The sequence below is a fragment of the Ornithinibacillus californiensis genome, from assembly GCF_001038485.1.
GTDB lineage: Bacteria > Bacillota > Bacilli > Bacillales > Amphibacillaceae > Ornithinibacillus > Ornithinibacillus californiensis.
Window position 1 is genome coordinate 1 of sequence record NZ_LDUE01000070.1, and the last position, 57,671, is coordinate 57,671.

Genomic DNA, 57,671 nt, shown 5'->3' on the forward strand with positions numbered 1-57,671 from the left:
GTCTTATTGATTAGCTCGATTTGTTTTTGATTAGGAAAAATACGAAATTTATACGCTTTTTTAACTAACATGGACTCACCTCACTAGCAAGGAACGTATGTTCTAATCATATCACAACAATATGTTTTTTGGCTATAGCCAATTGACATTCATCTCCCCCTTATCGCTGGTCTAAAGACCTTCTCGCGATGGAAGAGGGAGTCTTCTGTCAAATAATGATAAATAAAAGTCTCGCATTCTTACAAAGGAATCTTGAATCGATTGACTATCTGAATAAATCTTCTGAACATCTGATCGTGTAGCATCTGTACGAAAATAATGAAATGTACCAATTGATTCCGTTACATGCTCCCAACCAGCATCTTTGTATAATTGAAAGTAGTCTTTTTTGGGACCCTGTCTAAAATCAATTTGATACTTATAGGATTTAGTTGGATCTTCCTCGAAATGATACGTAAAGAATCGATATTTTTGCAAATGTAATCCTTTGCGAGACATTTCTGTTAACCACTGCTCCTCCTTCTCGATATCTGGAGCTGTCCTCAATCTAAATTTTTTCACCGTCATTTACTTTTCCCCCAATTCTTTAATAAGTTCATCTGAATTTTCTACTAGAGATTTCAACCTTTTATACTCTAATTGCAACACTTCTTTTCCAAGATTAGTAAGTTGATAATACTTTCTCCGATCATCATCTTGTACATCCGCTTTCTGAATAACTGCTTGCTTTTCCAATTTACCTAATGCGCCATACAAAGTACCTGGCCCCATCGTTACTTCACCTTTACTAACCTCTTCGACATCCTGCATAATCCCATAGCCATGACGAATTTCTCTTAGAGATAAAAGAATATAATACGTTGCTTGGGATAATGGCAAAAACGCTTCTGGTTTTTTGGTCATCTTCTCACCGCCTCTTATATCACGACTCGATGTATCAACTATCGATATATCGCATGACGATATAGTATCACATAAAAAAACTGTTGACAATAGAAATTTACAATTCCCTAATAAAATACAGTCCATATGAAACAATGAACATATTTTAGTATCAATAGATTAAAAATCTTAATTTACGAGAAAGATAAATTGAAGCAATATTGATTTTTCATTATACTAATGGCAGTGAAAGGGGTATGTACAATGGAACAAACAAAATTAGAATCAAAAGTACTATCCATATTAAAGGATAAAATACAGACTATTCAAGGAGAGGAAGGCGCAGTTTACTTAGTTGGACCTATTCGCCTCCCTGTTAATCTATATGGAGAAACAGTTGAGTTCAAGTGGTATTGCTGGTTAAACTCCAACGAAGTGACAGAGGATTACCAAACTATAATTGATAATCTATCTTCACAAAACCTAGCAGAGCACCAACAATCTAGTGTTTTAGTGTATGGTGACTTTGAAAATGATGATGATGCGTTAATTCGCATGCACTCGATTTGTCATACGGGAGATATTTTTGGTAGTAAGCGTTGTGACTGTGGGTTCCAACTAAAAGAATCCATGCACAAAATTAAAGAACATGGAACAGGAGCTATCTTTTACTTGGCCAATCATGAAGGTCGTGGAATTGGTTTATTCTCCAAAGCTATGGCTTATATTTTACAAGAAAATGGCATGGACACTGTTGAAGCAAATGAAGCTCTTGGATTTGTAAACGATTCACGTAATTATGAGGATGCCATTCGTGTGCTGAAACGCTTACGTACAAAGCCAGTAACGTTAATTACGAATAATCCTTTAAAACTAGAGGCAATGAAAGAAGCAGGATTAACCCTTACTGGACGCGTTCCACTTTGGGGTGATATTTCCGAATATAATGAGCGTTATTTAAAGACAAAGGTCCAAAAATCTGGTCATATGCAAGAGGAAGGAAATTGCTCGAATGAGTAGTCATGAATTTTACATGGACATCGCCTTACAAAATGCGAAGGCGATGCAAGGACAAACAGACCCCAATCCACTTGTTGGCTCTGTGATCGTAAACGATAATCGGATAGTCGGCATCGGTACCCATTTAAAAGCTGGTGAACCCCATGCTGAAATTCATGCCATACGCATGGCTGGTGATAAGGCAAAAGGTGGGACCATCTATGTAACATTAGAACCTTGCTCTCACCACGGAAGAACTGGCCCTTGTGCAGAAGCAATTGTCCAAGCAGGTATTAAAAAAGTGGTCATCGCAACTCTAGATCCAAACCCTATTGTTGCTGGAAATGGCGTGAAGATATTAGAAGATGCTGGCATTGAGGTAATTACCGGAGTGCGCGAGCAGGAATCTATTAAAATGAATGAAGTTTTTAATAAATTTATTGTAGAAAAGAAACCATTTACGATTCTAAAAGCCGGGGCGACTCTTGATGGAAAGGTAGCAACACATGCTTACAGTAGTAAATGGATTACCTCAGAGGAAGCTAGATTAGATGTTCATCAGCTACGAAGTGAGAATATGGCGATTCTTGTTGGGATTAATACTGTTTTACAAGATAATCCTTCGTTAACCGCTAGGATTCCAAATGGACGTAATCCTGTTCGGGTTGTTATGGACTCTACATTAAAAATTCCTTTAGATGCAAATGTTGTTACCGATAATCAAGCTGAGACATGGATTTTCACTAGTAAAAAACATGACGAAAGCAAGAAACTCCAGCTTGAAGAACAAGGGGTTCGAGTGTTTGTAACGACTAGTGAGGACACGGTTGATCCGAAAGAAGTGGTAGGCATTTTAGGTGAACACCTTGTCTCTTCCCTCTTCATCGAAGGCGGCGGAAATATTCATGCCTCGTTTTTGGAAAATAAATTGGTAGATAAGGTTGTACTATATTTCGCCCCTAAGTTAGTCGGCGGAAAAGATGCACCGACATTTTTAGAAGGTACTGGTATAGCTGAGATGGCTGATGCAATTGATTTAGTAGACACCGACATAGAGAAGATTGGTAAAGACTTTAAATTTACTGGTTATCCAGTTTATAAGACCCGAGGGATTTGATTTTATGAGATTTGGATTTGATATTGATGACACGCTAATTAATCTAAGAGAGCATGCTTTTCATTTATATAATAGGAAATTAAATAAGCGTGTCTCCCTGGAAGAGTTTCATGCTTTAGAACGAGTGGAGATTCACGAACCATTTGGTTTAACGGATGAAGAAGGAAGTAAGTTGTGGAATAGTACACTAGAGGATATATATTTTACAGATTGTCCGCCATTCCAGGACGCTGTAGAAACGTTAAATAAGTTAGTTGAGCAAGGTCACGATATATTTTATATTACGGCAAGACCGCAGCAACACGGTGAACGTACAAAAGAATGGATGAAAGAACAGGGCTTTCCAGTAGTGGATGAGCATTTTTTCTACGGGATGCAAGACCATGAAAAGATCCATATCATTAAGGATTTGAATCTGGATTATTATGTCGATGATAAGCCTGCAATTCTAGATACATTATCTCAAGAGCCAATCAAATTGTACTTAAAGGATCAATCCTATAACCGTTCTTCTTCTTTTAACCGTATTATAGAGTGGGAAGAATTTTTACAGTTATTACAAGAATAGTGAATAAGGCTGGGATATAAGTATTCCTACCAAGGGTAAATCAGAACAATAACAATTAGTGCATATAACCCGCCCCGGAAATATACTACGCTTTCCGCGGGCGGCTGGTGAGCCAGGCTACTACTTGAATAAGCTTCCTTGCTGCCTTGCACCGAGGAAGCCTTCTTCGTAGCGTTACTAGCAGACGCAGGTGCATCACCGGGGTCTCACCGATGCCTTTCCTCCCGCAGGAGTCTCCGTATATTTCCGGGGCTGATGTAGTTGATAGTTCGTCTTAAATACCTTTGTTTTACTTATGTCCCAAGCTTATTTTTTTACTCTAAATTACTTGCATAGATCCCTAGTTTCTTAATTAAACCAATAGCTGTCTTCTTCTCTTCTGAATCAAGTCCACTCATAATTTCACTAATAGCAGCTGCATGATGTGGGAAAATTTCATTCATTAATTCCTTACCAGAATCAGATATGACCGCAAACGTAACTCTTCGATCGGTTGGACATGCTTTTCGAGTGAGGTAATTCTTTTCTTCCAATTTATCTACAACATATGTAATGCTACTACTCGCTAATAAAACCTTCTGGCCAATTTTTTGTATTGGCTGTTCACCTTTATGATATAACAATTCAAGCACAGCAAATTCGGTTAGATTCAGCCCATACCCCTTAACATTTTGAGTAATCTTCTTCTCGATAGCTTGGATAGCTCTCGTTAGTACGACAAATAATTTAAGAGATGCTTCTTGATTCTCATTAAAATGATTCGTATTGACCATGAATATCAATCCTTTTACTTATTGTTTTTAAGTTTCATTTAGTATATCGTAAAGTAGCGTGATTTTCTATTAAATTAGGGAATATTTAACTAATTTTTCCATTCATGAAGACTACCTGAAACCATATCCTAAGGATAGTACCTGCGATCTTGGTTTCGTGTTGCATTCCACCTAAGAGGAGTCCATCCATCTATGAAAATTGATGATTTATTAACAACGCTAAACATAGAAATGATGATAGATAAGAATATAAAGAATATGGGTATTAAAGGAATTGCCGATAATTCCAATGATGTAGAAATTGGCTTTGTTTTTGTTGCGATTAAAGGCTACCAAGTAGATGGGCATGACTATATAGCAGATGCTATCCAAAAAGGTGCCACATTAGTTATTGGTGAACAACAAATTCAAGATATAGATGTACCATACATAAAAGTAGAAAATTCAAGAAAAGTATTAGGAATCATTTCTAAACAATTCTACAACAATCCATCAAAAGATAAACTCATGATTGGTATAACTGGTACTAACGGGAAGACAACGACAAGCTATCTTATCAAACATATTGTAGAAGCATGTGGGAAAACTTGTGGTCTTATCGGAACCATTCAAAATATGATTAATGGCAAGCCTATACCTAGCTTTCAGACGACACCTAGTGCTCTCATGGTAAATAAACTACTTACTGAAAGTAAAGACGATGTCGTGATTATGGAGGTATCCTCACACGGACTAAGCCAGCATCGAGTGGAAGGTATCGAATTTGATATTGCCGTATTTACCAATCTATATCATGAGCATTTAGATTACCATCATTCGATGGAAGAATACTTCCAGGCTAAACTTCTACTATTCGACCATTTAAAGCCGAACGGGAAAGCGGTCATTAATACCGATAACGAATGGGGAAATCGATTAGCTGAACTATTAAGACAGCGTGATATCCCTACTTTCTCTGTTGGGGAAGCTGAGAAAAATGAAGTGCAGCTAAAGGATTTTGCAGTCGACCTGTCTATTTTATATGCAAAAGAAGAGGGAAAATCCATTGAAGTAGTGATCCCAATTCCCGGGATTCACAATATGTATAATACAATGATGGCATATTTATCAACTAGAATTCTACCTATCCCACAAGAAACTATACGTGAGGCCATACAGTCGTTTACTGGAGTCGATGGCCGGTTCGAAAAATACAAACAAGGAAATTCGCCAACGGTTATCGTTGATTATGCCCACACGCCAGATGCTATCTTCCATTGTATAGCCTCTGCCAAAACATTTGGAGCGAAACATATCTTTCATGTTTTCGGATTTAGAGGGAATCGTGATACAACCAAACGCCCCCAAATGCTATCACTAACTGCAAAATATAGTGACCAATATTTCTTAACGTTCGATGACCTTAACTCTATTTCAGAGAATGAAATGGAGAAAACCTTACATGAATTGAATCGGAAGTTCGGAAATACGAATAAAGGAAACATCGTCCCCGATTGGACATTAGCAATTCAAAAGGCAATCGAAATGGCGAATGAAGGAGATTGGGTTATTATTACCGGAAAAGGCCATGAGAACTACCAGCAATCCTTTGAATTACAGACCCCTTCTGATAAAGAAACCGTGCAATATATACTCAACCAATTAGCAGAAGAAAAGATCACCAATTAAAAAAGAATGTGCGAGGGGACTGACCCCCTAATGCACATTCTTTTTAATTAGTCGCATCGAATTGAGTACGACAAGGAGTGTTGCACCCATGTCTGCAAAAATAGCAATCCATAACGTTAACCAACCTGGAATAACGAGTAACAATGCGATAATCTTCAATAAAAGAGCGAAGGAAATGTTTTGTTTAATAATGGACAACGTCCTGCGGCTGAGCGATATCGTATAAGGTAATTTTTCTAAGTCATCACCCATTAACGCTATATCTGCTGTTTCGAGCGCCGCATCTGTCCCAGCACCTCCCATGGCTATCCCAACCGTCGCGGTTGCTAGCGCCGGAGCATCATTGACACCATCTCCTACCATAGCTACATGGCCATATTCCTCTTGCAATCGTTTGATTTCCGTTAATTTATGCTCAGGTAACAGCTCTGCTTTTGTATCCATTACCCCAAGACGAGAACCAATAAAATTCCCTGTTAGCTGATTATCACCTGTCAGCATGACCGTATGTTTAATACCAAGTTGATGCAGTTTATTAATAATCGATTTACTCGTTTCCCGAATCTGATCCGCTACTGCAATAAGAGCAATAACCTCGTTCGCGGTACCAAGTAACATCACCGTTTTCCCTTCCGCTTGAAGCTTGCCGATACTATCTTTCGCCTCGTTTGATAGTGAGAGCATTTCTTCAAATAATGCCGGATTTCCGATAAAGTATTCCAGACCATCAATCGTTGCTTTTGCACCTTTTCCTGTAATCGAGGTGAAACCTACAGCCTGGTAGTCATCCGCATGAACACGAATAGCTTTACGCGTAATGGCTGAAGCTAGCGGGTGCTGAGAGAACTGTTCAATGGCACGCGCGATACTTAATACTTCTTTTTCATCCTTATTGGATAAGATAACGATATCTGTAACCTCTGGCTTTCCTTCTGTTAGGGTACCAGTCTTATCAAAGGCAATAGCACTTAAACGACCCGTTTCTTCCAGGTGAATACCGCCTTTGATTAACACACCATTACGAGCAGCATTACCAATTGCCGTCACGATAGCTACCGGCGTGGAAACGACCAGGGCACAAGGGCATCCTACTACTAGTACCGCTAAACCACTATATACCCACTCCGACCAAACTCCTCCAAAAACAAGCGGGGGAATAATTGCTACAAGCAGTGCAATTAACATAATTGCAGGCGTATAGTATTTAGCAAATTTATCTACAAACTGTTGGGAAGGTGCACGTTCTGCCTGTGCTTCTTCCACAAGATGAATGATTTTGGCTATCGTCGTGTCTTCTACCCGCTTCGTCACACGAACCTCTAACGAACCTTCTTCATTCATTGTTCCAGCAAACACTTCATCCCCAACTACTTTATGAACAGGAATTGATTCACCAGTAATCGCTGCTTGATTGATAGAAGATGCGCCATTAATTACTTCTCCATCCATAGCGATTTTCTGACCTGGTTTAATGAGTAATATATCTCCAATTTGAACATCTTCTACATCAATTTCTATCGTTTCCAAACCCCGTCGAATCGTAGCTCTTTTCGGAGCGATATCCATAAGTGATTTGATCGATTGTCTCGCTTTATCCATCGAATAACTTTCTAATGCTTCACTCAGAGCAAAGAGAAATACAACAACTGCCCCTTCTGCCCATTCTCCGATAATTGCTGCACCAATAATAGCAATCGTCATCAGTGTCTTCATATCGAATTGGAGCTTGATAAGATTTTTCAAACCAACTTGAAATAACGTGTAACCCCCAACTACTATAGCAGCTAGAAATGCTCCAACCGTCACTGGATGCGCTTCACCCATACGAAAGAAAAAGATATAACCAACTACGGTAAACAAAAGTGAAATCATTGTAGTGATATTTTCACGTTTTTTCCAAAAGGATTGTTTAACCTCAGGTTCTCTACTGCGCTCAGGATACACCTTTATTCCATCAAATGCACCGGCCGCCTCTAACTGCTCGACCGTTGCTGCTCCTTGAACTGTAAGCTTTGCTGCACCAAAATTCAGTTGCACATCCTCTACCGAGTCAATACCACGAATATTCTTTTCAAACTTTGCAGCACAGTTCGTGCACGATAATCCTTGCAACCGATAAACTTGTTTATCTTCAGCCAACGGCGACACCCTCTTTCGCGTGTACCATCGCGATAGAAACTAATTGATGTACATGGTCATCTTTGAGAGAATAGAATACTAATTTTCCTTCCTTACGATACTTTGCAAGCCCCATGTTGCGTAGTAAACGTAAATGGTGGGATGCCGTTGCCGTTGTAGAACCTATAATATTCGCAACATCACATACGCATAATTCCTCTTCCAACGTTAAGGCGTAAGTTATTTTTAAGCGGGTTGCATCCGATAAAGCTTTAAAGATCATCTCCACTCCAACTACTTCTTCCACTTTTGCTTTAACCCGCTCTACTTTCTCCGAATCAAAACAAAAACTTTCACACGTATCTCTCTCCACTTTTTTGTCAGCCGTATCTACCATATTTATCGCCTCATTCTAATATTTGTTTGATTATATGAATAGTGTATGCAAGAAACGCCGGCAATGTCAATATATTCAAAAGAGTATTTGAATGTTTTATATAAAAAAATAGGACAAGATCACTCTCGCCCTATTTTTTACTTCAATATTTTTAAGACATCTTTTTGATAACCTAAATATTTATAATTTTGCTTTCGATACATCTCCTTGGGGGTATCCTCACCATCTGCTATTAGAATGATCATTTTATCCTGGTAGCTATCCATGATAAATCTTTGTATTATGCTACCAATCCCTTTACGCTGAAAGGAGTCAACTACAAACAAATTATCAATCTCCGCCGTACCTTCCTTTAGAATAACATCTACTGCACCAGCTGGTTTCCCCTGATAATATGCAATTAATTGAGTAATATTTTCATCTTCAAACTGCCACTTGAGCATCCCTGCCTTAGCTTCCGCGAAATTCACACCAAATGGAACGTCCTGGTTATACTGCAGCTGCAAATAATCTTGAAAACTAGCACTGTCCACCGCTTTTACCACAACTTCCGAATTTGACTTCACTTCAGGGAAATCATGAGGCTTAATAGCGTATAATTCATTTACACTTATCTGGTATGCTTCTGTATTAAAGTAGTCTCTCAGTTCATCTGTAAAATCATGATCCTGTGGGAAAACAAATTTAAGATGATTTTGGCCATATTCTGAATGATACCCTCGCAAAAATTCTTCTGCTTCAATAAATTCCTTTAGTGTGGGCATCCGTTTAAATTCTATAAAATTACTATCATAACGACTTAACAATTCTGGGTAATGATAGTGTTTATATAGTTCCGTTTCTAATACTAAATGACTAATGATATCAATGTCTTTAAAAGATATTTTCATTTTCCACAACCTCTATCCTGTACAAATCATAATCACATTTCCGTCCGGGTCTCGTACGGTAAAGAAAGCAAAATCATCAAACCTAACTATTTCAGATGCAATCTCGTAATCTAGTTGTTTAACATACTCATAGGATTGGTCAATATCATCGGTATGAAAGTTAAACAATGGGTAGTCTAATCCCCCTAGGTTCTTCTTTCCCCCTTCAGGACCTGCATCCAAAGTTATACCCAATGTTTGGTTTACCTGAAGATTATAAACGGGTCTTGCTACAGTATCCAAATCATAATTTTGTCCTAATAATACACTATACCACTTCACCGAACGCTTCAAATCACTTACATGGATAAAAATAGTATTCACTTTGTTTTGAATTGGGCTTTTCATTTCTATCACTCTCCAATTTTATTTGTTCACTCTTAATAACGAGTTATAGCTAAAAAACCTTACAATGAAATTAAAAAATATGATAAAAATATGCAGCGTTTAGTTTTACATTCAATGTACTAGCAACCACTTGCATTAAATCATAAGAGAAGCAATAGAATTTCCAATTAATAACCTTTTCCTGTTCTACTTCAAAATAATGCACATTGCTTAGATAGAACTCCCCATCTGCTTTCTTCTCTAACTCTATTATTACCGGTCGTCCCCAAAGCTCTATGTACAAAGGCTCCAAAATATGTTGCCCGTCCACAATCTCCTTCCAATCCTTTAGGGAATTTCGTTTTACTTCATCAATACCAAGCTCGACTCCAGAATGAACGATATCCATTGTAATGTTTTCATCTAGGACAGAAGCAATAAGGAGTGGACTCTTTTGACGAAAACCATCTAATAATGTTTCCATAACCTTGGATGGTTCAACCTGATTAACGTAATTCTGTGTTTTTACCTTTTCACGATTACTTCTAAGAATACCCCGCGTTCTACTAAGCCCTGTATGAACTGCTCCCTCAGATGAACCTATTATCTTAGCAATCTCCTTTGCTCTATAACCAAAACCTTCCGAAAGAATCAATGTCACATATTGTGTAGGGGTAAGTTCTTGGATCAGTAGTTCCAAGTTTTCATATAAAAGAAAATCAAACTCAGACGAATTTTCCATGACAACAAATTCATCCAGCGGTAATTGAGGGTCTTTCCTTTTCCGAGTTAAATCAATCCAGTGATTAGTAGCAATTTTAAAGAGATATGCTTTCGTTTCTACCGGTTGAAAAAGCTTTGATAAGACGGATAAAGACTTTAGTAAGGTTTCTTGAACTAAATCTTCTGCATCCCATGGTGAACCCGTTAATCGATAGCAGAATTTCCATAAATCAGTACGATACGGTTCTATTTTTTTCTTAAATTCTCCTTCAATATCCCTTATTTCATTACTTAGTTGATTTAAGTTTTCCATGACAAACTCCTTAGCAAATATTATCTACTTAATCCTATTCGCTATTTTTCTACAAAAACCTTCTACAAGGCTAATATTTCAGCCTATAAATCAAAAACCGCTCATTTGGGTTCTTTTCATAGGGTAAGTCTACCTCCTGAACCAGTTGAAACATCGTTTGATTCTCCAAATAAAAAATATAATCATCAGATGGATAATACAGCAGGATGTCTACTTCTCTAGGAAAGTCTTCAACCGATTGAAGAACACGATTCACGATATGCTGAAAGATATGCACAGAAAATGGATTGAAGAAATAAAACCGGTTATCTCCTGGTTTAATGTTATAGTCTTCTGCACGAGAGCATTCAAATTCAATCTTTTGGCTGGGATGCTTCATCTTTTTTGCATAATGGTCTCGGTTTTGCAGAGCCTTCCTATAAAAAATCTCACTCATCTCAATTCCCATTACAGATGCATGAAAATGGTAATGAATGAAAAAGTTAAGTCTACCTAACCCACAACCAAAATCAACAAATTGATCAGTAGTTCTAACCTCATATTGCTCAAAAAGTAATTCAAGTGCTTGATATGGAGTTGGCTCGTAGGGATGATAATGGCTGTTGCTGTTAAACACGCCTTTTCCGTTGGTATGTATGTTAAAAAGCTTATCGTAATAGTACTCTTTCATATGAATTCTCCCTGATTTTTATCTGGTTGACATAATCTTTAGCTTAGATGGTGGAAACTTTAGCGAAATTGATACGATCTTTAGCGATATCGATGCAAACTTTAGCTTTTCTCACTCAATCTTTAGCTTTTCTACATAAAACAATCTACAAGCGACGAATTCCCGCTTGTTTTCAACACATTTCAAGTTTACTATAAGTAATGGAGCTTAGAAAGGACGTACGGAATGGACAAACGAGTTTACTTTTTAATGATTGTGTCTTTCATCATTGGAATGGTTGAATTAATTATCAGTGGTTTATTAGATTTAATAGCAGAGGATTTACATGTAACCATTGGAGCAGCGGGGTTTTTAGTTACTATCTTTTCATTAATCTTCGCAATCGCTTCTCCAATTTTATTAATAATGACAGCAAAGATTGAGCGGAAAAAGCTAACGATAAACTTCTTAGTATTATTTTTACTTGGAAATATCATATCTGTCCTCAGTCCAACGTATAGTATTTTACTCATCGGACGAGTCATTACAGCTATTAGTGGAGCGTTATTAATTATCCTATGCCTCGTGATGGCACCAAGAATTGTAGAGCCTAAATATCGCGGACGTGCTATTGGAATTGTTTCGATGGGTGTAAGTGGATCACTTGTACTTGGCGTTCCTATTGGGTTAATGCTAGGAGAGATGTTTAGCTGGCGAGCACCGTTTATTTTAATCTCTGTTTTAACAGCATTATCCATAGTAGGGGTATATTTTTGGATGGATCGGGTTGCTCCTAGACCCTCTGTTCCAATTGGTGTTCAGCTCGCTACGCTTAAGAGCAGAAAGGTTCTCTTTGCACATATAACAACTTTCTTATATATGTCTGGCCACTCAGTTCTATATACGTATTTAAAACCATTTGTACAAGAAACAATGGGACTCGGTGCAGCCTGGATAAGTATCATTTTCCTTATCTTCGGAATTGCTGCTGTAAGTGGTGGCGGAATTGGTGGTGCACTTGCGGATACATTAGGAACTAAAAAAACGGTAGTATATGCCATCATCATTTTCAGCATCGTTATCATGGTAATTCCATATACAACGTCTATACTGCCTCTTTTCCTTATTACACTCATCATATGGGGAATTATGAGCTGGGCTATTTCACCTGCCATGCAAAGTTATTTAATTGAAAGTTCACCGGAAACATCTGAAGTACAACAGAGTTTGAGCAACTCTTCTTTACATTTTGGTATTGCTTTTGGTGCATTCGTAGGAGGACTTATCATTGGTCAAGCTGCAACCAATGTAAATGCTTTAATCGGAGGATTATTAATCATCGTATCACTCGGCACGATGTATATCTCTATGAAAACAAGTAATCCTAAAGCCTCGACCAATAAGGCTTAGGCCATAATCACAATTTATCTACCCTGCAGCATATACTATCCTGCGCATAAAAAACAGGAGGTATATCTATGGTTCATTTACCAGCAGTAGATCTAGGGCTAATGGCAGAACATTTATCTGCTCATCAAGGTGCGATTCAAAAGTTGCATGTTTATGAGCATAACGTATCCATCCCTGAATTAAGGGAGACCTTGCAACTGCAAAGAAATGTTATGGAAGCACATGTGAAAGTTATGCTTGAATTAATTAATCCAAATACTAACACGAATGTAGAAGTCCCTAATTTAGAACAGGTTAAGCAAAAAATGATGCAAACTGAATCTAATACTAAGAACAAAAATAAGAATGACAAGTGGATTGCTTTAGAAGCTCACAATACGGCTAAAAGCATGTCTAATCAAAATTATATGTCCGCACTAATGATGAAAAATAAGAATGTAAGAGATGTACACGTTGAAATGGCGTTACAGCAATTATCTATTCTAGAAAGATATGACATGATCATTAACAATAAAGGCTGGACGTTTACTCCTAAAGCAACTTACGAGGAGCAGCTAGAAACTTATAACCAGTTCTTAAACCAATATAAAAAGCAGGCATAGTCAATTATGCCTGCTTTTTGCTTTATGCTACATCATAGCCTTGGTCTTCAACTGCTTCTTGCAATTGTGCTAAAGTAACTTTTGACTCATCATATGACACAGTTACGTTGCCAGTAGCAAGATCTACCTCTACGTTAGATACACCTTCTAATTCAGTAAGCGCACCTTCTACTGACATTTTGCAATGTCCGCAAGTCATACCTCTTACATCAAGTGTTAATGTTTGCATATTTATATCCCCTTTCCTAAAAATGAAATGTATATATTGGGGATTGTCTTTCTACCGTCCCCAATTAAAATCTAAATCTTTACTCGCTTCAAACGAAGCGAGTTCGTAACAACACTCACCGAGCTAAAGGCCATCGCTGCACCTGCAATCCAAGGTGCAAGTAAGCCAAGTGCTGCAATCGGAATGCCTGCGCTATTATAGGCAAATGCCCAGAATAGATTTTGACGAATGTTTCGGATGGTTGCTTTACTAATCTTAATAGCCTTTGGAATTAATAATAATTCCCCACCAAGAATCGTTACATCGGCTGCTTCAATGGCTACTTCTGTACCCGTACCAATTGCTATACCGATATCTGCTACCGCTAGAGCTGGAGCATCATTCACGCCATCCCCAACCATTGCAACTTTCTTACCTTGTAACTGAATCTCTTTAACTCGGTTTGCCTTTTCTTCTGGTAAAACTTGCGCAATAACTCGGTCGATGCCTACTTGCTTAGCAATCGCATTAGCTGTACGCTCATTATCACCAGTAAGCATAATAACTTCTAATCCTTGCTCTTTCAATTCCTTAATTGCCTCTGCAGCAGTCTCCTTCACTGTGTCAGCAACTGCTACGATACCTTTAAATTGTTCGTCTACAGCAATGAGCATCGCTGTATTACCATTCGTCTCGTATTCCACTAATTCAGCTTCCACATTAGAAACATTAATATTATGGTCGTTCATTAGCTTTCTAGTACCTACTAACACTTTCTTACCGCTAATCATAGCTTCAATACCATGACCTGGTATTGCACGGAAGTCTTCTGTTTCAAGCACAGCAACTTCTTTTTCCGTGGCATATGCTACAATTGCTTCAGCTAATGGATGCTCGGATCCTTTTTCTGCACTCGCTACAAGTGACAATGTATCCGCATCAGCAGTAAAGTGAGTTACCTCTGGCTTACCTTTTGTAATCGTACCAGTCTTATCCAGTACAATGGCATTTAGCTGATGGGTACGTTCTAAATGTTCTCCACCCTTGAAAAGAATTCCACTTTCTGCCGCTCTACCAGAACCAACCATAATCGAAGTCGGTGTAGCAAGACCTAGCGCACATGGACAAGCAATAACTAACACCGCTATAGCCGTAACTAAGGCTGCTTCAAAATCACCTGGTGTAACAAAGATAATCCAAACTAAGAAAGTAATAAACGCAATACCTACTACTATTGGTACAAAATAGCCTGAAATGACATCTGCTAACCGTTGGATTGGTGCCTTAGAGCCTTGTGCATCCTCGACTACCTTAATAATCGAAGCAAGAGCCGTATCCTTCCCAACCTTTTTCGCTTCCATTACAATCGTACCATTTTTATTAATGGTTGAGCCAATCACATTCGCATCGATATCTTTTTCAATCGGAATAGACTCACCTGTAATCATCGATTCATCAACCGACGTTCTACCCTTCACTACGATACCATCTACCGGTATTTTCTCACCAGGTTTTACAATAAGTCGATCACTAACAACAACATCCTCAATCGGAATCATCGTTTCTTCACCATTACGTAATACCCTTGCTTGTTTAGCTTGTAAATTAAGAAGCTTAGAAATGGCAACCGTTGTCCGGCTTTTCGCACTTGTTTCTAGGTATTTACCAAATAAGATTAACGTAATCAGAATAGCACTCGTTTCAAAGTATAAATGCGGCATGTACGCTGGGTTGCCAATCGTCTTAAATGCCTCATAAAGGCTATAGAAGTATGCGGCACTTGTTCCAAGCGCAACAAGCACATCCATGTTTGCCCCACCATTACGAAGATTCTTATACGCACCGACATAGAATTGCCAGCCGATAACAAACTGTACCGGTGTTGCAAGCAAGAACTGGAACCATGGATTCATAAAGATTTCTGGAATAGCAACACCAGCTAAATGAACGAGCATCGTTAATAACAATGGAGCAGATAGAATCGCAGACAGGATTAACTTATTCTTCATCTTCTGAAGTTGCTTTTCCTTCTGGGATTGCTTCTCTGCTTTTTCTGCCTTTCGCTTTGCATCATAACCAAGCTTTTGTATTCTTCCAATTAAATCTAACTCTTCAATTACACCTGGATTATATTCGATAGAGGCACTTTCTGTTGCTAGATTTACTGTCGCATGCTTAACGCCTTCTTGCTTATTCAATACCTTCTCTATTCTTGTTGAACAAGCTGCACACGTCATGCCATATACATCAAACTCTATCTTTTCTAATTGAACGCCATAGCCGAGCTTTTCTATCTTAGCTGTAATATCTTGCACTGTAGTGGCATTAGGATCATAATGAACACTAGCTTTTTCCGTTGTTAAATTAACCTGTGCCTCCACACCATCCATCTTATTAAGGACTTTTTCAATTCTATTCGAACAAGCTGCACACGTCATACCAGTTACGCCAACTGTGACTTGTTTGGAATCACTCATTTAAATACCCCCCTTACTTCGAGAATTGTTTTAATACTTCCATTAACTCGTCGATTGATGCTTCGCCCTCGCCAGATTGGACTGCATGGCTAACGCAATGCTTCACATGTCTTTCCGCAACTTGAAATCCTACTTTTTTCAAGGCTGCATTTATTGCACTAATTTGCACTAATATATCGACACAATAACGGTCATCTTCAACCATCTTTTGAATACCACGAACCTGTCCTTCGATACGTTTCAGTCGGTTAACTACCGCTTGTTTTTCTGATTCTGTTCTTGGTTTTACCGGGTGATCATGTAAAAACTCATCCATTGGAACACCTTCTTTCCTCATCTTCATTTATACTATACCCCCATATGGTATTTTTGTCAAAGCATTTGGCGTTATTTTTTCTTTTTAAAACCGAATCAACCATTATTTTAATTTCCTTTTGCATATTCTATACTTCTTCCAGTTTTAAAGTGATATTTGAATCGATACAATAGAAACATTGCCCTGACTACTAAATCAATTGCAATTGATAACCAAATACCGGCTATACCCATATCAAGTTGTATCCCTAATATATAGACCCCAACAATACGTATTACCCACATACCAATTGCGGTACTATACATCGGACTTTTCGTATCACCCATTCCTTGAAGAGCACCAGCTACAATTAAACCAACGGCTAAGGCCGGCTGTGCAAATGCATCAATTCTCAGAGCGGTGACTACCATATCAACTGCAATCTGGTCATCGGTAAACCACGTCGCCATCCACGGGGAAGCGAAGAATAAGAAAATACCCCCAATGGATAATGTGATGACACCAACTCCAGTAGTTAGCATCCCATATTTGTACGCATCTTGTTGCTTATTTGCCCCGATACTTTGACCGACCAACGTTGTAGCAGCGATAGCCAACCCATATCCTGGCATGTAAGCAAACATTTCAATATTACCTGCAATTGTATGTGCAGCAAATGTTTCTGTACCAATTTTAACAATTAACCCAAAATACAACACTTGCCCTAAGCGCATAATTAACCGTTCAATGGCTGTCGGTGTTGAGAGTTTTATAATGGAATATGTAAATCCATACGAACGATTTACGGGCTTTCGAAACAGGGAGAAGCTAACATTCGATTTTTGAATGGAGCGATAAAGCGCTACTGTTCCAATTACCCTTACCAGAACCGTTGCCCAAGCAGCACCAGCTATTCCAAAGCCAGCAAATCCTAATAACCCAAAAATTAATAGATAATCGAGTCCAATATGGATGATGTTAATCCATATACTAATCTTCATGGGCGTTTTGGTATCTCCTGCTGCTCTTAAAATACTCCCAAAAATAAACATAAGTGAAATAAATACTGCCGGGACCGCTACAATACGGAAATAGGTTACACCTGCATTTAGTACTTGTGGCTCCGCTCCCATTAGCTTCAACATTGGTTCCGCAAAAAAATAGGAAATCACTCCAAAAATTACCCCGATCGTGATCGAAATCCATGTTGACTGCTTCGCGATGGCTTTAGCCTTTTCATAATCATCGGCACCAATACTTCTTGCTATTAAAGAAGATGCCCCTACCCCAATAGCCATAAATATGGCAATATAAACTGCTAGAACCGTATTGGAAATCCCAACTGCTGTTACTTCAACAAGCCCTAATTTAGCAACAAATAATGTATCAACAAACCCAACCACGGTTTGCAAAATATTCTCTATCATAGCTGGTGTGGCTAGAGCAAGGATAATCATTATTTTCTGTTTTGATGTTTTGTTATGTATCTCCATAGTCGTAGACAATACGGGTCACTTCCTGTTAAAAAGGTTTTAATAAGCTTAACTAATATCTAGCTCCTTCTTTATTTGTTCAAACCCAAAACGATCAACAAATCGATAAAACTTTTCTCTCTTTTTACCATTTTCTCTATAGATATCTAAAATTCGGTCCACAAGATTGTATAATTCATCAGGATTTAGATCCCTTTTTACTAATTGGCCTGGTCTTGCTTCTCTACCCTTAGGATGACCTCCAATATATAACTCAAAGGTATCTTGATCCTTCATAACTCCGATATCATTCATTAATGGCTCCCCACAACCTATGGGACACCCTGTATAAGCCGGGCGAAGGGTAAATGGCACTTCCTGGCCAGCAATCCGATCATTCAATTCTTTAGCAACCGGCATACCCTCTTCAATCTCGCCTTTACAAAAGTTACAAGTACGAAGATTTTTAACGAACTTCCCAACTGGGTAGTAATGTAATCCTACTTCCTCAAATTTACGTTTTACTTCATCTATTTCATCTTCAGGAACTTGAACGATTAATTGTTGCAACGTCGTTAGCTCGATCTCTGAGTCTTCTTCCAAATACTCTGCTAATACCCCGAGCTGCTTTGGTTTTAATTTCGCTCCGAACCCTATTCCTCCATTAACTGCTAATGGTATGTACTTTTTCTTATTTATATTTGTATTCAATGAAGATTCCCTCCAATATACTTCTGCATTCACTTCAACTAGAATACTATACCCCCGGAGGGTAACTGTCAAGAAATTAATACACTACTTAAATTCAACAAATAAGGAGGTATTATATACCAAATTATGTTAATGCTATTAACATTTAACAAAACTATTGTAGGAGGAGTGATATCATGATTGAACTTGAATCAGCAATACAAGGTAAAACAGCCTATTTCGGTGAAGCCCGTCATTTAGCGAAGCAATTCGGTCTTAGCCTTTGTGGTAGTTGGGAATATGATGGAGCGTTTCTGGATGCAACACTTCATCGCGAAGGTGGAGAGACGATTTATTTACGAATGCCTTTCCATGTATTGGAAGGCGAATTAGATCGTAATGATGCCTTTATTGAGTTTGGAAAACCTTTTGTTATTAAGCACATCGTACATATAGGACTGGATAAAGATGAGGCATCCTTATTTGCAGCGACTGGACTGAACCAATTCCAGGAGCCACTTGATAAAGATGGACAGATTCGTAATAAAACAAAATGGGAAGAAATTGGTGAAGATGTATCCAACCAATTCGCTAGTGCTATTGCAGATTTACGAGGCAGATCAATATCTTAACCGAACAACCAATCCTCCTCTGGGAAGATTGGTTGTTTTCATTTGTTCGAAATACTACGGAAGACTAACCTACGCTTGAAAGCAACCCTTTTTAAGAGTTGCTTTTTTCACACCCCCTCTTTAACGAAAATTATCCATTAACATTCACTATATATTTAAAGAATTCTGATTCTTCTTGACAAACGACTATAAATATATTTAGACTATTAGATAGAATGCGCTTTGTAAAAAATAGCGAAGGGGGCCTTAAGTATGAAAAAAATATTATATTTCGGTTTATTGGTTTCACTCATTCTCCTACTCGCAGCATGTGGAAGTGGAGACTCAGAAACCTCAGGTGATGGGGACAGTAACGCTTATACAGTTGGAGTTGATGTTACATATCCACCGTTTGAATTCCAAGAAGATGGGGAAATGAAAGGTATTGATATTGATTTAATCCACGCAATTGCCGAGGACCAAGGTTTTGAGGTACAAATAGAAGCAATGGATTTTAGCGGTATTATTCCGGCAATGCAAGCTGGCGAACTTGATATTGGTATGGGTGGAATGAGTATTACAGAAGATCGTAAGGAAACAGTAGATTTTTCTGATCCTTATTTTGAATCCGGTCTATCATTAGTGGTGGCTAGTGATAATACGGAAATCAGTAGCGTTGACGATTTAGAAGGAAAAACAATTGCTGTTAAAAATGGAACAACCGGAGCAAATTTTGCAAACGAAAATAAAGAAGCGTACGGTTATGAGGTCATCCAAGTTAAAGATAGTACTTCCATGTTCCAAGAAGTTGCGAATGGCAATGCTGATGCCTTGTTAGAAGATTACCCAGTGATCATGTATGCCATTGCCAAAAGTGACCTTGAATTAAAGGTTGCAGGTGATAAATTAAATGGTGACAACTACGGAATCTCTGTATTAAAAGGTAAAAATGATGAGCTACTCAAAAAAATCAATGACGGCTTAGCAAATTTAAAAGAAAATGGTAAATACGACGAAATAGTCAGTAAGTACCTAGGTGAGTAAGTAGTTTATTAAATTGTAATTCAAGCGCGCAGAACATAGCGCGCTTTCTTGTTTAAAGGAGCTGAATACATGGAGGCCATAATGAATGCCCTTCCATACCTTTTGGAAGGTTTAAAAGTAACTATATATATATTTGTTATCGCTATTATTCTTGGTTTTATTATAGGACTTATTGTGGCATTGTTACGCTTATCACCTATAAGGGTATTAAATTGGATTGCTAAAATATTTATCGATGCCATTCGTGGGACACCTATACTAGTTCAATTGTTCTTTTTCTACTATGGGCTAAACTCTCTAGAGTTTATTTCTTTTGATCGTACGACAGCAGGTATTATCACGGTTGCGATTAATGCAGGAGCTTATTTTGCCGAGAACATTCGAGCAGGAATCCAATCCATCGATAAAGGACAAACCGAAGCAGCCCGTTCACTAGGATTAACAAGTACCCAAAATATGCGCCACATTATTCTACCCCAAGCATTTAGAAGAATGCTACCAACATTTACAAACCAAGCAATTATAAGTTTAAAAGATACGTCTTTACTTTCAATTATTGGTATTGCCGATTTAACACAACAAGGCCATATTACTGTCGCTTCTTCATTCAAAGCGTTTGAAATATGGTTTGCAGTAGGTGTCATGTATTTCATTATGATTTACTTACTATCTCTACTATCTAGTTTCCTGGAAAGGAGATTTGAACTGCGATGACAATGATCGAAGTAAAAAACTTAAAGAAATCATACGGTAAGCTAGAGGTTTTGAAAGATATTAGCGTAGAAATACAAGAAAAAGAAGTTGTCTGCGTCATTGGCGCATCTGGTTCAGGGAAAAGTACCTTTCTCCGCTGCTTAAATAGGTTGGAGGAAATAACTGATGGTCACGTGATTATCGATGGCCAGGATATAACCGCAAGGGAAGCAAATATTAATTTGATACGCCAGGAAGTAGGTATGGTATTTCAGCAATTTAATTTATTCCCACATAAAACGGTAATGGAAAATATTATTTTGGCACCAATGAAAACTCGTGGAACTTCAAAAGAACAAGCAACGGAACTAGCTATGGAATTACTGGAAAAGGTTGGATTAAGAGAAAAAGCGACTAGCTATCCAGGTGAATTGTCCGGTGGGCAGAAACAACGTGTTGCGATAGCAAGAGCTTTGGCAATGAATCCGAAGGTCATGTTATTTGACGAACCTACATCCGCACTAGACCCGGAAATGGTAGGGGATGTGTTGGCAGTAATGAAACAGTTAGCACTAGAAGGTATGACTATGGTCGTTGTCACACATGAAATGGGATTTGCCCGTGAAGTTAGTGACCGGGTGTTATTCATCGATGAGGGTGTTATAGCAGAACAAAATGTACCAGGAGAATTATTTACTAATCCGAGAAACAAACGCACACAGGCGTTTTTGAGTAAAGTTTTATAACTTATCAAACGAGAATGGAAACTAAATCAAAGGAATGTAAATGCGAACAACCACCATATTAGCCCCGGAAATATACGGAGACTCCTTGAAAAAGAAGACCACTTTTTCTGCGTGCGATGTATCGCTGACGTAGCATTCCTTGTCCTGTGGTAGGAAAGGCATAGGTGAGACCCCGGTGATGCACCTGCGTCTGCAAGTATCGCTACGCAGCAGGCTTCCTCGGTGCAAGGCAGCAATGAAGTAAATTCAAGTAGTTGCCTGGCTCACCAGCCGCCCACGGCAAGGTAGACACTGCGATGGTTTCTCACGAGCAGATGTCGCCCCTGTGCTGGAAGTAAAAGCGAAGTATATTTCCGGGGCGGGTTATGTGCACTAATAATGCTCGGATTTACCCTTGATATTTGATAGAATTACTCTTATCCCAGCCCCATTTGATTTTACATCAACATACCTGGACTTTTGAGAACTTCCATATTAACAAATGGAGAGTTAGCATTTAGTTTTCCTTTAATTTGTTTTATAAGTAACTTTTCGCCATCTAACCATTTTCTAAAGTCAAAAATTACTGGTTTTTGGTCTCCGCCAATGGCAAACCAAGCTGTCATATCTTTGGGAAAATAAGCAGCCGTGTGCAATGTCCCTGCCCAAGCGCCATACTTCTCGGAAAATACCCCTTGATCAGTTTGATTCATCATTTGAAACGCTTGGTACGCATCCTGTACATCTGCACCTAAATGATGCATTCTCTCTTGCCTATTCATGGATTCATCCATCCGATACCGATTTTCCTCTGTTACCTTTTCAAAGTGATTCGTGCAGGCATTACCATGATGCACATCTACCCTCCGCGGAGAAGCCTCCACCACATACGTTTTTCCTTTCTTATCTAAAAGGATATAACTAAACGAGTGACGATGGGGAATTTCCTTTAGAAAATCAACCGCTTCCTCTACCGTTCCGCAAGCCTCTAATATAATACGACCAATCATATTACATACAAACCCGCTTCCAGACTTTTTCCGATTAACAAAGTTATACCCTAGCACAAGACCCTTTTCATTCATTCCATCAATCCGGCCCGTAATTTGCATCGATGGCCCAACTATGGAATAGCCCTGGTCGGTTGGCTGGTAAAACATATATCTTCCCTCATAAGAGGCAGGGTGATTATCATAATTCCGTATCATGTAGTCTTTACCAGTAAAGACAGAGCATCCGCTTCGACCATATTCTAAATAATACCCGCCAAATTCTCGTATCGCATCCTGCATTTTCCACTGTAAGGCTTTAGCCAATCCTTCTATCTCTGCCCATATTCCTGGAGCAAAACGATGTATGGCCGTCCTTACTTCCTGCTCATCGATAGAAAAGTGATATTTCCTTTTTGACCCCCACTGCTTTTCTCTATTAAGTAGAATCGGAGAGCCTTTTAGTAATTCGCCTTGATAATATCCAAAGTCATAATGACTTCCTCGAAATTGTAAGACGTCGCTATAAACAGGTATCATAAGATCTCCCTCATGTTCCATAGTAACCTCAGTTTAGTTTATTTTGGAGGTGAAAGAAAAAATTATGCTTTTCGAATAAAAGTACTACCAATAGGAAGTCTATTACGTGAGGTGATGAAGATGACAAAAGATGACGAGAAAAAGAAATTCGACTTACCTACCGAAGCAAATACGGATGGGGAAATCGAAGTTCAAAATGGACTACGGGCCAATTATCCTTTTGATTATCTAAACAAAATGGTAGGAGATTCGGTTAAAGAACATAAATCATTAGAGGCAGCGAATGAGATTATTGCAGAAAAGGAAATTGGACAGAGCTACAATAATTCATAGGAATGGAAAAAATTCTCTCAAGGTGCTATGAGGGAATTTTTTGTTTCTGTAATATTGTTATAACAATATTAATATGCTATAATTATTATAACGATATTACAAATATAGGAGTGTTAATATGAGCAATTATGAAAGAAAACTAACTAAGGTTGGCAACAGCTACGGTATAACTTTTCCAAAAGAGATATTAAAAGAAGCCGGTATAACTTACGGCGATACAGTGAAAATGGAATTGAAGGATGGCAAGATTACTCTTCACAAAAAGGAGGAAATCATTCTTCCAGAGGGAGTCGACCAGGAGTTTATGTCTGTTCTAACAGATGTCATTAAAGAGCACGATGTCGCATTTAAAGGACTGGTTGAAAAATGACACAAAAACCTGTTATCTACTTAAATACGAACCAAGTTATTGCAATTAACACCATGCAAATAAAAGTATATTCTCCTGGTGAACAAGTCGGTGTTAAGGAGCCAGCCCTCTTAGATTCTGCTATTAATCGACCTAAACAAAGTATATTTGGTAAAGATGCCTATCCTACTATCTATGAAAAGGCTGCAGCCTTAACCGAATCACTTGCCAAAAACCACCCATTCCACAACGCTAACAAACGCACTGCCCTTGCATCTTTGATTATCTTTTTAAAATTGAATCATTATGAATGGACAATGGATGTATATAAAGAACAAGATTTTATTGTTGATTTGGTTACAAATAAAATTACGTTTGAAGAAATGGTCGCCATCATACGAGATTTCACGAAGAAACTCTGAAGTATTTATGACTTCAGAGCTTTCTACCTGTTTTTTTAATTTTATACCCAAATTCTTATAGTTCATAAATCTCCAAAAGCCGAGTCGCAACTACCTTCAAATCCCGCTCTAAAGCCAGCTGGTAACCATTTTCCGTTAAATCTGGTAATCTACCTTCCAGCATTTGATAGATTTTATCTTCGAAATCAGAACTAGTTTTACCTTTGTAAACCGTTTTCCCATCTACGAACGTGTTGGAATAAATCGGGATATCCCGTACTAAAACAGGAATCTTTGCGGCTAATGCCTCTAATAACACGATTCCTTCTGTTTCTTCATGCGTTAGAAAAAGAAACAAATCACTCCCACAATAGGCATCCCGTAATTCTTCTCTACCTACATAACCCGGGAAATGTAGGTTAGGTAACGGTTTTCTTATCGCTTCCTTTATCTTGTGTGGGACAATATTTAAATTCGTATATCCAAACCAATAGAATTGATAGTCCGGAAGCTGCTCTGCTAGCTTTACAAAATCTAATATACCTTTTCTTTCTATATAGTGCCCAACCGAAATCACTACCTTATCATCTTCCTGTAAATTATATGTGCGACGAAATCGCATTCGCGCCTCCGAATCAGGCTCATAAAACTCCGTGTCAATCCCATTGGAAAGGCTTATAATTGGCGGATTTAATCCATAACCTTCTAGCAACTGCTTCGAATAGTCTGTTGGAGTTATAATGAGATCGCCACTGTTATAGCAATAGGTAATCCATTTTTTAAAGAGTGGAGCAATTAGATTTGATCCACGAAAGGAATTACGGAAATCTTCCATCGTAGAATGTGCGTAATATACCACTTTCTTCCCTCTTCGTTTAGCCCATTTACTTTTTATGAGCGAATCCGGAAAGATGGTATTCAGTTGAATAATCGAAAAATCATCCTTACCATTCATCGTATAGGGAACATTCGCTAGCTCTAATGCTTGTTTCTGATGTCGTACTGCCTGTCCAACACCACTTTTATTTACTAGTCCTAGTGACCCAGCATATAACAAAACCTTCTCATTGATTCCTTGCATACTGAAGCACTTCCCCTCTCCCTCGTAACCAGGTTAAACGAACATATCTATTCTTCGAACAATAAAATCCAATCCAAATGTGTATATAGCTATCGCCAAGGGTTTTCCTAGTATAATTATCGTTGAAAATTTGTATAGCTTCATCTGTGTTGTCCCAGCTAAATAGCATAAGAAGTCATCTGGAGCAAACGGGAAAAAAATGGCTATCGTGAAATATTTAGAGAACTTCTTATGCTCAGTCCAACTAGCATACTTTTCTTGTAGTTTAGGACTAAAAAACATATTAATAATAGGCTTTCCATATTGTTTTGCAACTAAGAACGCAGCAATCGATCCTAAACAAACCCCAATATAGTTATAAACAAATCCAACAACTGGTCCAAAGATAAGAACACCCGCAAGTAGGCCTAATCCTCCAGGTACAATAGGAAACATGACTTGAATTGCCTGAAGGATTATAAATATGATTGGAGCCCAAATGCCAAACTGGTACATAAAGTTCCTCAGTGCCTTTTCCGAATAAAAAATATCTGTTTTAAATCCATAGATTAAAAAGGCTAAGGCTGCTATAGTAAAGATAGCTGTTAAAATACTCATTATTTTTCGCATGTTGCTTTGCTTCAAGTTTCCACCTCAGTTTAATCTGCATGTACTTGGACCTCACATATTTGCTCATCCTGAAAAAGATTTATGGTATGTTTATAAAGTTGTTCCATTGTCTTTGCAAAATTTGCCGATGAATATTTCCGTACTGCACCTACCTTAGCATTATACTTTAGGCGTTTATAAGTTTCCTCCTGACCTAAAATACTATTCAGCTTTTCTTCAAACTGCTCAAAAGTTGTGTATTGCCAACCGTTTACCCCATCCTCAATCACATTTTCTAAACAAGGGTCCTTGCGACAGAGAGCAGGAATTCCGTTTGCTAATGCTTCTACATATGTTAAACCTTGTGTTTCCGAATTCGATGCACTGACAAATACATCCCCTAATTGATAATAGGAAGCTATTTCTTCTGGAGGAATCATTCCAACAAAAGTAACTTGCTCTCCTATCCCTAGTTTCTCAGCCATCTCTTCTAGTTCACGACGATTCGGACCATCACCAACGACCATTAGAGTAAGGTTTTGGCTTTTCATCTGGGAAACAAACGTTAAAATCTCCTCTAGATTCTTTTCTTTTGCAAGCCTTCCAATGCTGATAAGCACTTTATTTTCTTTCGGTATATGAAGCTTTTCTTTTAGCCTTTCCTTTTGATCATTTGTTATTGAAATCGAAAACCTATCCATATCAATTCCCGTTGGAACTACCTCTATAGGCTGAGTAACACCATACCCATTCAGTATGGAATGTACCTTAGCTGTTGGTGCGATCACACAGGATGTTTGATTTAATATCTTTTTAGAAAATAAAGCAACCATCGCTTTTCCCCATTTCTTATTGGGAGAAAAGTAATGCGTATAATCCTCGTATACCGTATGGTAGGTATGGACAATCGGGATCATACATTTCTTTGCTACATGCCTCGCAATACGAAAGGTACTAAACTCGCATTGGGAGTGGACGATATCTGGCTTCCAGTCCACGATTTCTTCTATGTATTGATTATCCTTGGAGAAAGTAACTCTGGCACCTGGGTAGATCTTTCCTGCCCCTATAGAACGGATGTAGACGACATGATCCTTTTTATACGAGCGTTTACCATTAGATAAGGTAAGGATTCTTACTTCGTGTCCTAATTTCTTTAATTCCTTTTCTAAATTGACTATGGATGTAACTACACCATTAATGGTAGGCGTATACCATTCGGTTGTAATTAAGATTTTCATAGCTAGTCTCCTCTTGTACTAGAAATCTTTTGCTTACGCATTCAGTATACAAGAGTGAACTTGTTTGTTTTTTTGAAAAGATTAAATTTAACTAATAATTTACAAGTATTTAATCTTTTAGAATCTCCTCTTTACGCACTAATTACGAAATGATAGTATTAAAAAATATAATCGCACGGCTTTATATTTAGAGAAATGGGGATTAGGTATGACCAATTACCAAAAAGGACATTTATTTAATTTATTCTCTATACTTGCCATGGCATTAGGTCCATTATTCTCAAAGTTTGGGTTATTGCACGTTTCCCCTGCTAAGGCTTCCGTGATTAATGTTTTAACTATCATCATTACAAGCTATTTATTTGGTATTCTAACGAAGAACAGAGTGAAGCTTTACTGGGAAAAGGAAATAATGGTACTCGCGTTGTTTAACTCTTTAGGAGTTATTTTTTTATTTTTAAGTATGAATCTACTTTCGCCGGTAGAGGTAGGCTTTTTTGGTAGGTTCTATACCGTGTTTGCGGTCTTATTATCTGTAGTACTACTAAAGGAGAAAATATCAAGACGAGAAACTATCTTTATAACAATAGCTATATTTGGAGCTTTTCTGTTTGTTGAAAAAGGTGATATTCATTCTACTAGTATTCTAGGTACTTTATTTGCTGTTATTTATACGTTCTTCTTTGCCTTAACCAACATCTATATCAAAAAATCAATGTCTAAAGATAAAAGCTCCAACTCGATTCTTTTCACGAATAATTCTATCACGTTGATTTTTGTTATCGTATACGCAGCATTTGCAGGTGAACTATTTATAGGTTGGGATACGCATGAGGGAATTGGCTTTATTATCTTTTCATCTTTTCTAACCGGGTTTTTAGGCACGATCCTATTGTACCAGGCACTCAAGTATTTGCGGTTTTCCATTGCTAATGTAACGAGAGCATTTAGCCCCGTATTGTTAGCCATCATATCCTTTCCGTTCTTTCCGATTGTGATAACTTGGCAGAATACGCTTGGGGCTGTGTTATTGATTGGATCGATTTTATTGTTAACCGTAAAACCTAAAGCAGCGAAAGAAAAGCAAAATGAGTAAAATTAAAGATGGTGCTTGGATTATCTCCAAAGCACCATCTTTGTTTAAATTAATGATAAGTTACTTTACCTCAACTTGATTCCTTCTCACGTTCAAACCACACTAATATCCCATCCATAAAACCATTCGATCGTAGTAAAAATCCAAAGTCCTCCACATCTTCAGGCACTGTATAATCTAAAATGGCATGCATCTTTCCATTTAGCCATTTCTCTTCATCCCAGCCTTCCACTTCAAGTATGGTCACATTTTCCGGGTAATATTTTTCTTCATCGACCACAATTGTAAATTGTATCTCTGGTAACATTTGATAGACTGAGAAAGGTGAATCATCCAAGACTTCAAAGGTAAATTCAATCGCAATATTCTTCATTCCTGCTTCTGCAGGTGGCAGGTTGCTTTCGACTTCTGTTGCACTATACGATAGAATCCAACTTCCCTTATCCGTTGTATTTTCACCTTCATTTAGTACCTCAAAGAAATTGCCCTTCACTTTGTCTGTAATTCTCACACCTGGATTACTTTCTTCTGGTTCATCTGGCTCAACCTGTTCGACGGTTTCTTTTGCCTTAACATCACCTTCTGTCGGGCTAAAGGCATACTCTACTTCTGTTCCCTTTTCAGCCATTTCAATATTCGGAGCCACTTTAATCATCGTAATTAAAAAGGTACCAACTAGCACCACGGCTGTTGAAATAACGACTAGCTTCATTCGTTTCTCGGTTACTTTCCGATTCGAATAGTTTCCAGCAATACCCTGATTTGGAACAATACGTACTGCTCGCTCAGCGGGAAGAACGGTACCAATCAAACCGATAATAATCGGTATTAATCCCGTAGCTAATATAAAGGCAATTTCTTCGGATGGGAATGCCCCATATAGTCCCCACATCATAAGGAATGCAGCTGAGAGTCCAATAACCGCTGCGAATAATCCACTAAATACACCTTCAGCAAGAATTAGCCGGCGAATATGCCATCCCTTCCAGCCAATTGCCTGCAGTAACGATATTTCTTCCCTTCGTTCGGATACATTCTGCCATGTTATTTCAGCGGTAGTTAGAATTGCAATCACTAACGAGACGATAATCGCTACATAATGTGCAGGTCCTATCTCCAATGCAACATATTCTCCGAGTAGTGAGGTGTACATAATTCCTCTTAAACGGAATGTAATGTACAAAAATACCGCAAGTAATGCAGTTGGCAATGCAATCGAAATGACCGAAAGAACACTCCGTTTCCACTTTCCAATAAAATGATTAAATGCCATGCGATGAATTCCTCTAGCCTGGAATATCCGTTTACTTGTACCAGAAATCTCTCCTGTACGCATTGCTTCATAAGGGGATATATTTCTAGTTAACAACATCGGAATGACTGATCCCAGTACATAAACAATTAATCCAAATAAACCAGTCCATAAGAAACGACTAAGGGATATCGTTGCGTCACTGGATATATACACAAAACTTAGCATCATCCAGGATATCAGAGCCACAAAAGCACCAATCATACTAGATTCTAAGAATAATAAACGACTCAATTGACCCGGTCTCCAACCAATTGAAAGTAATACCGCAAATTCCTTTCTTCTCGCTAATAAGTTAACCACCCCAGATGCCCACACATAGACAATAGCAACAACGATAACACTAGCAACCACTCCTGAAAAACCAATCTTGGTTTCTTTAAAGATAGAAATAGAAGAGCCAATGTTAACCCATGGCTGTTGAAACCAACCAATTGCACTATCCCCATTTAAACCTGGTACATAAGTTAATGCTAACTGCGGGGAAGAGCCCAATGTAATGTCCGTAATCAGACCCGTTCTACTTTCAATCTCAGCTGCTACTTGTTCTAATATTTTTTGACTATCTTCACTTAAATCCGTAACGCCAGCAACCTTAATTCGGATTGCTGAAATAGGCTTATCCCCTAGTATTTGTTCCGCTACTTCAATTGTCGTAAGCATTCCCGGTGGCTCGGTTAGGAAATTATTCGGGTCCCCTATAGGTTTTAATTGTTTAGGCGGGTTTACAGGGTTACCATCCATGTCGATAACAAATTCTGCTGTCGCTGGCCGATATGTTTCCATTGGCAATTCAGTAGTCGGATCCTTGGAGATAGAAAGTTTACTAGCATCATAGAAACCAATCCAGCTAGGCTTGATTTTGGGAAAATTAATAAATTCTTCTTCAATTAAGACTGGCTCACGAAAGGACTCTTTGTTTCTATACCGTCCAACCGTATCCTCCCCATTTTGAAACGGTATGACTTGATACGTATATGGCCACCTATCTGCATATGGACTTGCGATTTCTTGATACTCTAATGGACTTGGTTTAAAGACCATTCCCGTTATATTATCCTCACTGGAGTTCCCAACAATCCCTTCTGGCTCTCCCTCCGATTTATCTTCCTCATCTGGAAGGGGTTCACCAGTTTCCCAGTCAACACCAGTCTTTTCATTAATAAATTTGCGAAAAGCTTCTTCACCTGTGTAGGAAAATGTCTCAACAATTTCTCCCTCTACAGAATCTAAATATTCTCCCCCTCCACTTTCTTTTACCCTTTCCATTACTTCAATTACATTCTCTTTATTAACTGATATATTTAAGCGTTCAAATGTAATACTCTCTACTTTATCTACAAATGTTTGTTGATTAACGATGATTGGAAATTCATGATGTCCACCATTAAATTCATTGTAGTAATATTCATCTGACTCATTAAAATATCTACTCGTTCCTAAAGGAATAATTGACTCATCCAGTCCAACAAGTTTCGCCTCTTGTTCTGGATCAATTCCAGCTAGTAGGGAATAAGAATGAACACTCAAATCTAGGCTAGGCTTACCTACTCCATATTCAGCACCCTTATTCATATAATCCCAGATGTCACTTACAAAATAAGAGTTCCCAGTCTCTGTTATCTTATTTATTCCGTTGTCAACGGTAGTCTCCATTACCCTCCTATAGATACCATCCTCCGGTAATTCCACATAACCGAAATGAACCTCATAATCGGCATACCCAATCATCGCTATCGGAGCAGCAACTTCCACACCCGGAATATCCTTAATTGCTTCATACTGCTCAACACTAATACCCCCACTTAAGCCACTTAAATAGTTTGGTTCTAGTAATTTTTTCTCCTCCGTTACACTTCTAGTCCCCTCTGGTCGCACAACGATATCATAGGAAGCAGACCATCGTTGCTGCAAGGTATCCACGATGGTACCTTTATTCGTTTCTGACAACCCAATTAGGTAAGTTAACCCAGCACTAACAATGAAGGCACCGATGATGAGAAGAATAAACCGTTCCTTCCGCCGCCACCAATTCTGCCAAATAAAGCGAATCACGGTGCTACACCCACTTTATCCGAAAGCACAACACCATCTTTCATGGAAATAATGCGATTAGCTTTAGCTGCGAGCGCGGGATCATGGGTCACAAATAAAACGCCACACCCTTCTTGTTCATTTAACGCTTTTAATAAATCATAAATACGCTCTCCCGTTTCGGTATCCAAATTACCAGTTGGCTCATCCGCAAGCAACCAACTTGGTTTATGAACAATCGCACGGGCAATCGCCACTCGTTGCTGCTGTCCACCAGATAACTGAGACGGAAGTGAATTCAATTTATCTTGAAGCCCAACTTGTTCAAGGACTTCTTTTGCACGTTCTAATTTGTTGTATGGGACTTTTCTAGAAAACAATGGAGTGAGTACATTTTCTAATGCAGTTAGTGTAGGAAGTAGATGAAATTGCTGAAAGATGAAGCCTATTTCTTGGAAGCGAAAATCTGCTATTTTACTTTTACTCTTTTTTAAAATCTCTTCACCGTCGTACTTGATAGATCCCTTTGTGGGTTTGTCTAACGTACCAAGTAGGCTTAGCAATGTAGATTTACCCGAACCAGATGGACCAATAATGGCGGTGAACTCGCCTTTTTCAAATGTTAGATCAACATTTTTTAATGCGACTGTTTGGGTTCCATCCCCTTTAAAAGACTTTTCAACCTGCTGACAAATGATTTGTCGAATCAAATTGCTCCCCTTCTTTCATGGATAGTTTTCTCTCTATTTAGCAATACCTTACATGTTTTGGAAGCAAGCGTCAATTAGTAATTTGAATATTTAATCTACTTAAGGGTTTTTCTAAAATAAAGAGACTCCACTGTTAGCAGAATCTCTTCACGCATTTCTTTATAGTTTTTTAACCTCTCAAAACCTCTAGTAGATCCACCTTAAACCCCTCGCGATCCACCGCTTCACAAACCCTCACATTTGGCTCTTTGCCACTACGATTATTAATATCCACCAGATTATAGCCTCTAGTAATCTCGCCCTTTGTTTCAATATCTACATAATACTTCGTAGACTTGATCATTAACTCCTCATTAGCCGCAATCGCAACTAATAATGTATCTGGATGTGTCGTACCGTTAATCTTATGTACTTCCCGGTTAAATTTAAGTACAACACGGTTAATATCCATGAAAAACTTCGACCGATTGGTTCCTAATTTTTCAATATCCAGGTGATCTTCATCAGCCATGACGGAGTACTGTGTACACATATCCCAACCAACCATTGTAATCGGAATACCCGAGTGGAGTACCATTTTCGCCGCTTCCGGATCCACATAAAAATTATACTCAGCAGCTGCTGTAATATTTCCAAGGGAATTATTGGTCCCACCCATGATGTAAATATGAGGGATATCCTTTACGATAGATGGGTCCTTCTTAATCGCCATCGCTATATTCGTTAACGGAGCAATAGCTAATAACTCTATCTCACCTGGGTTTGCTTTTACCGTATCAATAATGAAATCAACCGCATGTTTCTCTTCCGGACGTTGCTTCGCCTTTTCAAAGAAGGAATCACCCATTCCATCGCTACCATGCACATCTTCCACCGTAACATGGCCTGATTGTTCTCCTAAAATTGGACCTTCATACCCTCTAAATACTGGAACATAATAATCTGGGTTGAACACTTGAATCGTGAACAAAGCGTTTTCTACTTCTTGATTAAAATCTACATTTCCACCTGTTATGGTTACACCTTCCACTTTAAAATGGTGCAGAGCCGTTAAAATAGCAATCGTGTCGTCACCAGCTGTATCCGTATCAATTATTACCCTTCTCATATGTCTACCCCCTATGCTTGTTTTGCTAAATTCGTGATGTAGTCGAAGAACGCATCCCTATCTGCCTCGTAAACCAATTGGACAGCTCGTCCAGCTTCAGACAGCTCTGTTTTCCCTTGACTTGGTCCATCCGCATGAACAATACTTTTAACTTCTTTTTTCTTCACTAAGTCATCTCTTCCAACTGTAGCTGTTGTTAATACATCCCATAGGAAATACGTAGAGTTCGTTTGGAAATGAACAAGTGGTGGAACGGCTGCATAGCTCTGACCAAGGAAATCTACGCCTAAAAACTTGCGCTCACTCGCCCAGCGGTTTCTTACGTCTAATGTTAGTGGAACCATGTTAGTACTCTCTAATGCTACAAGGTCAATCTGGATATTGGATTCCCATACAGCCTTCACCGCTTCTGGATCCCAAAACGCATTCCATTCCGCAGTACCATCATGTTCTGGTTCTTCGACATTACCCATTTCTAGGAATGTTCCACCCATCCAATATAATTTATCAATTTTGTTTTCTATTTCAGGTGCTTCTTCTAGAGCACGAGCTAGATCAGTTAGTGGACCCACGAATACCAGGGTTACTTTTTCGGAACTATTTTTCAGACTCTCGATTAAGTGCTGATGCGCAGGTAATTCTGATTGTGGTGTCTTCACTGGTAAAAATTCATTTAAGATTGGTAACGCATCGACGACAAATGCATGCATTCTCCAGTCCTTAGGAAATGGGTTTTTCCCACGTGAATTCGATGCAGCAACTTCGATCTGCTTTCCTTGTCCAAATCGATCAATAATCTTTCTACTAGCTGACACAGCTGGTTCTAAATAACAATCTGCAGGTATTACGCCTACACCAATTAAATCAATATCCTCCATTTGTAGTAATAGGAATAGAGAAACTAAATCATCTACTCCACCATCGTGATTTAAGTATACTTTTCGCTTCATGATGCACATCCTTTTCTTATGTTATTATCGATAATTATAAGCTATATTAAATAGACTAGGAACAAATTTTGTCCCTAGTTATTTATAGAGATAATAGCTTTTGTATACTCCTTAATATCTTGTAAATGTTTCTCAATTATAGATTGTAAAATACGAAGATCAATATTCTGGTAATCATGAACGGCAATATTTCGAAATCCCACCATATTCATTAGTGTTTTAGCTAATTCTTGGTCAATAAAGTCCGCTTCTTCTAATAGTTTGAATGCATCACGACTCGACCTTGGCAATCCTAACTTCTTTTCGCTAATAATATGCATGGCTATATCTATACTAGCTTCACAAGCACGCTGGATATTTAAAATAATACTATCTTGTTTGGTGAAATCTTTTAAGTTGTTCGGTTCATTTTCATAGACTTCCTGAATACGAAAGATGCATCTTTCAATAGTCGAAACTTTATTTAAGATTACATCGTTTTCAACCATATATGCTACCCCTTTCTTTGATACCTTGTAGGATTTCGGCACGTTGTTCATTCAAAGTTGCATACATAGAGTAAGCTTTCATCCGTTCCCTAACAAATAAATTATTATCATTACAATAAAGCAATTCACCAGTTGAGAAAATTTGTGCAGCAAATACCGTATCAATTTGTCTTATATCAATCAGGTCAACCTCAACATGACACTTTTCGGAAAGTTCACTTGCTAGTAAGAAGCGATCATAGCTGGAAAGTGCTCTATCCGAATAATAGGCGATATCAAGGTCACTATTTTCATTTGCGTTACCTTTTGCATAAGATCCAAATACAAGTATAAATATTGGTTTTATATGTTCATCTAATATATCTTTGACTAATTGTTTCTTATCCTTATGCATAATATGTTTCACATCCCGATTCTAATCTCTATGTAACTTAGAAAATACGCCTCTTGCAATTAATAATATCCAAATGAAGTATAACAAGCAACAACTATAAGATACCTACTTCATTTCCACATATAATTAATATTCTTGCAGTAGATAAATATCTTGGAAATAATAAAAAGCACAACTCTTAAAAATTGTGCTTTTTCATACGTCTATTCTTCCTCTGCTGCCATTGCCTCTGCCTTTGTTCGATGCACTGTTCCACGAGGATGATGTGGTGGGGCATAAATGGTATACAGCTTGATCGGCTCACTTCCGGTATTTATCAGGTTATGCCATGTGCCAGCAGGGACCATGATAGCGGAATCTTCTTTTACTCTCTTTTCAAAGGTTAAATTATTTTGACTGCTACCCATGCGGACAACTCCCTGGCCTTCTTCAATACGCAAGAACTGATCCGTATCTGGATGAATTTCTAATCCGATATCTCCACCGACCGGAATACTCATCACGGTAACTTGAAGATATTCCCCAGTCCAGAGTGCAGTACGGAAATTTTTATTTTGCTCACTTGCAGCTTCAATATCGACAACAAACGGATTGGGGCCATAGTCTTTTAACTGAACCCTAGATTTCATTTTCATAGATTGCCAATTACCCCATCTCTCATCAACTACAGGCCAATGTGGCGGCTGCATTCTTACATCGTGAAATTGCGGTACATAATATGGAGTAGGATATGGATATGCATATGGGATATAGTACATTTTTTCCATCCTTTCATAGAATTTCTAAATTATTCTATGCAGGCGGTTGGGTAAGTGTACGTATTATAGGATAAATGCTTTTAAGCGATCTCTAAAATCTCACTTAGGTCATCAATAATAAAATCTGCATCCCCGCATTCCCATGAGGAATCTCTTTTCCAAACACTAATCATTCCTACGTCTTTAGCACCTTTTACATCATTGAAGGGATGGTCTCCAACGTAAATTGCCTCACTAGATGTGACACTTAACTCTAATAAAGCTTTATGAAAAATTTCTGGGTCTGGTTTCTTGATTCCTTCCCATTCGGAAACAAGAATAATATCAAAGAAATTCTCTATTTCTAATGCCTGGATATTATCTAGTTGGAATTGGCCTAAACCGTTAGTTATGATTCCTAATTTCATCGATTTGCTCTTTAGTTTTGTTAATGTCTCAAGTAGATTCGGAAAAGGTACACAGCTATGATGAAATTGTTCAATATAGTCTCGGAGTAAGGCCTCCCAGGTTAAATGATGAATGTGAAATTCTTCAGTTAGTTGTTGATAGACTTTATCCTTCCAAACATACCCCTTGTTGTCTAATTCAATGAATCTGGAGATATATTCTTCTTTCGGGATATGACTGAGGCAGTCTATCAACCTATCATACTGATTCCGAACAAACCGCTGAACCGAAGCATCCCTATTTAACAACGTCCCATCTAAATCAAATATCACCGCTTTAATAATTGGTATCACTCCTTCACGATCCACTCTTCATCCCGGTTTACGTGTAGTCCTAACGTTTTCGTTTCCAACCATTCTAGTGCTTTCATGACTAGTGGAGAGGCATTATCTTCTGAAACATCCTGACTCGTAACCCATTCGGCACCCAGTGAGTCTTGTCCTTCAAAGGCCTCTGGTACTGTTATTTCTCCGCCAATCTTCTTCACTATGTAAAAAACAGCTATATGATGCACATCGGTAAAATCTCGCCAATTCGATGGGAAAAGAAAATCTGTAACACCTATTTGTTCCACAATCTCAATATCTAAGCCTGTTTCTTCTTTAAATTCACGCACCATTGCATCGGATAAGCTCTCGCCTTCTTCTAAACTACCTCCAGGAAGGTCAAAGCGATTTTTATATGGCCCACCGCCTTTATTGATGACTAGTAATCTATTGCCTTCCTGATATATACCATAAACCCCGAAAGCTCGATGGTACTTTCTTTCACCTGACAATTTCATCTCTCCTTCTATTTAAGAATAACAAGTATTAGGGAACGAGCAATCTAACTATTTGTCGCATTCTTCTCTATTTTAAAGTGATTATTTGAATCGACACGGATTCTATGATGTTCTGAGGTTGTAATTTCTAGCGGATATACTGTAGATAATTTATCAGAGAAAATCCACCTTCTGCCAGGCTGATTTAATATAATAAAGATCCCTTTTTCTTTATCCCCCATAAAATTCAGAGATGTGGAGCTTAATGGCTGATTAAATCTTTCTTCAATACCATTAGCAATCATTTCATTTCCAACCGAAATTGCATCTTCTAAGGTCAATCCTATCTCACTAATATTAATAACTTGGTTAATAGAAAATGGTTCCTTTTCTTCCACTGAAGTTGATCTAGCGATGAACTCCACGATATTACCAGAAGGGTCATTAAAATAAAATGCATAGGCATCCATAAATGAAAAGTGAGCCTCATCGTCTCCATCTTCCGTACTTAATTTTACTTTTTCTTTTGCCCATGATTGTGCCTCATGAAATTTATTTGAAGGAATATTGATGGCAAAATGATAATATGGGGTGCCTCTCACACTCTCTGATGTAAACTCTAACTCGCTAGAGCCAACTGCAATACGAAAACTAACCTCACTCTCTTTAATTAGAGGAAACTCTAATGTTTCTATATAAAAATCTCTCATCTCTTTGAGACTTGCTGTATGTAAAATTACAGATGTTATTTCCATTATTATCTACCCCCTTGTTTTTCTGAAACTATCTGTCACTATCAATGTACTATATATGTATAGATAACTAAAATACCAATTTCAAATCCCATTATATAACTTATACTTATACATATCATTTTTTATTGTAATAGTAATTTACAAAATACCTGTGTAAAACCATTACATACCAATCAAAAATATAAGATTTATTACCAAATTCTAGGGGTGATAATAATGAGCATCATCTAGTCCGCAACTAATAAACAACAAAAACACCAGAAATCTTAAGTTTCTGGTGTTTACTATGCTGTGTGAAATTAAACTCTTAACGAGCCACGGAATCCTCTGGCACCATAATAAGAATCTGCTCCGTTATGATAGACGAAGACATGACCATAGCGATAATCGCAAAAAATTGCTCCGCCAAGTTTTCTAATATCGTCTGGAGTTTGTACCCAACTTGAAGTTTTCAAATCGAAGTTGCCAAGTTCCTGCAACGAACGGTATTGTTCTTCTGTCAACATCTCAATACCCATAGCATTCGCCACATCCATCGCACTATTTTCTGGTTTATGCTTTTTCCTTGCCTCTAACGCCTCGCGATCATAACAAATGCTTCTGCGACCTTTAGGGCTTTCCTTTGAGCAATCAAAGAAAATGTATTCGTCCTTTTCTTTATCATAATCAACAACATCCGGTTCGCCTTCCGTTCTTTCCATCTCATAAAGCGACCATAGTTTTTCTGGAATAGCTTCAAGCTTTTCCTGAACCTTATCCCATTCCAACTCCTCATGACGTTGCATATTAGATTCAAAACGAGCTTTTAGGGCTCTAATTAAATCTTCACGCTGCTCTTGAGTCAATTCCTTTTCGTTCATGGCTTTAGTCTTCTCAGGCATGTTTTTCCTCCTTATTTTTTCAGCTATTTGAGTTCATTCTACATAAATAATTAAATGAAGTAAATCCATACCTTAGGGAGTGTAATTTTATAATTATGCCAAAATAAAAAAAGACTGAATTTGTCCAATTACATTATAGTTCGTTAATATAGAATGCTTATATAACAAGTGATTTACGCTTCTCTGCAACCAAAGTATTTACATTATAGCTTTACCCGTTCTGAATAAGAAGCCTAATTGTTTTAATTAAACAATTAGGCTCTCCTGCATTGTCCAACCTTCACCTTCAAAGTCCTTAAACGGAATTTCCTCATACCGCAAATCTTCCGATTGTCCCCTTAAAGAACCGTCCCCATACTTACTCTTCAAACCTAATCAAAACTCCATAGCCGAGGGTACTATTTTTCAATACTAACCCGTAGTTTTCTATTTCTTCAGGTACTATAAATTCTAGAACGGCACGCATTTTTCCATCTTCACGTTCAAGCAACCATTCTTCGTTCTCCCATCCTTCTACTTCTAATATGGTCACTTTTTCTGGAGAATAGGATTCTTCACCGTTAATCAGTGTGAAGTTACGTTTTGGTTGAATATCGTAATCGGTATCACGTACTTCAAATGTAAACTCGATTGCGACAGGTTTCATTCCTGATTCGGATATGGCTAAAGTACTTTCCACTTCTTTTGCTGCGTAGAAAAACTGACCACCCCATCCAACATCTTCACTCGTTTGACTGGAGTTAAACGCGAACAAATAATCATCCACACCGATTAGGTTAATCTCGTCATCCGCATCATCCTCGTTTTCATTTTGGTCACCCGTATCCTTTGGTTCCGTAACCGAAACTTCTCCTTCTGTTGGGTTGAATGCATGCTCAAATTCACTTGCCTCTTTGGCTTGTTCAATATTAGGAGCAACCTTGATCATCGTCATCAAAAAGGTCCCCACTAATAAAACAGATGTTGAAATGACAACCCATTTTAATCGTTTTTCCACTGCTTTCCGATTGGTAATATTTCCACCCATCCCTTGATTTGGAGTCATTCGAACGGCTCGTTCCGCTGGGAAGATTGTTCCAATAATCCCGATCACCACCGGGATTAATCCAGTTGCTAAAATAAATCCAATTTCTTCTGTAGGGAAAGCTCCATATAGTCCCCACATGATTAAAAATGCAAGGCTTAGACCGATTAATGCAGCAAATAATCCACTAAAGACTCCTTCGGCCAAGATTAATCTACGAATACTCCACCTTTTCCATCCAATAGCCTGTAGTAGTGAAATTTCCTCGCGCCTTTCGGATACATTTTGCCACATGATCTCCGCTGTCGTTAAAATGGCAATGACTAAGGATACGAGGATCGCAACGTAATGGGCTGGTCCTATTTCTAATGCAACATATTCTCCTAGTAAAGAGGTGTACATAATGCCTCGTAATCGGAATGTAATGTATAAAAACACAGCCAAGAGAGCCGTTGGTAACGATATCGAAATAACCGATAGAAAACTTCTCTTCCATTTTCCAATAAAATGATTAAAAGCCATTCGATTAATTCCTTTAGTTTGAAAAATCCGCTTACTGTTAACCGAAATTTCTCCAGTACGCATTGCTTCATAAGGAGAAATATTACGGGTTAATAGCATTGGTATGAATGATCCGAACACATATACAATGAACCCAAATAACCCAGTCCACAAGAATCGATTAAAGGATATGGTTGCATCACTCGAAATATAAACAAATCCGAGCATCATCCAAGAAGTTACCGCCACAAAAATACCGATTATACTAGATTCTAAGAATAATAACCGACTCAACTGCCTTGGTCGCCAACCAACTGAAAGTAATACAGCAAATTCTTTTCTTCTAGCAAGTAAGTTGACAATTCCAGAAGCCCAAACATAGACAATTGCAACAGCAATGACACTGCCAACGACACCGGAAAAGCCAATTTTTGTTTCCTTAAATATTGAAATGGAAGAACCGATATTTACCCATGGTTGCTGTAACCACCCAATATCCTCCCCTCCATTTAATCCCGGAACATAAGAGAGCGCTAATTGTGGAGATGAACCAAGCGTGATATCCGTTATAAGACCTGTTCTATTCTCAATCTCACTAGCAACTTGTTCTAATATTGCTTGACTTTCATCACTTAAATCCGCAACTCCTGCAACTTTAATGCGGATTGCCGAAATCGGCTTTTCACCAAGTATATTTGCAGCTGCCTCTATCGTCGTTAACATTCCTGGTGGATCGGTTAAAAAACTATATGGATCCCCTGTAGGCATTAATTGTTTTGGTGGATTGATTGGATTTCCACCTACATCCATGACATACTCAGCACTTGCCGGACGATAGGTTTCCATTGGCAACTCCGATGTTGGATCCATCGAAATTGCTAAATTACTGGCTTCGTAAAATCCAATCCAGTTTGGCTTCATACGTGGTAAATCCAAGTAGTTCTCTGCGATTAATATTGGCTCTCGAAATGTGTCCTTATTCTTATAGACTCCCACAGCATCATCACTATTTTGAAAAGGAACGACTTGATAGGTATATGGCCATCGATCGGCATAAGGGCTTGAGATTTCTTGATACACTAGCGGGCTCGGCTTAAACACAATGCCTGATACATCTTCATCTACGTGAGAAGTAATTTCTAGTGGATCCTCAACTTCACTCTTTTCCTCTTCGTTTTCCTCTAATACGATAACCTCTCCCGTTTCCCAATCTACTCCAGTCATCCTGTTAATAAACGCATGAAACGTCTCTTTTCCAGTAACGGAAAATGTGTCGACTACTTCACCACTTAATGTGTCCAGATAGTCTTCTCCGCCATTTTCCCTTACTTTATTCATTACGGCATCTGCATTCTCTTCATTAATTTCGATGTCCAATTTTTCAAATGTAATCTGTTCCAATTTATCCACGTAAGCTGTTTGATTAACAATAATTGGAATTTCGTGATACCCTTTGTCTTCATCGAAATAATACGTATCACTATCAACAAAATACCTACTGGTTCCTAATTCCATGATGGCTTCATCTAATCCAACTAACTTCGCTTCCTGTTCAGGATCAATTCCGGCCAAAAGGGACTGACCATCAACTAACCAATCTAGATACGGGGCAGCAACCCCATATTCCGACCCCTTATTTCTAAGATCCCAAACGTTAATTGGGAAGTAGTAATTTCTTATTTCTGTTTCCTCTCCTATTCCATTATTTACCGTTGTCTTCATTATTCTTCTATAAATACCTGGCTCCGATAATTTAACTTGGCCATAATTCACTGAATATGATGTATATCCGAGCATCGCAATCGGAGCTGCAACCTCTATACCCGGGATAGCTTTAATTGTTTCATATTGTTCAAGACTAATTCCCCCACTTAAGCCACTTAAGTAGTTAGGCTCTAACAACTTTTTATCCTCGGTCACACTCCGGGTTCCTTCAGGTCGAACCACAATATCATATGAAGCAGTCCATCGCTTTTGTAGTGTATCAACAATGGTTCCTTTATTCGTTTCTGATAAACCAATCAAATATGTTAAACCAGCACTAACAATAAAAGCTCCGATAATAAGTAAAATAAACCGTTCCTTTCGCCTCCACCAATTTTGCCAAATAAAGCGAATCATTGTGTTACACCCACTTTATCCGAAATCACAACACCATCTTTCATTGAAATAATACGATTTGCTTTGGCAGCAAGTGCTGGATCATGGGTTACAAATAAGACCCCACATCCTTCTTGCTCATTTAGTTCTTTTAATAAATCATAAATCCGTTCTCCTGTTTCTGTATCCAAGTTACCAGTCGGCTCATCGGCAAGTAACCAACTTGGTTTATGTACAATTGCTCGGGCTATTGCCACACGTTGTTGTTGTCCCCCTGATAATTGTGATGGAAGTGAATTCATTTTATCTTGAAGCCCAACTTGCTCTAATACTTCTTTTGCTCGCTCTAATTTATTGTAAGGGACTTTTCTGGAAAACAATGGAGTGAGGACATTTTCTAATGAAGTTAAAGTAGGAAGTAGATGAAATTGTTGAAAGATGAAGCCTATCTCTTGGAAGCGAAAATCTGCTATTTTACTTTTACTCTTTTTTAAAATCTCTTCACCATCATAAGTGATTGAACCTTCGCTAGGCTTGTCTAGGGTACCAAGAAGGCTTAGTAAAGTAGATTTTCCAGAACCAGATGGGCCAATGATGGCAGAAAACTCTCCTTTTTCAAACCCCAAATCAACATTCTTTAATGCGATTGTTTTTGTTCCATCACCTTTAAACGACTTCTCAACATGCTGACATATTATCTTTTGAATCAAATTGCTCCCCTCTTTCATACATAATCTTTTTTTATTTATCATTACCATACACTATATTACAAAAATATGTCAATTGTTTTTTGACTTTTCAGATAACTTTCTGAACACCAATATCAAACTCTTTTGGCACTTACCGTCATTATTTACAAATTACCACCTTACTTTGTAATTTACCTACTTGATTGTTCTATTACAGCATCCGTTATTTTAAACTTCCCCATTAAGTACATTACTTCGCAAACGCCCATTTATATAATAAATGACCAAATAAAACAAGGGATAAAGTTTATTACTCTATCCCTTTAGACACTTACCAACTTTAATTGTGATTTAGCATACTTATTTGCAATTTCCCAACTTAATTGCACATAGACAATTCAGCTTGGAGCCTGATTATTTCTATTCCACCGTAACACTCTTAGCCAAATTACGTGGCTTATCAACATCTGCACCACGATGTAGTGCTGCGTAATAAGCAATAATTTGTAATGGTATTACTGTTGCTAGTGGTGTTAATAACTCATGCACTGCTGGAATAACAAATGCATCATCGTCTTGCTCCAGACCTTTCATACTTATAATCAGGTCACTAGCGCCACGTGCAACTACTTCTTGAACGTTTCCACGGATGTGGTAATTAACAGCTTTCTGTGTAACTAGTGCTACAACTGGAGTACCTTTTTCAATTAACGCAATGGTACCATGTTTTAATTCCCCACCTGCAAAGCCTTCCGCTTGAATATACGAAATTTCTTTAAGCTTCAGTGCACCTTCTAAGGAAACATAATAATCCATACTACGGCCAATGAAGAAGGCATTACGGGTCGTATCTAGATACTCTTTTGTTAACGCTTCAAGCTCTTCTTTTTGTGCGGTTAGTACATCCATTGCATTTGCAACAATCGCTAATTCTTGCATTAAATCAAAGTCTAATTCAATACCTTTTGCATGCGCTGTATCTGCAGCTAATATAGCAAGAACTGCAATTTGTGCTGTGTATGCTTTTGTAGATGCTACAGCGATTTCAGGTCCTGCATAAAGGTGTAGTGTATAATCTGCTTCACGAGAAAGGGTGGACCCTGGCACGTTCGTAATCGTTAGTGCTGGATATCCCATTTCTTTAACTTTTACTAATACGGTACGACTATCGGCTGTTTCTCCACTTTGAGAAATAAAGATGAATAATGGTTTCTCTGATAACAATGGCATGTTATAAGAGAACTCACTAGATACATGAACTTCCACTGGAACGTTGGCTAATTTTTCAATTAGGTTCTTTCCAACCAATCCAGCATGGTAGCTAGTTCCAGCTGCAATAATATAAATACGGTCACAAGCCTTCATAGCAGCTCGAATATCTTCATCCAACTTCAGTTCATTATCATCATTTTGATATTCTTTGATGATTTTGCGCATCACGATGGGCTGTTCATCAATTTCCTTCAGCATGAAGTGTGGATACGTACCTTTTTCAATATCACTTGCATCGATTTGTGCCGTGTAAGATTCACGTTCAACAACGGTTCCATCAAGCTTTTGAATCGTTACAGCGTCACGTTTTACGATAACAATTTCCTTATCATGGATTTCTTGATATTGATCGGTAACCTTTAATGTTGCCATTGCATCACTTGCTACAACATTGAAATCATTGCCTAATCCCACTAATAATGGACTTTTATTTTTAGATACATAAAGTGTATCAGCGTCCTCATTGTCAATCATAGCAATTGCATACGAACCCTTTACAAGTTCCATTGCTTTACGAAAACTGTTTAACGTATCTTGTTCTGTTTCATAAATTTTTTCGATTAATTGAACGATTACCTCTGTATCGGTTTCACTTTTAAAATCTACATCTTGAAGAAACTCACGCTTTAATTCTTGGTAATTTTCAATAACACCATTGTGTACAAGTGTGAATCGACCTGAATTACTTTGGTGAGGGTGGGCATTATCTGCACTTGGTTCCCCATGCGTTGCCCACCGTGTATGACCAATTCCCATCGTTGCATGAACGCTTTCATCAACTGTTTCTTTTAAGGTTGCGATACGACCTTTTACTTTGAAAAGATTTAATCCATTTTCATTTAATAAGGCAATACCCGCAGAATCATATCCACGATATTCTAATTTTTCTAGTCCGTTTAATAATACTTCTTTTGAATCTTGTTGTCCGATATATCCTACAATTCCACACATTTGTTGGTGTTCCTCCTCTAAAGGGGCAACAAACGGCCAATGAAAGGATTAATACTTTCTACGGGGCGTTTTATTGCCCCTTTCTCGTGTTTTTTTCTATTCACTCTGCATTTTTTTCCTTTGTGCAATAGGTCACCCTATTGTTTTACGAAAAAAGCATAACGACTGGAGTGTACAATCGGAAGGCACCCGCCGAAATTCTCGATAACCTTCTTCCTCGTCAACTATTTTCAATTTCCCGGTCAGAAAATAGTTCAGGCGCTTTATTATTATTTGTCACTATCCTCCTTACTATTTCATGATTCGTCACCCTATTCTTGGCAAACAAAAATAGATACCAAATAATTGTACAAGAAGAATATATATATGGTCAATGGTAAAGTATGTTAAGGTGACGTGTATTTATTATATGACATATACCTTCATTCGTTAACTTTAAACTCTAAAATAGGAAAAAGGCACATGAATGATTGCTTTCATGTGCCTTTTCGCAAAAATTAACCTTGATGTTTCTCAAGGAATTCGAGCATCATATTGTATACTTTAATTTCATTTTCTTTTTTCGAGAAGCCGTGTCCTTCGTCTTCTAGAACGAGGTACTCTACGTCGCGGCCAAGGTCTTTCAGCTTTTCAACGATTTGATCTGATTCCTCTTTTACAACACGAGGATCTTTAGCACCTTGAATAACGAGCATAGGTTTTACCATCGTATCGAGATACGTAATCGGTGAATCTTTGATAAAGCGTTCTTTGTCTCTTTCTGGATCTCCTACCCAACGCTCCATCATCGGTTTCCAATGTGGTGGTACAGAATTTACGAACGTGAATAAATCAGACGGGCCGAAGATATCAACTACCGCTTTAAAGTATTCTGGATGACGTCCGTGGAGTAATAATGCCATATAGCCGCCATAACTTCCACCAACAAGGAATAGCTTATCCCGCTTCGTAATGTTGTTTTCAAATAACCATTCAATACCAGCCACACAATCTAAACGTGGCCCATGTCCCCAATCTTGTTCAACAAGCTTAACAAATGAAGAACCATATCCAGTGCTTCCTCGGAAATTAGGTGCGAAAATCGTATATCCGCGATTTAAGGCACTCTGGAACATCGCACGGAACATTTTACGTTCCGATGCTTGTGGCCCACCATGTGGCCAGAAAATTGTATAGCCATTATCATTTTCAGGATTTGCACGGAATAGTAATGCTTCAATTTCCATATCATCGAACGATTTATACGTAACCACTTCCGGCTCAACCATTTCTTCTTGACTGACGCCTAGCACACGGTTATTCGTGATAGAAACCCAGTCGTTTCCAGTTGTTGATTTATAGATGTTAAATGGTACGGTTGCGCTACGACCTAAAACATATAGGTTTCCTGCTTTTGTAACGACTAATTTTCCCACAACATCAAAGGGTGTAGATAAAGTCTCCAGTGCTTGAGTTTCTAAATTGTACCGATATAAGACATCCTCGACGCCTTTTTCCGTAGTCATATATAGATAATTATTTTCTTTATCATACTTAATGCCTTCGATACTCTCGTTATCGATTTGAAATACTGTTTCAAATTCTTTTGAGTCTAAGTTATATTTTGCTACATAGCTATATTCTTGATCGAAGTTTGTGGTAAAATAAATATCTTTTTCCCCAACAAATACTGGACCACTAGCAACATGAACCTTCTCGGCATCTGGCGTTAAGCTTGTCATGCTATCCCCGTCTTTGACAAACAGCTGAATATAAGTGTTTGCAAGTAAACGCATATAGACAAAGACATCTTCTTTCTCAGATACAGCCGACAAATATGTCGGACCAGATTCTCCTTCATTTAACAGCGTATCAGAGTTATCCTCTAAATTACGAACTTTGGCATTAAGAAAGTTAGGATTACCTTCTGATGTTACGTAATAAACTCGTTTGCCATCATCACTTAAATGAGTGAAGTAATATTTTTCATTTGGTTCACCAGTGATTAACGCTTCTGGCATACCTCCTTCACTTGGCAACGCATAGATCTGGTAGTTCTCATCCCCATCATTATCATAACCAGTTAGCACGTAGCGACCCTCTGGGTCAAATTTAATAAAATTGGCAGATTGATCCTTTTGTGCAAATAGGTATGGAAATGTATCTGGAAGGTCCATCGCCCATAAATTCATCTTTCCATTTAAATTCGTATTAAATACGATTCGGTCCTCATCTTTACTTACAGCAAAATCCGAAATAACATATGTACGTAAAAACTGTTCAACGGTTGGCTTTGAAAAGTTTAGCATGCTTTTCCCCCTCATGATTGAATAAAATTTATATTTCTTGTAATAGTATAACTTATTATTATTTATCTGACAGTTCGGAACCCGAAATTTTTTATATTTTTTTAAGCCAATAAAAAAACCGCCCTCATAACTTGAGAGCAGTTCTTATTATTCTTTTATGCCAAGTAAGTTTTCAATAACGTTAGCAATTTGATCGGTATATTTTAAACACTCTTCCTTAGAAGGTGCTTCAACCATGACACGGACTAAAGGCTCCGTACCTGAAGGTCTTACAAGAACCCGACCATTGCTACCTAGTGCCGCTTCCACATTTTCAACCTCTTGTTTAATTGTTGGATCGTTCAATGCTTTTTCTTTATCTGTTACCCGAACATTCTTTAACACCTGTGGGAATACAGTCATTTCACTAGCCAATTCCGATAACGGTTTACCCGTTTCCTTCATGACATTAACAAGTTGGATTGCAGATAATAATCCATCTCCCGTTGTACTGTAATCAAGGAAAATAATATGACCAGATTGCTCTCCACCTAGATTGTAACCACTTTTTCGCATTTCCTCCATGACGTAACGGTCACCAACAGCTGTTTTCTCACTACGCATGCCATGCTCTTCTAATGCTTTATAGAAACCAATATTACTCATGACCGTAGATACGATCGTGTTTTGGCGTAAGAATCCTTTATCATTCATATATTTACCACATATGTACATGATTTGATCTCCGTCGACAATTTGACCTTTCTCATCAACAGCAATTAAGCGATCTCCATCACCATCAAACGCTAAGCCTATGTCCGCACCCTTTTCCATTACAAATGCCTGCAATGTCTCTGGGTGTGTAGATCCGACACCATCATTAATATTCAGCCCATCTGGAGATGCACCAATTGTATAGATATCCGCTTCTAAATCCGCAAACAAGTGTGTAGCCAATCCAGAAGTTGCCCCGTGCGCACAATCTAAAGCAATTCGAATGCCATCAAAATCATTATCAATCGATTCCTTTAAGAAAGAAAGGTATTTGTGACCTGCTTCAAAATAATCGGACACGACACCAACATCAGCACCTACCGGACGTGGTAATGTATCTTCACCATCTAATAATTGTTCAATTTCCGCTTCTTGTTCATCTAACAACTTAAAACCATCTGGACCAAAGAATTTAATTCCGTTATCCTCCACTGGATTGTGGGAAGCAGAAATCATAATCCCCGCTTGTGCACTAGTTGCTTTTGTTAGGTAAGCAACGCCTGGTGTTGAAATAACACCTAGACGCATTACTTCTGCTCCAATAGATAATAAACCAGCTACTAAAGCACCTTCTAACATATTTCCCGAAATACGAGTATCACGACCAATCAACACTCTTGGCTTTGTCGTTTCTTTTGTCAGTACATACCCACCAAATCTTCCTAGCTTAAAGGCTAGTTCTGGCGTTAAGTCTTTATTAGCTACACCTCTTACGCCATCCGTTCCAAAATATTTACCCATTTTTGTACCTCTCCTTTACATCCTTGTATTCCCGGACGTTATTTAAGTACGATTTTACGTTTCCTCTATCTCAATAGTAACTTCATCTATATCTGATTCAATCGTCACATTTTCTGGACCTTCTATATCAATTGGTATGATACTTCTCCCAGTTTCAAGCCCATTAGCATTAATAAATATACGAAAGTCTGCTTCACTTAATTCTCTAACATCTTGTTCATTTCCAGTCACTGTTATACTTGCTTGTCCATCATTCGGCTCAATAAAATTAACAATATAGCCTTCTGAAAGGTTGTCCACTTCTATAGGAACATTATCCAACGTTTTGGTTTGCTCCAGCTGTACATTAACTTCTATTTCCGATAATTCTGGCGAAAGCACACGATCAGGAAGGGCAAGTCCAACTTTAATTGTTCCAGATTGCGTAAGCTCCGCTAGATTGATCGGCTCTGTTGTTATTTCTTCTAGCTCATCTAAGATTTCTGAAACAGCGAATACTTCAATTTCTTCTAATGCAGCCTCCATGGATATTAACTTATATCCATCAGGTAAACTTCCTGTTGTAGCAACACTCACAGAAACATCCTTACTTGGGTTTTCAATTTCAGCTGAAATAATAACGGTTGCTGGTTCTACCCTAACTGCTAGCTCATTACCTTGACTATCATATACATTTACTGGAAGTTCTCGATTGTTGATTGATTCTGTCAAACCAGCAACATCCACATACACCTTTACAATCGCAATCCGATCAATAATCTCCTTAGAGCTTGTTATATTAACCGTTTCTGTACTTAATTCATAATCACCAACTTGATAGCCTTCCGGAAGTTTATCCTCATTGATAAAATCGACACTTACATCAAATTCATTGGCAGCACGTTTTTCTATCACGACATTTATTGTTTTCGGTTCAATATAAACAGAAATTTGATTCGGTATGTCTTCGTGCTGAATTTCAACCTGATGCTCTCCTTCTTCTAAATCCATTAAATCGATATAAAGGTCTACACTACCCTGTCTTACTACTGGTGTCAATGCACTAGCAGTACCTTCAAGCAATACGGTAACCGAATCTGGAACACCACTTACGACATACTTCTCACTATCAATACGAATATCCTTAATTGGAACATCGGTTAATCTTTCTGTTTCTGTTGAACCGCCAAAAAGGTTAGGGATTAAGCTTTCATTAGCGGTGTCCGCTTCTTCAATAGAAACGAATACATATAATAATATCGCAAAACCTAAAGAAATCCCACGGATAAACCATTTACTTCTAAACCAATTATCCATGCTTTCTTCCCCCTATCTTCCAAGTTTTTTTCTCAGAAGCTCGATAACTAGGAGTTAAATTCTCAAGTAAATATTCCCTTAATCCATCCTGACTTAATTCCCTACGAAGTTCACCATTTTTTGTACCCGAAATAGCACCTGTTTCCTCCGATACAACAATAGTTAATGCGTCAGTAACTTCACTAATACCCATTGCAGCTCTATGTCTAGTTCCTAGTTCTTTTGAGATAAAAGGACTCTCCGATAATGGAAGATAGCAAGCCGCAGCTACAATCTCATCTTCTTTAATGATGACAGCACCATCATGAAGGGGAGTATTCGGTGTAAAAATATTCGTTAATAGCTGATGCGTTAATTTCCCGTTTATCGGTATCCCTGTTTCAATATATTCACCAATACCTGTCTCACGTTCTATAGTAATCAGTGCCCCAATTCGTCGTTTTGCCATATAATTACAAGCATGCACAATATCCGTGACTAATTTATCAAATTTTTCTTCATCAGATTTTGTTGTTCTTGAGAATAAATTTCCTCTTCCGATTTGTTCCAATGCCCTTCTAAGCTCTGGTTGGAACAAAATGAAGATAACAACAACTCCCCATCTGATAATTTGATCAGTAGCCCACATCAATGTTTGTAATTCAAATAACATACTTAGCAAACGAATTACAAAAACAACGACGATACCTTTGAGCAGTTGAATCGCCTTTGTTCCTCTTATTAGCATGATTAATTTATATAGAACATACCAGACGAGACCTATATCTACGCCTATTCTAAGTAGGTCTAATATTGCAAAATCCCCATTAGGCATGTCTACACTTCCTTTTACACATCGAATTCGTTTCTGTTTTATTTACATTATTTACACTTATCAAATTTAAAAAAGAAATGAATATTTCTTCTAATAAAATACCGTTACCATTATACCATATTATGTATCGTTATACGTCATTTAGCCAGGCTCAAAATTGATTATAATTTAATAAGTTCCCTAAAATAGGCATGAAAAAACCTGGCTATTAACCAGGTTTTAGCTATTCAACCGAAAATATACCTTTGAACAAGTCTTGAATATTATACCAGACCCACTCAAATATACGGTCAACTTCTTTTAATTCTCCATTAATCTCACCAGCACTAGCCATGAGGTTTTTACCATCAAAACCTTCATCTTGAACTAACTTACCATTGATTAAGATGACATTCCCATTAACGGTACCATCAATTTTTAAATTTCCATTTTGCACCATTAAGTCACCATCAACGGTTACGCCTTCAGGAACAATTACCATGTCACCTTCGATAATTAAGTTCTCCGGATTCGAGACCGTTAGTTTTGAACCTTCCTCCCACGCGGAAAGTAAGCCAGTCATCATAAAGATAAAGAAGATTGCTGCCGCTGTTACTATTGGATGCATTTTAAACCATCTCATATATCTTACATGCTTCTTTTCTACGGGGAGATGCTGCATGACCTTGTTTGCAAAGTGATCTGGAGCCGTTACTTTTTCTGTACTTTGAATTAAGGTAATCGTCCGTTTTAATTCATGAAGGTGTGCCTGGCATTCCTCACAGCCCTCAAGATGGTTTTTCAATTGGGCTTCTTCTTCCCTAGTAATGTCCCCATCTAAGTGTTTATGCATTAATTCTAATGCTTCTTTATTACAATCCAATTGGATTCACTCCTTTTACACATGACGAAGCTTTTTACGTAAGGCTTCCCTTCCTCGATGAATTCTAGTCTTCACAGTCCCCATCGGTAGATCTAAAATTTCACTAATCTCTTGAAGTGAGAAATCTTCTAAATAACGCAGCATTATTATACTACGATACTTTGGCGGGAGCTCAGCGATTTGTTTTTGTATATAATTTTGAAGCTCAAGTCCTTCTAATTGATCTTCTGGGAGCTTTTCATCTGTTGCGAGCTTCGAGTACATATCCAACCCATCCGTACCTTTTACCTCCGCATCGAGATAGTAGTCTGGTTTCCGTTTTCGCAAACGATCTATCGTTAAATTCGTCGCGATACGGTATAACCAAGTCGAGAACTTTCTCCGTTCATCATAGGAGTGGATATTAACATACGCTCGAATAAAAGCCTCTTGAGCAATATCTTCTGCCTCATGTGCATTACCAATCATTCGGTGACAATGTTGATATATTTTATCCTGATAAAATAAGACAACATCCTCAAATGCAGCTTGATCCCCTTTTTTAACCTGTTTGATTTTATCTTTAATTAACAATTCCATTCCCTGTACCTCCGCCTGATGCGGTTATTAAACCTTACGTATCACATCTAAAAAGGTTTCACTTTTTTACAAAAAAAATTTTCCGCTCTATTTTTTATTATAATTTTTTATTAGGATTTGAAAATAAATTAAAATTATTGCACTGAGCGGGCCGACTACACGGAGACTCCCGCGGGAGAAGTGGCCAGGGTGAGACCCCACAGTGCGAAGCACGAGGAGGCTCACCGGTCACCCCGCAGGAAAGCGGAGTGTAGTCGGCCCGCGGGTATATTAGTCAGTCCTATTAAATAAAAAAAGTAAACATTTTCCATTCTATTATAACGCAAAATCATTAAAAAAAATGGATTTTTCTAAATTTACTATTGCAAAAGAGTAAATCATTCGGGTAATATAGTTTAATGTATAGTAATAGGGGGTATAGACATGGATAATCTATTATTAAAAGAGATAGAACAATGCCGTAAAGAAATGATTACACTAAGCAATAAGTATAAGCTAACTTCAGAAGTTGTCGTTGAAACTAGCAAAAAACTAGATCAATTACTGAATCAATATCAACTTGTGTCCAATAGATAAAAAGAAAAAGACATCAATTATAGTTAAATTAATGCCTTTTTTATTTTAAATACTTATTTTAATTTTTCTCCAAATAGAGAACCCATTAATCCAACAGCTAATGTAGCTGTTTTATTTTTTTCATCAAGAATTGGGTTCACCTCAACAACCTCTAAAGAAGTAATAACTTCAGCGTCTGCTAGCATTTCCATAGCTAAATGACTTTCTCGATACGTCATTCCACCAAGAACTGGTGTACCAACACCCGGAGCTTCCGTTGGGTCTAGCCCATCTAAATCAAGACTAAGATGAACACCATCTGTTCGTTCTTGCAAATAGCTAATAGCCTCTTCCATCACTGCTGACATGCCCATCCGGTCTATTTCATGCATCGTATAAACCCGAATCCCTTTTTCTCGAATTAATTCTCTTTCACCAGGATCCAATGACCTTGCTCCAATAATCACTACATTTTCCGGTTTTATCTTAGGTGCATAGTTATATAAATTAGTTAATCTTTCATGGCCCAATCCGAGACTTACTGCAAGTGGCATGCCATGAATATTTCCTGAAGGGGATGTATCACTTGTATTTAAGTCACCATGTGCATCATACCAGATGACTCCCAAGTTTTCATAATGCTTGGATATTCCCGCTAAACTTCCAATAGCAATACTATGGTCTCCACCTATAATTAATGGAAATCTATCTTTTTGAATTTCTGAATCCACCATACTTGCTAGCGTTTCATTTGCTTCAATAACTTGTTCTAAGTTTTTTAGTTTATTTCCAACATCATCTCGTTGATCCGGTCGATTAATCGGTATATCTCCTAAATCATGAATGTCATAATTCAAATTTTGTAAACGTTCAATAGCTCCTGCATAGCGAAGTGCACTAGGTCCCATATCAACCCCACGACGGCTTTGACCTAAATCCATAGGAACACCAATTAGAGAAATCTTATTTTTCATCATACATTGCCACCTCCAAATTATATTTTACCTTAGATAGTTATAACGACTCAACTCGACAATTTTTCGAATATTTATTCATCATGTGCACGTAAAAAGAGGTATTGTCACTCGGGACAATACCTCTATATAGCCTTAGCTCCATCAGAATATGGTTGAAGGTCTAATGGAATAATACCATCAGCTTTCCATTGTTTGACTAGTTTATCAGCACTTTCTATAGATGGCATAAAAGCAATGCCACAGTCACCGCCCCCGGCGCCGGATTGCTTTGCAGCTCCCCCAAGTTCTTCTGCTATCTCACATAAAATCTCAATCATAGGTGTTTCGAGCTCTGTTTTTGCCTCTTTTCCTACTGTTACTAACGCAGTTCTATTTTGTTTTACGCCGACTAGTAACTGGGATAAATCATAGTTTTGAATACCACCAAGGATATTATCTACCGCTTCCTCACTACTAGTTATAAACTCCAAGAACTTTATATTATCGTTTTCTTTTAATTGCAGAATCTGATTGACCAAGTTCCCTGTTGATGCGGGGCTCCCAGTCCAACCAATACGAAAGTGAACGTCCTGTGGAAAGCGTATTGGCTTGATCGAAAGGTACTTCCATTCCATCTCCAATAATTCTTTTAATGTATTGGAAGCTTGGTATCTCTGGCGTAACCAATCCGCTTGAAAGGAAGAATATTCAATAACCCCACCATAAGCAGAAGCAGCTACATCCGCACCTGAGCCATTTCCTTGCGCAGCAATATGGGAGATTGCTGCAAGTTTAAACACTAGTTCCGGAGACGGCTTTTCTTTCAAATGGAATTGTAAAACTGCCGTTATAACGCCAACTACTACGGCAGCACTAGAACCAAGTCCAAATTTCTTCCCTGAAACCGTATCATCTAATTCACTTTTCACACAAAGAGCGAAATTCTCTATCGTCTGATTGGAATCTTTTAAGTAAGTAAACGTAATTGCCATTGCTTCTTTAACAAAGTTAACCCGATGATCCGTAGTATCAATCGTCACCTGACCATTTTCAACTTGCCAATTTAATTGATTAAGATTGAATTTTTCAAGCGTGATTTGATTGGATTCACTCTCTTCAATCGTTACATAAACAAAGCGGTTTACTGCTGTTGCGATTAACTTTTGATAAGGTTCTAACACAGCAAATTCGCCTGCAATCATTAGTTTTCCAGGTACTTGTATCGTTAACGTTGAATTAGGCAAGAGTCTCATCCTCTAAAAAAGTTATACCTTGTCCAACTTTACTTAACTTAACATCAGAAACACCTGGAATACCCTGAAGTGTTCGCTTTACTTCTTCTTCATACTGAGGTAAATAAAGAACTTTTACATTAGGTCCAGCATCGATCGTGAAATAAGCAGGGATACCGGAGTCCCTTAGCTGTTGTACGGTTTGCATTACCGTAACCGTAGTATCTAACCAATAAGTGAAAGGTGGGTTAGCACCTAAAGTTGTCGCATGCATTTTTAAACAATTTGCCTCCGCAATCTCTCCAACCTTTTGAAAATCACGGTCAGAAATTCCTTGTTTTATCGCATCCAAATCAGCTGGTATACTTTCTACCCAGCCTTTAAAAAAGGGAGAAGATTCAACCGTTCGCTTCATCCCTGCTCTACTGGACACTTTTTTCATTTTTGATGATAGAACGACAGCGGCGACTCTTATATCCCAATGCTCTTTTGGAGCTACTTGCACAGCAAAAGAATCTGAACCATCAACACGCGCCCCTTTTTGCCATTCGGCAAACCCACCAAAGATAGAACGACAAGCTGAACCAGACCCTTGTCGTGTCAGTCGAGAAAGTTCAGATTCTGATAAATTCAACCCTATCGCTTTACTAGCAGCAGCTGCAAGCGCCGCAAAACCTGAAGCTGATGAGGCAAATCCAGCCGCTGTAGGCACTGCATTCATTGATTTTACTTCCGCATATAGTTCTTTACCAGCTAGCTTTCTTACTAAGTTAAGGAAAGAAGTAACTCGTTGATGTTGTTCTCCTACAATTGGCGTGTTATTCAACAAGAAGGTATCCTCTGTTAAATCTTGTTTGAACGCTACAGAAGTAGTCGTATAAAACCCATCTAACGTAATAGATAAACTATTATTAGTTGGTAATATTAATTCGTCATTTCGTTTTCCCCAATATTTAATTAAGGCAATATTTGTATGTGCTTTTGCAGTTGCTTTCATTACGGTTCCTCTTTTCAAAACCCAACCTATTTAATCTTGTTTTCTTAACACAAATGGCCAAACAGCTTGTGCGCCAAATTCTTTTAGTTTATCCGCTAGCTGTCTGGAATGTATTTCATTTTTAGCAAGCGCGATAATGCAACCACCGTTTCCGCCACCCGTAAGCTTGGCACCAAGTGCGCCTTCATTACGAGCGAGGTTAATTAAACGATCTAACCCGTCATCACTTACCCCAAGTGCAACTAATTCTTGTTGCGCCTCATTAAGCATTTGGCCTAACAGATTCTTTCCAGCCTTTTCTAATGCATGCTTTGCAAGGTGCGTTAACTCACCAATACGTTCGATCTTTGCTTGGATTTTCTTCGGTGCTTTCTTTAGTAAGTGAGCCACCGATTCCACAGCGGATCGGGTATCACCAATTCGGCCAGAGTCTGCCACAATGAAGTAGAAATCTTCACCAGGACTAATGTAACCTACAGGATTATCTTTCTCAAACCAAACAGGAGATTCAGAAGTAATCGTCAACGTATCAATCCCGCTTGGTGAACCATGTGCAAACTTCTCAGCAATATTAGCAAAATGTAATAATTCTTTTTCGGTATACGTTACATTGGCATAGGCAAATAAGGATCGAATGATTGCAATTGCCACGGAGGCACTTGAACCTAATCCCTTTCCAGGTGGTATAGAAGATTTAACACGAATAATTAAATCTCTGCTTGGAAGCCCCAAATATTTTAGTGTTTCATGGATACTATTTACAATTCCGTCCAGTGTAAGTGGAGCGGAATCCATTGGACCATGGTAAAACGTGCTATCAAACTTAATTGGTCCTTTACGGTGTTCAATAACCGATTCGACACCGACTAATGGAAAGGGTATGGCAATTGCAGGTTGTCCGTGTACAACTGCATGCTCACCAATTAATATTAATTTGCTATGCGCAATCCCAACTCCACTTTTTTCAGTTGTCGTATAATTTTCAGTTATGGTTAATTTGTTTGTACTCATTTTGTATATTGTTCCACCAATTCTTTAGCTTTACCTACACGGATTTCTTTCAAGTTCACTAATTGCTCTGCTATAATATCAATCATCTCCCCAGTAGCGCCGGCAGCTATAGCTACCGAACGAGAATGCAAAGCCATATGGC

The 57,671-nt window shown here is 38.2% G+C and carries 60 protein-coding genes (1 of these 60 running past the window's edge); 15 read left to right on the forward strand and 45 right to left on the reverse strand.

Features of this window, described 5'->3' with window-relative positions:
• From TE34_RS20870 to TE34_RS19785, 3 genes are all read right to left on the reverse strand, one after another.
• Positions 1-71: helix-turn-helix domain-containing protein (locus TE34_RS20870; protein ID WP_157037656.1), on the reverse strand; the 71-nt coding region annotated here is incomplete at its 3' end.
• A 100-nt stretch (positions 72-171) separates the two neighbouring features.
• A complete protein-coding gene (locus TE34_RS19780; RefSeq protein ID WP_047986541.1) occupies positions 172-567 on the reverse strand; it encodes a DUF2812 domain-containing protein in 396 nt (131 codons plus the stop codon).
• Positions 568-903 (reverse strand): PadR family transcriptional regulator, encoded by a 336-nt coding sequence (locus TE34_RS19785; RefSeq protein ID WP_047986542.1) that lies wholly within the window; start codon positions 901-903, stop codon positions 568-570. It abuts the gene before it with no gap.
• 243 nt (positions 904-1,146) lie between these two features.
• Here TE34_RS19785 and TE34_RS19790 point away from each other — a divergent pair, with 243 nt between their 5' ends.
• The 3 genes from TE34_RS19790 to TE34_RS19800 are packed head-to-tail and all read left to right on the forward strand — an operon-like array spanning position 1,147 to position 3,566.
• The gene (locus tag TE34_RS19790) at positions 1,147-1,902 is read left to right on the forward strand and encodes a GTP cyclohydrolase II (protein ID WP_047986543.1); all 756 of its coding nucleotides are present in this window, start codon (positions 1,147-1,149) and stop codon (positions 1,900-1,902) included.
• Positions 1,895-2,998 (forward strand): bifunctional diaminohydroxyphosphoribosylaminopyrimidine deaminase/5-amino-6-(5-phosphoribosylamino)uracil reductase RibD, encoded by a 1,104-nt coding sequence (gene ribD, locus TE34_RS19795; protein WP_047986544.1) that lies wholly within the window; start codon positions 1,895-1,897, stop codon positions 2,996-2,998. The genes TE34_RS19790 and ribD overlap by 8 nt, the downstream gene beginning before the upstream one ends.
• A gap of 4 nt (positions 2,999-3,002) precedes the next feature.
• Positions 3,003-3,566 carry a 5' nucleotidase, NT5C type gene (locus TE34_RS19800; RefSeq protein ID WP_047986545.1) on the forward strand — a complete coding sequence of 188 codons (564 nt, stop codon included), beginning with the start codon at positions 3,003-3,005 and terminating at the stop codon, positions 3,564-3,566.
• Between the two features lie 314 nt (positions 3,567-3,880).
• Here TE34_RS19800 and TE34_RS19805 read toward each other — a convergent pair whose 3' ends face one another.
• Positions 3,881-4,339 carry a MarR family winged helix-turn-helix transcriptional regulator gene (locus TE34_RS19805; RefSeq protein ID WP_047986546.1) on the reverse strand — a complete coding sequence of 153 codons (459 nt, stop codon included), beginning with the start codon at positions 4,337-4,339 and terminating at the stop codon, positions 3,881-3,883.
• Between the two features lie 192 nt (positions 4,340-4,531).
• Between TE34_RS19805 and TE34_RS19810 the strand changes: the two genes are divergently transcribed.
• Positions 4,532-6,007 (forward strand): UDP-N-acetylmuramoyl-L-alanyl-D-glutamate--2,6-diaminopimelate ligase, encoded by a 1,476-nt coding sequence (locus TE34_RS19810; RefSeq protein ID WP_047986547.1) that lies wholly within the window; start codon positions 4,532-4,534, stop codon positions 6,005-6,007.
• Between the two features lie 27 nt (positions 6,008-6,034).
• On the opposite strand, the gene TE34_RS19815 is transcribed toward TE34_RS19810, so the two are convergent.
• The 6 genes from TE34_RS19815 to TE34_RS19840 all read right to left on the reverse strand — a co-directional run bounded on the left by TE34_RS19815 (position 6,035) and on the right by TE34_RS19840 (position 11,484).
• Entirely contained in the window at positions 6,035-8,146 is a 2,112-nt protein-coding gene (locus TE34_RS19815) for a heavy metal translocating P-type ATPase (protein WP_047986548.1), read from the reverse strand.
• Positions 8,139-8,522, reverse strand: a complete 384-nt coding sequence (locus tag TE34_RS19820) for an ArsR/SmtB family transcription factor (protein ID WP_047986549.1) — start codon at positions 8,520-8,522, stop codon at positions 8,139-8,141. Before TE34_RS19820 ends, TE34_RS19815 begins: the two co-directional genes overlap by 8 nt.
• 137 nt (positions 8,523-8,659) lie before the next feature.
• Positions 8,660-9,412 (reverse strand): GNAT family N-acetyltransferase, encoded by a 753-nt coding sequence (locus tag TE34_RS19825; RefSeq protein ID WP_047986550.1) that lies wholly within the window; start codon positions 9,410-9,412, stop codon positions 8,660-8,662.
• A 12-nt stretch (positions 9,413-9,424) separates the two neighbouring features.
• Entirely contained in the window at positions 9,425-9,799 is a 375-nt protein-coding gene (locus TE34_RS19830; RefSeq protein WP_047986551.1) for a VOC family protein, read from the reverse strand.
• A gap of 70 nt (positions 9,800-9,869) precedes the next feature.
• A complete protein-coding gene (locus TE34_RS19835; protein ID WP_047986552.1) occupies positions 9,870-10,814 on the reverse strand; it encodes an RNA polymerase sigma factor in 945 nt (314 codons plus the stop codon).
• Positions 10,815-10,884: 70 nt separating this feature from the next.
• A complete protein-coding gene (locus TE34_RS19840) occupies positions 10,885-11,484 on the reverse strand; it encodes a class I SAM-dependent methyltransferase (RefSeq protein WP_047986553.1) in 600 nt (199 codons plus the stop codon).
• 225 nt (positions 11,485-11,709) lie between these two features.
• Between TE34_RS19840 and TE34_RS19845 the strand changes: the two genes are divergently transcribed.
• Together TE34_RS19845 and TE34_RS19850 are read left to right on the forward strand one after the other, a co-directional pair.
• Entirely contained in the window at positions 11,710-12,873 is a 1,164-nt protein-coding gene (locus tag TE34_RS19845; protein ID WP_047986554.1) for an MFS transporter, read from the forward strand.
• Between the two features lie 68 nt (positions 12,874-12,941).
• Entirely contained in the window at positions 12,942-13,475 is a 534-nt protein-coding gene (locus TE34_RS19850; RefSeq protein WP_047986555.1) for a spore coat protein, read from the forward strand.
• 22 nt (positions 13,476-13,497) lie between these two features.
• On the opposite strand, the gene copZ is transcribed toward TE34_RS19850, so the two are convergent.
• The 5 genes from copZ to TE34_RS19875 all read right to left on the reverse strand — a co-directional run bounded on the left by copZ (position 13,498) and on the right by TE34_RS19875 (position 18,638).
• A complete protein-coding gene (copZ, locus tag TE34_RS19855) occupies positions 13,498-13,704 on the reverse strand; it encodes a copper chaperone CopZ (RefSeq protein WP_047986556.1) in 207 nt (68 codons plus the stop codon).
• A gap of 71 nt (positions 13,705-13,775) precedes the next feature.
• Positions 13,776-16,160, reverse strand: coding sequence for a heavy metal translocating P-type ATPase (locus TE34_RS19860; RefSeq protein WP_047986557.1), 2,385 nt, complete (start codon positions 16,158-16,160; stop codon positions 13,776-13,778).
• A gap of 13 nt (positions 16,161-16,173) precedes the next feature.
• The gene (locus TE34_RS19865; protein ID WP_047986589.1) at positions 16,174-16,476 is read right to left on the reverse strand and encodes a metal-sensing transcriptional repressor; all 303 of its coding nucleotides are present in this window, start codon (positions 16,474-16,476) and stop codon (positions 16,174-16,176) included.
• 107 nt (positions 16,477-16,583) lie between these two features.
• The gene (locus TE34_RS19870) at positions 16,584-17,948 is read right to left on the reverse strand and encodes an MATE family efflux transporter (RefSeq protein ID WP_157037682.1); all 1,365 of its coding nucleotides are present in this window, start codon (positions 17,946-17,948) and stop codon (positions 16,584-16,586) included.
• Between the two features lie 48 nt (positions 17,949-17,996).
• The gene (locus TE34_RS19875) at positions 17,997-18,638 is read right to left on the reverse strand and encodes an NAD(P)/FAD-dependent oxidoreductase (protein ID WP_236687193.1); all 642 of its coding nucleotides are present in this window, start codon (positions 18,636-18,638) and stop codon (positions 17,997-17,999) included.
• Positions 18,639-18,814: 176 nt separating this feature from the next.
• On the opposite strand from TE34_RS19875, the gene TE34_RS19880 reads away from it, so the two are divergent.
• The 4 genes from TE34_RS19880 to TE34_RS19895 all read left to right on the forward strand — a co-directional run bounded on the left by TE34_RS19880 (position 18,815) and on the right by TE34_RS19895 (position 21,711).
• The gene (locus TE34_RS19880) at positions 18,815-19,249 is read left to right on the forward strand and encodes a YugN family protein (protein WP_047986558.1); all 435 of its coding nucleotides are present in this window, start codon (positions 18,815-18,817) and stop codon (positions 19,247-19,249) included.
• Between the two features lie 252 nt (positions 19,250-19,501).
• Complete coding sequence (locus tag TE34_RS19885; RefSeq protein ID WP_047986559.1) at positions 19,502-20,272, forward strand: transporter substrate-binding domain-containing protein; 771 nt, start codon at positions 19,502-19,504, stop codon at positions 20,270-20,272.
• A 69-nt stretch (positions 20,273-20,341) separates the two neighbouring features.
• On the forward strand, positions 20,342-20,986 hold the full coding sequence (locus tag TE34_RS19890; protein ID WP_047986560.1) for an amino acid ABC transporter permease: 645 nt from the start codon (positions 20,342-20,344) through the stop codon (positions 20,984-20,986).
• A complete protein-coding gene (locus tag TE34_RS19895) occupies positions 20,983-21,711 on the forward strand; it encodes an amino acid ABC transporter ATP-binding protein (RefSeq protein WP_047986561.1) in 729 nt (242 codons plus the stop codon). The genes TE34_RS19890 and TE34_RS19895 overlap by 4 nt, the downstream gene beginning before the upstream one ends.
• Before the next feature lie 437 nt (positions 21,712-22,148).
• Here TE34_RS19895 and TE34_RS19900 read toward each other — a convergent pair whose 3' ends face one another.
• Complete coding sequence (locus TE34_RS19900) at positions 22,149-23,219, reverse strand: C45 family autoproteolytic acyltransferase/hydolase (protein WP_047986592.1); 1,071 nt, start codon at positions 23,217-23,219, stop codon at positions 22,149-22,151.
• Positions 23,220-23,339: 120 nt separating this feature from the next.
• Between TE34_RS19900 and TE34_RS19905 the strand changes: the two genes are divergently transcribed.
• The 3 genes from TE34_RS19905 to TE34_RS19915 all read left to right on the forward strand — a co-directional run bounded on the left by TE34_RS19905 (position 23,340) and on the right by TE34_RS19915 (position 24,323).
• The gene (locus TE34_RS19905) at positions 23,340-23,552 is read left to right on the forward strand and encodes a hypothetical protein (RefSeq protein WP_047986593.1); all 213 of its coding nucleotides are present in this window, start codon (positions 23,340-23,342) and stop codon (positions 23,550-23,552) included.
• 118 nt (positions 23,553-23,670) lie between these two features.
• Positions 23,671-23,922, forward strand: a complete 252-nt coding sequence (locus tag TE34_RS19910) for an AbrB/MazE/SpoVT family DNA-binding domain-containing protein (RefSeq protein ID WP_047986562.1) — start codon at positions 23,671-23,673, stop codon at positions 23,920-23,922.
• Positions 23,919-24,323, forward strand: coding sequence for a type II toxin-antitoxin system death-on-curing family toxin (locus TE34_RS19915; RefSeq protein WP_047986563.1), 405 nt, complete (start codon positions 23,919-23,921; stop codon positions 24,321-24,323). Before TE34_RS19910 ends, TE34_RS19915 begins: the two co-directional genes overlap by 4 nt.
• Before the next feature lie 55 nt (positions 24,324-24,378).
• Here TE34_RS19915 and TE34_RS19920 read toward each other — a convergent pair whose 3' ends face one another.
• Genes TE34_RS19920 through TE34_RS19930 form a run of 3 tightly spaced genes read right to left on the reverse strand, consistent with a single transcriptional unit; the run spans position 24,379 to position 27,212 of the window.
• The gene (locus TE34_RS19920; RefSeq protein ID WP_047986564.1) at positions 24,379-25,383 is read right to left on the reverse strand and encodes a glycosyltransferase family 4 protein; all 1,005 of its coding nucleotides are present in this window, start codon (positions 25,381-25,383) and stop codon (positions 24,379-24,381) included.
• Between the two features lie 33 nt (positions 25,384-25,416).
• Positions 25,417-26,007, reverse strand: coding sequence for a TVP38/TMEM64 family protein (locus TE34_RS19925; RefSeq protein ID WP_053075151.1), 591 nt, complete (start codon positions 26,005-26,007; stop codon positions 25,417-25,419).
• 14 nt (positions 26,008-26,021) lie between these two features.
• The gene (locus tag TE34_RS19930; protein WP_047986565.1) at positions 26,022-27,212 is read right to left on the reverse strand and encodes a glycosyltransferase family 4 protein; all 1,191 of its coding nucleotides are present in this window, start codon (positions 27,210-27,212) and stop codon (positions 26,022-26,024) included.
• Positions 27,213-27,420: 208 nt separating this feature from the next.
• On the opposite strand from TE34_RS19930, the gene TE34_RS19935 reads away from it, so the two are divergent.
• Positions 27,421-28,308, forward strand: a complete 888-nt coding sequence (locus tag TE34_RS19935) for a DMT family transporter (protein WP_047986566.1) — start codon at positions 27,421-27,423, stop codon at positions 28,306-28,308.
• 70 nt (positions 28,309-28,378) lie between these two features.
• Here TE34_RS19935 and TE34_RS19940 read toward each other — a convergent pair whose 3' ends face one another.
• From TE34_RS19940 to sigW, 21 genes are all read right to left on the reverse strand, one after another.
• Positions 28,379-31,675, reverse strand: a complete 3,297-nt coding sequence (locus tag TE34_RS19940) for an FtsX-like permease family protein (RefSeq protein ID WP_053075152.1) — start codon at positions 31,673-31,675, stop codon at positions 28,379-28,381.
• The gene (locus tag TE34_RS19945) at positions 31,672-32,364 is read right to left on the reverse strand and encodes an ABC transporter ATP-binding protein (protein WP_047986567.1); all 693 of its coding nucleotides are present in this window, start codon (positions 32,362-32,364) and stop codon (positions 31,672-31,674) included. The genes TE34_RS19940 and TE34_RS19945 overlap by 4 nt, the downstream gene beginning before the upstream one ends.
• A 169-nt stretch (positions 32,365-32,533) precedes the next feature.
• A complete protein-coding gene (locus TE34_RS19950) occupies positions 32,534-33,472 on the reverse strand; it encodes a nucleoside hydrolase (protein ID WP_047986568.1) in 939 nt (312 codons plus the stop codon).
• Between the two features lie 11 nt (positions 33,473-33,483).
• A complete protein-coding gene (locus tag TE34_RS19955; protein ID WP_047986569.1) occupies positions 33,484-34,422 on the reverse strand; it encodes a nucleoside hydrolase in 939 nt (312 codons plus the stop codon).
• 74 nt (positions 34,423-34,496) lie between these two features.
• Entirely contained in the window at positions 34,497-34,910 is a 414-nt protein-coding gene (gene hepT, locus TE34_RS19960) for a type VII toxin-antitoxin system HepT family RNase toxin (RefSeq protein WP_047986570.1), read from the reverse strand.
• The gene (mntA, locus tag TE34_RS19965) at positions 34,903-35,304 is read right to left on the reverse strand and encodes a type VII toxin-antitoxin system MntA family adenylyltransferase antitoxin (protein WP_053075153.1); all 402 of its coding nucleotides are present in this window, start codon (positions 35,302-35,304) and stop codon (positions 34,903-34,905) included. Before mntA ends, hepT begins: the two co-directional genes overlap by 8 nt.
• A gap of 203 nt (positions 35,305-35,507) precedes the next feature.
• The gene (locus TE34_RS19970) at positions 35,508-36,062 is read right to left on the reverse strand and encodes a cupin domain-containing protein (protein ID WP_047986571.1); all 555 of its coding nucleotides are present in this window, start codon (positions 36,060-36,062) and stop codon (positions 35,508-35,510) included.
• Positions 36,063-36,142: 80 nt separating this feature from the next.
• Complete coding sequence (locus TE34_RS19975; RefSeq protein ID WP_047986597.1) at positions 36,143-36,793, reverse strand: HAD family hydrolase; 651 nt, start codon at positions 36,791-36,793, stop codon at positions 36,143-36,145.
• Between the two features lie 5 nt (positions 36,794-36,798).
• Positions 36,799-37,287: an NUDIX hydrolase gene (locus TE34_RS19980; protein ID WP_236687194.1), complete on the reverse strand. Its 489-nt coding sequence runs from the start codon at positions 37,285-37,287 to the stop codon at positions 36,799-36,801.
• 50 nt (positions 37,288-37,337) lie between these two features.
• Positions 37,338-38,027 carry a VOC family protein gene (locus TE34_RS19985; RefSeq protein ID WP_047986573.1) on the reverse strand — a complete coding sequence of 230 codons (690 nt, stop codon included), beginning with the start codon at positions 38,025-38,027 and terminating at the stop codon, positions 37,338-37,340.
• Between the two features lie 299 nt (positions 38,028-38,326).
• A complete protein-coding gene (locus TE34_RS19990) occupies positions 38,327-38,908 on the reverse strand; it encodes a DUF4256 domain-containing protein (protein ID WP_047986574.1) in 582 nt (193 codons plus the stop codon).
• A gap of 246 nt (positions 38,909-39,154) precedes the next feature.
• The gene (locus tag TE34_RS21655; RefSeq protein ID WP_269083203.1) at positions 39,155-39,277 is read right to left on the reverse strand and encodes a hypothetical protein; all 123 of its coding nucleotides are present in this window, start codon (positions 39,275-39,277) and stop codon (positions 39,155-39,157) included.
• Positions 39,267-42,554 carry an ABC transporter permease gene (locus tag TE34_RS19995; protein ID WP_053075154.1) on the reverse strand — a complete coding sequence of 1,096 codons (3,288 nt, stop codon included), beginning with the start codon at positions 42,552-42,554 and terminating at the stop codon, positions 39,267-39,269. The genes TE34_RS21655 and TE34_RS19995 overlap by 11 nt, the downstream gene beginning before the upstream one ends.
• Positions 42,551-43,243, reverse strand: coding sequence for an ABC transporter ATP-binding protein (locus TE34_RS20000; protein ID WP_047986575.1), 693 nt, complete (start codon positions 43,241-43,243; stop codon positions 42,551-42,553). The genes TE34_RS19995 and TE34_RS20000 overlap by 4 nt, the downstream gene beginning before the upstream one ends.
• Before the next feature lie 399 nt (positions 43,244-43,642).
• Complete coding sequence (gene glmS, locus TE34_RS20005; protein ID WP_047986576.1) at positions 43,643-45,445, reverse strand: glutamine--fructose-6-phosphate transaminase (isomerizing); 1,803 nt, start codon at positions 45,443-45,445, stop codon at positions 43,643-43,645.
• 497 nt (positions 45,446-45,942) lie between these two features.
• Positions 45,943-47,733, reverse strand: coding sequence for an alpha/beta hydrolase family protein (locus TE34_RS20010; protein ID WP_047986577.1), 1,791 nt, complete (start codon positions 47,731-47,733; stop codon positions 45,943-45,945).
• A gap of 147 nt (positions 47,734-47,880) precedes the next feature.
• Positions 47,881-49,227, reverse strand: coding sequence for a phosphoglucosamine mutase (gene glmM, locus TE34_RS20015; RefSeq protein ID WP_047986578.1), 1,347 nt, complete (start codon positions 49,225-49,227; stop codon positions 47,881-47,883).
• 54 nt (positions 49,228-49,281) lie between these two features.
• The gene (locus TE34_RS20020) at positions 49,282-50,523 is read right to left on the reverse strand and encodes a CdaR family protein (RefSeq protein WP_047986579.1); all 1,242 of its coding nucleotides are present in this window, start codon (positions 50,521-50,523) and stop codon (positions 49,282-49,284) included.
• Positions 50,516-51,337 carry a diadenylate cyclase CdaA gene (gene cdaA, locus TE34_RS20025; RefSeq protein ID WP_047986580.1) on the reverse strand — a complete coding sequence of 274 codons (822 nt, stop codon included), beginning with the start codon at positions 51,335-51,337 and terminating at the stop codon, positions 50,516-50,518. Before cdaA ends, TE34_RS20020 begins: the two co-directional genes overlap by 8 nt.
• Positions 51,338-51,560: 223 nt before the next feature.
• The gene (locus TE34_RS20030; RefSeq protein WP_047986581.1) at positions 51,561-52,199 is read right to left on the reverse strand and encodes a zf-HC2 domain-containing protein; all 639 of its coding nucleotides are present in this window, start codon (positions 52,197-52,199) and stop codon (positions 51,561-51,563) included.
• 15 nt (positions 52,200-52,214) lie between these two features.
• The gene (sigW, locus tag TE34_RS20035; protein ID WP_047986582.1) at positions 52,215-52,778 is read right to left on the reverse strand and encodes an RNA polymerase sigma factor SigW; all 564 of its coding nucleotides are present in this window, start codon (positions 52,776-52,778) and stop codon (positions 52,215-52,217) included.
• Positions 52,779-53,201: 423 nt separating this feature from the next.
• On the opposite strand from sigW, the gene TE34_RS20875 reads away from it, so the two are divergent.
• Positions 53,202-53,354 (forward strand): aspartyl-phosphate phosphatase Spo0E family protein, encoded by a 153-nt coding sequence (locus TE34_RS20875; RefSeq protein WP_084710788.1) that lies wholly within the window; start codon positions 53,202-53,204, stop codon positions 53,352-53,354.
• A 53-nt stretch (positions 53,355-53,407) separates the two neighbouring features.
• Here TE34_RS20875 and rocF read toward each other — a convergent pair whose 3' ends face one another.
• From rocF to TE34_RS20060, 5 genes are all read right to left on the reverse strand, one after another.
• Positions 53,408-54,307 carry an arginase gene (rocF, locus tag TE34_RS20040; RefSeq protein ID WP_047986599.1) on the reverse strand — a complete coding sequence of 300 codons (900 nt, stop codon included), beginning with the start codon at positions 54,305-54,307 and terminating at the stop codon, positions 53,408-53,410.
• Positions 54,308-54,432: 125 nt separating this feature from the next.
• Complete coding sequence (locus tag TE34_RS20045; RefSeq protein WP_047986583.1) at positions 54,433-55,542, reverse strand: phosphomevalonate kinase; 1,110 nt, start codon at positions 55,540-55,542, stop codon at positions 54,433-54,435.
• Positions 55,526-56,518, reverse strand: coding sequence for a diphosphomevalonate decarboxylase (gene mvaD / locus TE34_RS20050; protein WP_047986584.1), 993 nt, complete (start codon positions 56,516-56,518; stop codon positions 55,526-55,528). Before mvaD ends, TE34_RS20045 begins: the two co-directional genes overlap by 17 nt.
• A 30-nt stretch (positions 56,519-56,548) precedes the next feature.
• On the reverse strand, positions 56,549-57,529 hold the full coding sequence (gene mvk / locus TE34_RS20055; protein ID WP_047986585.1) for a mevalonate kinase: 981 nt from the start codon (positions 57,527-57,529) through the stop codon (positions 56,549-56,551).
• On the reverse strand, positions 57,526-57,671 hold the 3' portion of the coding sequence (locus tag TE34_RS20060; RefSeq protein WP_047986586.1) for a hydroxymethylglutaryl-CoA reductase, degradative. 1,144 nt of this gene lie beyond the right edge of the window; the window shows 146 of its 1,290 coding nt (coding positions 1,145-1,290); the start codon falls outside the window, past its right edge; it ends in the stop codon at positions 57,526-57,528. Before TE34_RS20060 ends, mvk begins: the two co-directional genes overlap by 4 nt.

Bases quoted from the DNA above. Each gene is read 5' to 3' on its own strand.
- TE34_RS19895 (WP_047986561.1), top strand. From the start codon at position 20,983: ATGACAATGATCGAAGTAAAAAACTTAAAGAAATCATACGGTAAGCTA.
- TE34_RS19800 (WP_047986545.1), top strand. From the start codon at position 3,003: ATGAGATTTGGATTTGATATTGATGACACGCTAATTAATCTAAGAGAG.
- TE34_RS19785 (WP_047986542.1), bottom strand. From the start codon at position 903: ATGACCAAAAAACCAGAAGCGTTTTTGCCATTATCCCAAGCAACGTAT.
- TE34_RS19820 (WP_047986549.1), bottom strand. From the start codon at position 8,522: ATGGTAGATACGGCTGACAAAAAAGTGGAGAGAGATACGTGTGAAAGT.
- TE34_RS19985 (WP_047986573.1), bottom strand. From the start codon at position 38,027: ATGGAAATAACATCTGTAATTTTACATACAGCAAGTCTCAAAGAGATG.
- TE34_RS19915 (WP_047986563.1), top strand. From the start codon at position 23,919: ATGACACAAAAACCTGTTATCTACTTAAATACGAACCAAGTTATTGCA.
- TE34_RS19805 (WP_047986546.1), bottom strand. From the start codon at position 4,339: ATGGTCAATACGAATCATTTTAATGAGAATCAAGAAGCATCTCTTAAA.
- mvaD (WP_047986584.1), bottom strand. From the start codon at position 56,518: ATGAAAGCAACTGCAAAAGCACATACAAATATTGCCTTAATTAAATAT.
- cdaA (WP_047986580.1), bottom strand. From the start codon at position 51,337: ATGCCTAATGGGGATTTTGCAATATTAGACCTACTTAGAATAGGCGTA.
- TE34_RS19790 (WP_047986543.1), top strand. From the start codon at position 1,147: ATGGAACAAACAAAATTAGAATCAAAAGTACTATCCATATTAAAGGAT.
- mvk (WP_047986585.1), bottom strand. From the start codon at position 57,529: ATGAGTACAAACAAATTAACCATAACTGAAAATTATACGACAACTGAA.
- sigW (WP_047986582.1), bottom strand. From the start codon at position 52,778: ATGGAATTGTTAATTAAAGATAAAATCAAACAGGTTAAAAAAGGGGAT.
- TE34_RS19840 (WP_047986553.1), bottom strand. From the start codon at position 11,484: ATGAAAGAGTACTATTACGATAAGCTTTTTAACATACATACCAACGGA.
- mntA (WP_053075153.1), bottom strand. From the start codon at position 35,304: ATGCATAAGGATAAGAAACAATTAGTCAAAGATATATTAGATGAACAT.
- TE34_RS19900 (WP_047986592.1), bottom strand. From the start codon at position 23,219: ATGATACCTGTTTATAGCGACGTCTTACAATTTCGAGGAAGTCATTAT.
- rocF (WP_047986599.1), bottom strand. From the start codon at position 54,307: ATGAAAAATAAGATTTCTCTAATTGGTGTTCCTATGGATTTAGGTCAA.
- TE34_RS19935 (WP_047986566.1), top strand. From the start codon at position 27,421: ATGACCAATTACCAAAAAGGACATTTATTTAATTTATTCTCTATACTT.
- TE34_RS19850 (WP_047986555.1), top strand. From the start codon at position 12,942: ATGGTTCATTTACCAGCAGTAGATCTAGGGCTAATGGCAGAACATTTA.
- TE34_RS19990 (WP_047986574.1), bottom strand. From the start codon at position 38,908: ATGCCTGAGAAGACTAAAGCCATGAACGAAAAGGAATTGACTCAAGAG.
- ribD (WP_047986544.1), top strand. From the start codon at position 1,895: ATGAGTAGTCATGAATTTTACATGGACATCGCCTTACAAAATGCGAAG.
- TE34_RS19955 (WP_047986569.1), bottom strand. From the start codon at position 34,422: ATGAAGCGAAAAGTATACTTAAATCACGATGGTGGAGTAGATGATTTA.
- TE34_RS19780 (WP_047986541.1), bottom strand. From the start codon at position 567: ATGACGGTGAAAAAATTTAGATTGAGGACAGCTCCAGATATCGAGAAG.
- hepT (WP_047986570.1), bottom strand. From the start codon at position 34,910: ATGGTTGAAAACGATGTAATCTTAAATAAAGTTTCGACTATTGAAAGA.
- TE34_RS19950 (WP_047986568.1), bottom strand. From the start codon at position 33,472: ATGAGAAGGGTAATAATTGATACGGATACAGCTGGTGACGACACGATT.
- TE34_RS19830 (WP_047986551.1), bottom strand. From the start codon at position 9,799: ATGAAAAGCCCAATTCAAAACAAAGTGAATACTATTTTTATCCATGTA.
- TE34_RS19810 (WP_047986547.1), top strand. From the start codon at position 4,532: ATGAAAATTGATGATTTATTAACAACGCTAAACATAGAAATGATGATA.
- TE34_RS19995 (WP_053075154.1), bottom strand. From the start codon at position 42,554: ATGATTCGCTTTATTTGGCAAAATTGGTGGAGGCGAAAGGAACGGTTT.
- TE34_RS19910 (WP_047986562.1), top strand. From the start codon at position 23,671: ATGAGCAATTATGAAAGAAAACTAACTAAGGTTGGCAACAGCTACGGT.
- copZ (WP_047986556.1), bottom strand. From the start codon at position 13,704: ATGCAAACATTAACACTTGATGTAAGAGGTATGACTTGCGGACATTGC.
- glmS (WP_047986576.1), bottom strand. From the start codon at position 45,445: ATGTGTGGAATTGTAGGATATATCGGACAACAAGATTCAAAAGAAGTA.
- TE34_RS19920 (WP_047986564.1), bottom strand. From the start codon at position 25,383: ATGCAAGGAATCAATGAGAAGGTTTTGTTATATGCTGGGTCACTAGGA.
- TE34_RS20020 (WP_047986579.1), bottom strand. From the start codon at position 50,523: ATGGATAATTGGTTTAGAAGTAAATGGTTTATCCGTGGGATTTCTTTA.
- TE34_RS19890 (WP_047986560.1), top strand. From the start codon at position 20,342: ATGGAGGCCATAATGAATGCCCTTCCATACCTTTTGGAAGGTTTAAAA.
- TE34_RS19845 (WP_047986554.1), top strand. From the start codon at position 11,710: ATGGACAAACGAGTTTACTTTTTAATGATTGTGTCTTTCATCATTGGA.
- TE34_RS19880 (WP_047986558.1), top strand. From the start codon at position 18,815: ATGATTGAACTTGAATCAGCAATACAAGGTAAAACAGCCTATTTCGGT.
- TE34_RS19905 (WP_047986593.1), top strand. From the start codon at position 23,340: ATGACAAAAGATGACGAGAAAAAGAAATTCGACTTACCTACCGAAGCA.
- TE34_RS20875 (WP_084710788.1), top strand. From the start codon at position 53,202: ATGGATAATCTATTATTAAAAGAGATAGAACAATGCCGTAAAGAAATG.
- TE34_RS19835 (WP_047986552.1), bottom strand. From the start codon at position 10,814: ATGGAAAACTTAAATCAACTAAGTAATGAAATAAGGGATATTGAAGGA.
- TE34_RS19870 (WP_157037682.1), bottom strand. From the start codon at position 17,948: ATGGAGATACATAACAAAACATCAAAACAGAAAATAATGATTATCCTT.
- glmM (WP_047986578.1), bottom strand. From the start codon at position 49,227: ATGGGTAAATATTTTGGAACGGATGGCGTAAGAGGTGTAGCTAATAAA.
- TE34_RS20010 (WP_047986577.1), bottom strand. From the start codon at position 47,733: ATGCTAAACTTTTCAAAGCCAACCGTTGAACAGTTTTTACGTACATAT.
- TE34_RS19970 (WP_047986571.1), bottom strand. From the start codon at position 36,062: ATGTACTATATCCCATATGCATATCCATATCCTACTCCATATTATGTA.
- TE34_RS19825 (WP_047986550.1), bottom strand. From the start codon at position 9,412: ATGAAAATATCTTTTAAAGACATTGATATCATTAGTCATTTAGTATTA.
- TE34_RS19860 (WP_047986557.1), bottom strand. From the start codon at position 16,160: ATGAGTGATTCCAAACAAGTCACAGTTGGCGTAACTGGTATGACGTGT.
- TE34_RS20045 (WP_047986583.1), bottom strand. From the start codon at position 55,542: ATGAGACTCTTGCCTAATTCAACGTTAACGATACAAGTACCTGGAAAA.
- TE34_RS19865 (WP_047986589.1), bottom strand. From the start codon at position 16,476: ATGGATGAGTTTTTACATGATCACCCGGTAAAACCAAGAACAGAATCA.
- TE34_RS19885 (WP_047986559.1), top strand. From the start codon at position 19,502: ATGAAAAAAATATTATATTTCGGTTTATTGGTTTCACTCATTCTCCTA.
- TE34_RS19930 (WP_047986565.1), bottom strand. From the start codon at position 27,212: ATGAAAATCTTAATTACAACCGAATGGTATACGCCTACCATTAATGGT.